Annotated in this window: 49 protein-coding genes (2 of these 49 only partly in view); 11 read left to right on the top strand and 38 right to left on the bottom strand. The window is 74.6% G+C overall.

Translation table 11 applies throughout. The features are described from left to right. Window positions 1-244 carry the start of a histidinol dehydrogenase gene (gene hisD, locus ACI792_RS06585; protein WP_456601895.1) on the bottom strand. It extends 1,061 nt beyond the left edge of the window, so 244 of the gene's 1,305 nt are visible here — the first part of the coding sequence; its start codon is at window positions 242-244; its stop codon lies beyond the left edge, outside the window. A 117-nt stretch (window positions 245-361) separates the two neighbouring features. Here hisD and ACI792_RS06580 point away from each other — a divergent pair, with 117 nt between their 5' ends. After that, a complete protein-coding gene (locus ACI792_RS06580; protein ID WP_456601894.1) occupies window positions 362-1,162 on the top strand; it encodes an LON peptidase substrate-binding domain-containing protein in 801 nt (266 codons plus the stop codon). A gap of 18 nt (window positions 1,163-1,180) precedes the next feature. Here the strand turns inward: ACI792_RS06580 and ACI792_RS06575 are convergent, their stop codons facing one another. From ACI792_RS06575 to ACI792_RS06515, 13 genes are all read right to left on the bottom strand, one after another. Beyond that, window positions 1,181-1,771 (bottom strand): hypothetical protein, encoded by a 591-nt coding sequence (locus ACI792_RS06575; protein ID WP_456601893.1) that lies wholly within the window; start codon window positions 1,769-1,771, stop codon window positions 1,181-1,183. A gap of 61 nt (window positions 1,772-1,832) precedes the next feature. Then, entirely contained in the window at window positions 1,833-5,393 is a 3,561-nt protein-coding gene (gene dnaE / locus ACI792_RS06570; protein WP_456601892.1) for a DNA polymerase III subunit alpha, read from the bottom strand. Between the two features lie 221 nt (window positions 5,394-5,614). Continuing rightward, window positions 5,615-6,058: a GNAT family N-acetyltransferase gene (locus tag ACI792_RS06565; protein ID WP_456601891.1), complete on the bottom strand. Its 444-nt coding sequence runs from the start codon at window positions 6,056-6,058 to the stop codon at window positions 5,615-5,617. A gap of 26 nt (window positions 6,059-6,084) precedes the next feature. Then, window positions 6,085-6,888 carry a CPBP family intramembrane glutamic endopeptidase gene (locus ACI792_RS06560; protein ID WP_456601890.1) on the bottom strand — a complete coding sequence of 268 codons (804 nt, stop codon included), beginning with the start codon at window positions 6,886-6,888 and terminating at the stop codon, window positions 6,085-6,087. A gap of 10 nt (window positions 6,889-6,898) precedes the next feature. Further along, complete coding sequence (locus ACI792_RS06555) at window positions 6,899-7,846, bottom strand: RluA family pseudouridine synthase (RefSeq protein ID WP_456601889.1); 948 nt, start codon at window positions 7,844-7,846, stop codon at window positions 6,899-6,901. 41 nt (window positions 7,847-7,887) lie between these two features. Next, window positions 7,888-8,421, bottom strand: coding sequence for a signal peptidase II (lspA, locus tag ACI792_RS06550; protein ID WP_456580863.1), 534 nt, complete (start codon window positions 8,419-8,421; stop codon window positions 7,888-7,890). 151 nt (window positions 8,422-8,572) lie between these two features. Beyond that, window positions 8,573-10,216: a glycoside hydrolase family 13 protein gene (locus ACI792_RS06545; RefSeq protein WP_456601888.1), complete on the bottom strand. Its 1,644-nt coding sequence runs from the start codon at window positions 10,214-10,216 to the stop codon at window positions 8,573-8,575. Between the two features lie 23 nt (window positions 10,217-10,239). After that, window positions 10,240-11,541: an ABC transporter ATP-binding protein gene (locus ACI792_RS06540; protein ID WP_456601887.1), complete on the bottom strand. Its 1,302-nt coding sequence runs from the start codon at window positions 11,539-11,541 to the stop codon at window positions 10,240-10,242. 55 nt (window positions 11,542-11,596) lie between these two features. Further along, window positions 11,597-12,409, bottom strand: coding sequence for a carbohydrate ABC transporter permease (locus ACI792_RS06535; RefSeq protein ID WP_456601886.1), 813 nt, complete (start codon window positions 12,407-12,409; stop codon window positions 11,597-11,599). Window positions 12,410-12,432: 23 nt separating this feature from the next. Beyond that, window positions 12,433-13,392, bottom strand: a complete 960-nt coding sequence (locus tag ACI792_RS06530; RefSeq protein WP_456601885.1) for a carbohydrate ABC transporter permease — start codon at window positions 13,390-13,392, stop codon at window positions 12,433-12,435. Next, complete coding sequence (locus ACI792_RS06525; protein ID WP_456601884.1) at window positions 13,389-14,696, bottom strand: extracellular solute-binding protein; 1,308 nt, start codon at window positions 14,694-14,696, stop codon at window positions 13,389-13,391. Before ACI792_RS06525 ends, ACI792_RS06530 begins: the two co-directional genes overlap by 4 nt. Before the next feature lie 148 nt (window positions 14,697-14,844). Further along, entirely contained in the window at window positions 14,845-16,074 is a 1,230-nt protein-coding gene (locus tag ACI792_RS06520) for a DUF4032 domain-containing protein (protein ID WP_456601883.1), read from the bottom strand. 119 nt (window positions 16,075-16,193) lie between these two features. Beyond that, window positions 16,194-17,705: a potassium/proton antiporter gene (locus ACI792_RS06515; RefSeq protein WP_456601882.1), complete on the bottom strand. Its 1,512-nt coding sequence runs from the start codon at window positions 17,703-17,705 to the stop codon at window positions 16,194-16,196. Between the two features lie 177 nt (window positions 17,706-17,882). Between ACI792_RS06515 and ileS the strand changes: the two genes are divergently transcribed. Next, the gene (gene ileS, locus ACI792_RS06510; RefSeq protein ID WP_456601881.1) at window positions 17,883-21,056 is read left to right on the top strand and encodes an isoleucine--tRNA ligase; all 3,174 of its coding nucleotides are present in this window, start codon (window positions 17,883-17,885) and stop codon (window positions 21,054-21,056) included. A 16-nt stretch (window positions 21,057-21,072) separates the two neighbouring features. Here the strand turns inward: ileS and ACI792_RS06505 are convergent, their stop codons facing one another. Further along, entirely contained in the window at window positions 21,073-21,774 is a 702-nt protein-coding gene (locus ACI792_RS06505) for a hypothetical protein (protein ID WP_456601880.1), read from the bottom strand. Window positions 21,775-21,847: 73 nt separating this feature from the next. Beyond that, the gene (locus ACI792_RS06500) at window positions 21,848-22,960 is read right to left on the bottom strand and encodes an ABC transporter ATP-binding protein (protein WP_456601879.1); all 1,113 of its coding nucleotides are present in this window, start codon (window positions 22,958-22,960) and stop codon (window positions 21,848-21,850) included. Between the two features lie 354 nt (window positions 22,961-23,314). On the opposite strand from ACI792_RS06500, the gene ACI792_RS06495 reads away from it, so the two are divergent. The 3 genes from ACI792_RS06495 to ACI792_RS06485 all read left to right on the top strand — a co-directional run bounded on the left by ACI792_RS06495 (window position 23,315) and on the right by ACI792_RS06485 (window position 26,714). Continuing rightward, the gene (locus ACI792_RS06495; RefSeq protein WP_456580874.1) at window positions 23,315-24,685 is read left to right on the top strand and encodes an ABC transporter substrate-binding protein; all 1,371 of its coding nucleotides are present in this window, start codon (window positions 23,315-23,317) and stop codon (window positions 24,683-24,685) included. A gap of 122 nt (window positions 24,686-24,807) precedes the next feature. Continuing rightward, window positions 24,808-25,797 carry a carbohydrate ABC transporter permease gene (locus ACI792_RS06490; RefSeq protein WP_456601878.1) on the top strand — a complete coding sequence of 330 codons (990 nt, stop codon included), beginning with the start codon at window positions 24,808-24,810 and terminating at the stop codon, window positions 25,795-25,797. Beyond that, window positions 25,794-26,714: a carbohydrate ABC transporter permease gene (locus ACI792_RS06485; RefSeq protein ID WP_456601877.1), complete on the top strand. Its 921-nt coding sequence runs from the start codon at window positions 25,794-25,796 to the stop codon at window positions 26,712-26,714. Before ACI792_RS06490 ends, ACI792_RS06485 begins: the two co-directional genes overlap by 4 nt. Window positions 26,715-26,824: 110 nt before the next feature. Here ACI792_RS06485 and wag31 read toward each other — a convergent pair whose 3' ends face one another. The 18 genes from wag31 to mraZ form a co-directional block, all read right to left on the bottom strand. Continuing rightward, entirely contained in the window at window positions 26,825-27,559 is a 735-nt protein-coding gene (gene wag31 / locus ACI792_RS06480; RefSeq protein ID WP_456601876.1) for a DivIVA-like cell division protein Wag31, read from the bottom strand. A gap of 99 nt (window positions 27,560-27,658) precedes the next feature. Next, window positions 27,659-27,946, bottom strand: a complete 288-nt coding sequence (locus ACI792_RS06475; RefSeq protein WP_456580878.1) for a YggT family protein — start codon at window positions 27,944-27,946, stop codon at window positions 27,659-27,661. Between the two features lie 51 nt (window positions 27,947-27,997). After that, on the bottom strand, window positions 27,998-28,708 hold the full coding sequence (locus ACI792_RS06470; RefSeq protein ID WP_456601875.1) for a cell division protein SepF: 711 nt from the start codon (window positions 28,706-28,708) through the stop codon (window positions 27,998-28,000). A 25-nt stretch (window positions 28,709-28,733) separates the two neighbouring features. Then, complete coding sequence (locus tag ACI792_RS06465) at window positions 28,734-29,534, bottom strand: YggS family pyridoxal phosphate-dependent enzyme (RefSeq protein ID WP_456601874.1); 801 nt, start codon at window positions 29,532-29,534, stop codon at window positions 28,734-28,736. Between the two features lie 91 nt (window positions 29,535-29,625). Further along, window positions 29,626-30,357: a peptidoglycan editing factor PgeF gene (gene pgeF / locus ACI792_RS06460; protein WP_456601873.1), complete on the bottom strand. Its 732-nt coding sequence runs from the start codon at window positions 30,355-30,357 to the stop codon at window positions 29,626-29,628. Window positions 30,358-30,450: 93 nt separating this feature from the next. Beyond that, entirely contained in the window at window positions 30,451-31,755 is a 1,305-nt protein-coding gene (ftsZ, locus tag ACI792_RS06455; RefSeq protein ID WP_456601872.1) for a cell division protein FtsZ, read from the bottom strand. A gap of 372 nt (window positions 31,756-32,127) precedes the next feature. Further along, entirely contained in the window at window positions 32,128-32,943 is an 816-nt protein-coding gene (locus tag ACI792_RS06450; RefSeq protein WP_456601871.1) for a cell division protein FtsQ/DivIB, read from the bottom strand. Then, window positions 32,940-34,400: a UDP-N-acetylmuramate--L-alanine ligase gene (murC, locus tag ACI792_RS06445; protein ID WP_456601870.1), complete on the bottom strand. Its 1,461-nt coding sequence runs from the start codon at window positions 34,398-34,400 to the stop codon at window positions 32,940-32,942. Before murC ends, ACI792_RS06450 begins: the two co-directional genes overlap by 4 nt. After that, window positions 34,397-35,494: an undecaprenyldiphospho-muramoylpentapeptide beta-N-acetylglucosaminyltransferase gene (gene murG, locus ACI792_RS06440; RefSeq protein ID WP_456601869.1), complete on the bottom strand. Its 1,098-nt coding sequence runs from the start codon at window positions 35,492-35,494 to the stop codon at window positions 34,397-34,399. Before murG ends, murC begins: the two co-directional genes overlap by 4 nt. Next, a complete protein-coding gene (ftsW, locus tag ACI792_RS06435) occupies window positions 35,491-37,023 on the bottom strand; it encodes a putative lipid II flippase FtsW (RefSeq protein WP_456601868.1) in 1,533 nt (510 codons plus the stop codon). Before ftsW ends, murG begins: the two co-directional genes overlap by 4 nt. Beyond that, window positions 37,020-38,462 (bottom strand): UDP-N-acetylmuramoyl-L-alanine--D-glutamate ligase, encoded by a 1,443-nt coding sequence (gene murD / locus ACI792_RS06430; protein WP_456601867.1) that lies wholly within the window; start codon window positions 38,460-38,462, stop codon window positions 37,020-37,022. Before murD ends, ftsW begins: the two co-directional genes overlap by 4 nt. Then, entirely contained in the window at window positions 38,459-39,538 is a 1,080-nt protein-coding gene (gene mraY / locus ACI792_RS06425; protein WP_456580888.1) for a phospho-N-acetylmuramoyl-pentapeptide-transferase, read from the bottom strand. Before mraY ends, murD begins: the two co-directional genes overlap by 4 nt. Beyond that, window positions 39,535-40,926, bottom strand: coding sequence for a UDP-N-acetylmuramoyl-tripeptide--D-alanyl-D-alanine ligase (locus ACI792_RS06420; protein WP_456601866.1), 1,392 nt, complete (start codon window positions 40,924-40,926; stop codon window positions 39,535-39,537). Before ACI792_RS06420 ends, mraY begins: the two co-directional genes overlap by 4 nt. Continuing rightward, the gene (locus tag ACI792_RS06415; RefSeq protein WP_456601865.1) at window positions 40,923-42,479 is read right to left on the bottom strand and encodes a UDP-N-acetylmuramoyl-L-alanyl-D-glutamate--2,6-diaminopimelate ligase; all 1,557 of its coding nucleotides are present in this window, start codon (window positions 42,477-42,479) and stop codon (window positions 40,923-40,925) included. The genes ACI792_RS06420 and ACI792_RS06415 overlap by 4 nt, the downstream gene beginning before the upstream one ends. Window positions 42,480-42,586: 107 nt before the next feature. Next, window positions 42,587-44,434 (bottom strand): peptidoglycan D,D-transpeptidase FtsI family protein, encoded by a 1,848-nt coding sequence (locus ACI792_RS06410; protein ID WP_456601864.1) that lies wholly within the window; start codon window positions 44,432-44,434, stop codon window positions 42,587-42,589. Between the two features lie 3 nt (window positions 44,435-44,437). Beyond that, window positions 44,438-45,043: a hypothetical protein gene (locus ACI792_RS06405; RefSeq protein ID WP_456601863.1), complete on the bottom strand. Its 606-nt coding sequence runs from the start codon at window positions 45,041-45,043 to the stop codon at window positions 44,438-44,440. Next, on the bottom strand, window positions 45,040-46,035 hold the full coding sequence (gene rsmH / locus ACI792_RS06400) for a 16S rRNA (cytosine(1402)-N(4))-methyltransferase RsmH (RefSeq protein ID WP_456601862.1): 996 nt from the start codon (window positions 46,033-46,035) through the stop codon (window positions 45,040-45,042). The genes ACI792_RS06405 and rsmH overlap by 4 nt, the downstream gene beginning before the upstream one ends. 468 nt (window positions 46,036-46,503) lie before the next feature. Beyond that, entirely contained in the window at window positions 46,504-46,938 is a 435-nt protein-coding gene (gene mraZ, locus ACI792_RS06395) for a division/cell wall cluster transcriptional repressor MraZ (RefSeq protein WP_456580894.1), read from the bottom strand. A 223-nt stretch (window positions 46,939-47,161) separates the two neighbouring features. On the opposite strand from mraZ, the gene ACI792_RS06390 reads away from it, so the two are divergent. The 3 genes from ACI792_RS06390 to ACI792_RS06380 are packed head-to-tail and all read left to right on the top strand — an operon-like array spanning window position 47,162 to window position 51,824. Then, a complete protein-coding gene (locus ACI792_RS06390) occupies window positions 47,162-48,145 on the top strand; it encodes an AAA family ATPase (protein ID WP_456601861.1) in 984 nt (327 codons plus the stop codon). 2 nt (window positions 48,146-48,147) lie between these two features. Further along, entirely contained in the window at window positions 48,148-49,494 is a 1,347-nt protein-coding gene (locus tag ACI792_RS06385; RefSeq protein ID WP_456601860.1) for a DUF58 domain-containing protein, read from the top strand. After that, the gene (locus tag ACI792_RS06380; protein WP_456601859.1) at window positions 49,452-51,824 is read left to right on the top strand and encodes a transglutaminase family protein; all 2,373 of its coding nucleotides are present in this window, start codon (window positions 49,452-49,454) and stop codon (window positions 51,822-51,824) included. The genes ACI792_RS06385 and ACI792_RS06380 overlap by 43 nt, the downstream gene beginning before the upstream one ends. Before the next feature lie 90 nt (window positions 51,825-51,914). Here ACI792_RS06380 and ACI792_RS06375 read toward each other — a convergent pair whose 3' ends face one another. The 3 genes from ACI792_RS06375 to ACI792_RS06365 all read right to left on the bottom strand — a co-directional run bounded on the left by ACI792_RS06375 (window position 51,915) and on the right by ACI792_RS06365 (window position 54,432). Continuing rightward, window positions 51,915-52,313: a DUF3040 domain-containing protein gene (locus ACI792_RS06375; protein WP_456580898.1), complete on the bottom strand. Its 399-nt coding sequence runs from the start codon at window positions 52,311-52,313 to the stop codon at window positions 51,915-51,917. Between the two features lie 164 nt (window positions 52,314-52,477). Beyond that, window positions 52,478-53,656 carry a DNA polymerase IV gene (gene dinB / locus ACI792_RS06370; protein WP_456601858.1) on the bottom strand — a complete coding sequence of 393 codons (1,179 nt, stop codon included), beginning with the start codon at window positions 53,654-53,656 and terminating at the stop codon, window positions 52,478-52,480. A gap of 113 nt (window positions 53,657-53,769) precedes the next feature. Continuing rightward, window positions 53,770-54,432, bottom strand: a complete 663-nt coding sequence (locus ACI792_RS06365) for a permease (RefSeq protein ID WP_456601857.1) — start codon at window positions 54,430-54,432, stop codon at window positions 53,770-53,772. Between the two features lie 281 nt (window positions 54,433-54,713). Here ACI792_RS06365 and ACI792_RS06360 point away from each other — a divergent pair, with 281 nt between their 5' ends. From ACI792_RS06360 to ACI792_RS06350, 3 genes are all read left to right on the top strand, one after another. Then, on the top strand, window positions 54,714-54,956 hold the full coding sequence (locus ACI792_RS06360; RefSeq protein WP_456601856.1) for a hypothetical protein: 243 nt from the start codon (window positions 54,714-54,716) through the stop codon (window positions 54,954-54,956). A gap of 68 nt (window positions 54,957-55,024) precedes the next feature. Continuing rightward, entirely contained in the window at window positions 55,025-56,233 is a 1,209-nt protein-coding gene (locus ACI792_RS06355; RefSeq protein ID WP_456601855.1) for a cupin domain-containing protein, read from the top strand. Window positions 56,234-56,246: 13 nt separating this feature from the next. Continuing rightward, complete coding sequence (locus ACI792_RS06350) at window positions 56,247-57,209, top strand: sucrase ferredoxin (protein ID WP_456601854.1); 963 nt, start codon at window positions 56,247-56,249, stop codon at window positions 57,207-57,209. A gap of 9 nt (window positions 57,210-57,218) precedes the next feature. On the opposite strand, the gene ACI792_RS06345 is transcribed toward ACI792_RS06350, so the two are convergent. Beyond that, window positions 57,219-57,671 carry the final stretch of an alkaline phosphatase family protein gene (locus tag ACI792_RS06345; protein WP_456601853.1) on the bottom strand. The gene runs 735 nt beyond the window's last position, so 453 of the gene's 1,188 nt are visible here — the last part of the coding sequence; its start codon lies off the right edge, out of view; it ends in the stop codon at window positions 57,219-57,221.

Raw genomic sequence — 57,671 nt, 5'->3', positions numbered from 1 at the left:
GGTCGCACTCGGCGAGCGCGCGGGTCAGCGCCTCCTGCGGGACGGCGAAGTCCTCGGCGTCCACGCCGTCGAGCCGGGCGGTGATCTCGCGCACCGCCTGCGCCCCCCGCAGTCGCACGTCCTCGCACAGCGGGCGGACGGTGGCGAGCACCGAGTCGATGTCGGTGGCGGCCCGCGGCAGCAGTCCGGCGAGCTCTCGCACGCCGGGCAGCGCGTTCCCACGCAGGTCGATGCGTGCCAGCACGGAGGCCTCCGGAGTCGGATCGGGTGGTGCGACGCGGGTCCCAGGGTATCCAGCGCCGTCCGGCGTCCCCGGAGCGCCCGCACGGGCGAGACGCGCGCGGCCCGTAGGCTTGCCGGGATGGGCGAGCTGATCCCGCTGTTCCCGCTGGGCCGCCCCCTGTTCCCGGGGGTCGTCCTCCCGCTGCAGATCTTCGAGCCCCGCTACCGCCGCCTCATGCGCGACCTCATGGACCGCCCCGAGCACGGCGACCGCCGCTTCTTCGGCGTGGTCGCGATCCGGCAGGGCTGGGAGGTCGAGCGGGTGGCCCCGGCGGCAGCGCTCTACGACATCGGGTGCACCGCGCGCCTGCAGCGGGTGCAGCCCCAGTCCGACGGCGGCTTCCGCATCGTGACCGTCGGCGGCGAGCGGTTCCGGCTCCTGGACGTCGTCGTCGGCGAGGATCCGCCCTACCTGCAGGCCGAGGTCGAGTGGCTCGCCGAGGAGGAGGCCGCCGAGGAGGCCGCCGGGGACGCCGAGTCGGTGACCGACGGCGACCGCTCGCTGGTGCCGCCCGCGGACGAGGTGGCCACCTCGGTCGCCCGGGGGTCGCTGGATCTCCTGGCGCGGGGGGTGAGTGACCTGTTCACGCGCTACGTGGCCGAGGTGTCGGCCCTGGGCGCCGGCGCGACCGGGGACGGCGTGGAGGCGGCGGTGCGGCTCGCCGCGGCCGGGGACGACCCGGCGGCGCTGTCCTGGCTGGTCGCCTCCTCGGCGCTGCTCACCACCGAGGACCGGCAGTCGCTGCTCGCCGAGTCCGCGACCCGCCGACGGCTGGCCGCGGAGTCCCGGCTGCTGCGCCGGGAGCTCACCCTCCTGCAGACGCTGGGCGCTGTACCCGCGCCGCTGCAGCAGTTCGCCACCCCGATGACGGTGAACTGAGGGAGGCCCCCGGCCTGTTCAGCCCGTGCGGGCCCCTGGCGGGGTCCAGGTGCGCCCGAGGCCGTCGTCGGCGGCCAGGAGCGCGCAACCCAGGTAGACCAGCAACGCGGCGAACGGCGCAGCGGCCAGGCCGGGCAGCGAGCTCAGCACCAGCCCCGTGGTGACCTGGGCACCGACCTCGGACAGCTGCGCCTCGGTCGGCGAGGGGGCGAGCAGCTCACCGGTCTGCCAGGCGAGGACGGCGGCGACCGAGCCCCCGACCGAGAGGGCGACCAGCATCCCCACCCCGCGAGCGCGGCGCACCCGCCACGCCGCCGCACCGGCCAGCAGGCCGAGCCCGAGGAGCAGGAGCACGAGGACGGCGTCGTCGGCGACGCGGACCTCCGCCGCGGGTGGCCCGACGACGACCGGCCCGGTGTCGGTGACCCGCAGTTCGGCGCGAGGCGCCAGCAGCCACCAGAGCGCCCCCACGGGCAGGCCGGCGAGCGCCAATCCCACCACCAGCGTCCGGGCGGCGTGCAGGTCCTGCCGCACCTCCGTCCAGCCCCGCCAGTAGGCGTGCACGGGCACCCCCGGGGCGGGCTGGAGGGGCAGCGGTGGGGTGGTCACCGTCCCAGTGAACAACGGCTCCGCCGGGGACCGCGCCCGACCCTCCCGCAGGGGGCCTCGTTCAGAGCAGCGCGACGCTCGTCGGCCCGAGGAGGGCCTTGATGTCCCCCATCAGGGCGGGGCTGGGACGCACCCGCAGCCCCTGGTCGAGCCGCAGCACGGTCTCCCGGCCGCCGTTGACCAGCTTGAGCTGCACCTCCGTGGTGCCCGGGTGGCTGCCGAGCACCTCGCGGAGCCGCTCGACCACCGGTGGGGTGCAGCGCGCCGCCGCCATCGAGACGAGCACGGGGCCGCGCGCGCCCTCGGTGAGCTCCGGGATGCTCACCTCCGACCCGAACAGCGACGGCTGCTCGTCGCGCCGGCTGATCCGGCCCTTGACCACGACGATCTGGTCGCGGACCACCTTCTCCGAGACCTCGGCCCAGGTCTTGGGGAAGAACAGGACCTCGATGCCCGATTCGAGGTCCTCCAGCGTCGCGATCGCCCACGGGGCGCCCTGCTTGTTGGTCCGCGGCGAGACCGAGGTGAGGATGCCGGCGATGGTCACGTTGGCGCCGTCCTCGACCCCGCCGGCGTTGATCTCGGCGATGGGTGTGTCGGCGTTGGCCGCCAGCACGTGCTCGACCCCGTGCAGCGGGTGGTCGGAGACGTAGAGGCCGAGCATGTCGCGCTCGAACATCAGCCGCTCGCTCTTGGACCAGTCGGCGGTCGGGATGGTGATGTCCAGCGCGTTGCCGAAGGGGTCGTCGGCCGCGTCCCCCTCGCCGAAGCTGCCGAAGAGGTCGAACTGGCCCTCGGCCTCCTTGCGCTTGAGCCCCATCGCGGAGTCGACGGCCTGCGCGTGGATCGCGACGATGCCCTGGCGCGAGTGGCCGAGCGAGTCGAAGGCACCGGCCTTGGCCAGGGACTCGATGACCTTCTTGTTGCAGGCCACGGTGTCGATCTTGCGCATGAAGTCGGCGAAGTCCTTGAACGCGCCCTTCTCCTCGCGCGCCTTGACGATCGACTCCACGACGTTGGTGCCGACGTTGCGGACCGACGCCAGCCCGAAGCGGATGTCGGTGCCGACGGCGGTGAAGTCCCACGACGACTCGTTGACGTCCGGCGGGAGGACCTTGATGCCCATCCGACGGCACTCGGCCAGGTAGATCGGCCGGCGGTCCTTGTCGTCCTGGACGCTGGTGAGCAGCCCGGCCATGTACTCGGCCGGGTAGTTGGCCTTGAGGTAGGCCGTCCAGTACGAGACCAGGCCGTAGGCGGCCGAGTGGGCCTTGTTGAACGCGTAGTCGGCGAACGGGACGAGGATGTCCCACAGCGTCTTGATCGCGGCGCCGGAGAAGCCGTTGGCCTTCATCCCCGCCTCGAAGCCGACGAACTCGGCGTCCAGGACCGACTTCTTCTTCTTGCCCATCGCGCGGCGCAGCAGGTCGGCCTTGCCGAGCGAGTACCCGGCGACCTTCTGCGCGATGGCCATGACCTGCTCCTGGTAGACGATCAGGCCGTAGGTCTGGCCGAGGATCTCCTCCAGGGGCTCGGCCAGCTCCGGGTGGATCGGGGTGATCTCCTGCTGGCCGTTCTTGCGCAGCGCGTAGTTGGTGTGCGAGTTCGCGCCCATCGGACCCGGGCGGTAGAGGGCGCCGACGGCCGAGATGTCCTCGAAGTTGTCCGGCCGCATGAGCCGCAGCAGCGAGCGCATCGGCCCGCCGTCGAACTGAAAGACCCCGAGGGTGTCACCGCGGCTGAGCAGCGCGTAGGTGTTCGGGTCGGTGAGGTCCTTGCTGATCTCGTCGAGGTCGACCGGCTCCTTGCCGTTGATCACGATGTTGCGCAGCGCGTCGTCGATGACCGTGAGGTTGCGCAGGCCCAGGAAGTCCATCTTGAGCAGGCCGAGCGTCTCGCAGGTCGGGTAGTCGAACTGCGTGATGACCGCGCCGTCGGCCTCGCGCCGCATGATCGGGATCGAGTCGATGAGCGGGTAGCGGCCGATGATGACGCCGGCCGCGTGCACGCCCCACTGGCGCTTCAGCCCCTCGAGCTTGCGGGCCTGGTCGACCACCTCGGCGGCGCCGGGGTCGGACTCGTAGCGGGCGCGGAACTCCGCGGCCTCCTTGTAGCGCGGGTGGGCCGGGTCGAAGACCCCCGAGAGCGGGATGCCCTTGCCCATCACGTCCGGCGGCATGAGCTTGGTCAGCTCGTCGCCCACGGAGTAGGGCCGGTCGAGCACCCGGGCGGCGTCCTTGATCGCGGCCTTGGCCTTGATCGTCCCGTAGGTGACGATCTGGCTGACCCGTTCCTCGCCGTACTTCTTCGAGACGTACTGGATGACCTCGCCGCGCCGGCGGTCGTCGAAGTCGATGTCGACGTCGGGCATGGAGACGCGCTCGGGGTTGAGGAACCGCTCGAAGATCAGCCCGTGCTGCAGCGGGTCGAGGTCGGTGATGCCCATGGCGTAGGCGGCCAGCGAGCCCGCGGCGGATCCACGGCCGGGCCCCACGCGGATGCCGTTGTCCTTCGCCCAGTTGATGAAGTCGGCGACCACGAGGAAGTACCCCGGGAAGCCCATCTGGGTGATGATCCCGACCTCGTAGTCGGCCTGCTTGCGCACGTGGTCGGGGATGCCGCTCGGGTAGCGCTTGTGCAGGCCGCGCTCGACCTCCTTGACGAACCAGGAGGTCTCGTCCTCCCCCGGGGGCAGGGGGAAGCGGGGCATGAGGTCGGCGCCCTCGGTGAAGCTCACCTCGCACTGCTCGGCGACCAGCAGGGTGTTGTCGCAGGCCTCGCGGAGGTCGCCGGTGAACAGCGCGCGCATCTCGGCGGCGGACTTCAGGTAGTAGCCGTCACCGTTGAACTTGAAGCGGTTCGGCTCGTTGAGCCGCGAACCGGTCTGGATGCACAGCAGGGCGTCGTGGGCCTCGGCGTCCTCCTTGTGCGTGTAGTGGAGGTCGTTGGTGGCCAGCAGCGGGATGCCGAGGTCCTTGGCGATCGCCAGCAGCGCCGGGCGGGTCTTCTTCTCGATGGACAGGCCGTGGTCCATCAGCTCGGCGTAGAAGTTCTCCCGCCCGAAGATGTCCTGGAAGTCGGCGGCCGCCTGGCGGGCCTTGTCCTCCTTGCCCGCGCGCAGCCACATGTTGACCTCGCCCGACGGGCAGCCGGTGGTGGCGATCAGGCCCTTGCCGTAGCGCTCCAGCAGGTCGCGGTCGAACCGCGGCTTGCGGTACTGCCCCTCCAGGCTGGCCAGCGAGGAGATGCGGAACAGGTTGTGCATGCCCTCGGTGGTGCGGGCCAGCAGCGTCATGTGGGTGTAGGCGGCCTTGCCCCGGTTGGACCCGCCGTCACCCTCCTCGTCGATGAGGTTGTCGCCGAAGTCGAAGGGCGCTCGGTCGAAGCGCGAGCCCGGCGTGTAGTAGCCCTCCATGCCGATGATCGGCTTCACACCGGCCGCGTTCGCCTGCTTGTAGAAGTCGTAGGCGCCGAAGACGTTGCCGTGGTCGGTCATGGCCAGCGCCGGCATCCCGTGCTCGGCCGCGGCCTTGGTGACCTCCGGCAGCTTCGCCGCACCGTCCAGCATCGAGTACTCGGTGTGCACGTGCAGGTGCACGAACGAATCGGACGGGCTACTCACAGGGGGTCTGGCTCCTCACGGGTCGTGCGTGCCCGGCCGGCGTCACGCGGCGGGCGACCGGCGGGGAAGACCGGCGGTGCGTGCGGGGGGCGGCAGGCACCGGCGGGCCGGTGCGTCGATCCTCGCACTGGTAGGTGTCTACTTCGAGGGTCTGACAGAACGTGTCTTCTCACAGAAAGGACCCCGTCCTCCTCATCCCTCGCAGGCTCGGGACGGGGCCGTCACGGCAGGCCACGACGCATGGTCACGTGCGCGATGCCGGCCTCCTCGTACACCTCGCCGACGGCCGCGTAGCCCGCGCGCTCGTAGAACCGGCGGGCCGGCAGCTGGGCGTGCAGGACCACCTCGGTGGCGCCCCCGGCGAGCGCCTGGCGGTGCAGCTCGGCCAGGACGGCGGCCCCGTGGCCGCGGCCGCGCACCGCGGCGTCGGCGGCCATCCGGCCGATCCGCGCGGTGGCGCCGTCGAGCAGCAGCCGCCCCGTCGCCACCACCCGCCCCGAGTCGTCACGGCTGAGCACGTGCAGGGCCGTGGCGTCGGCGTCGTCCTGCTCGATCTCCGGCGGGACGCCCTGCTCGTCCACGAAGACGCGGGTGCGCAGGGCCACGACCTCCGCCCGGTCCGCGGGGGTGGCGACCTGCGCGGCGGGGCTGGGCACGGCACCCATTGTGGCGTCCTCCCGGCCGGGGCCGGTCAGCGGCCCGGCGGCCCGCCCGCCTCGTGCACCGACGCCGGGAGCGCGCTGGCGGGGACGAGCAGGAAGCGCAGGTCGATGACCGCGTGCAGCAGCACCGGCAGCAGCAGCGAGCCGGTGTCCAGGTACAGCAGCGCCATCACCCCGCCGAGCACGCCGGTCAGGACGATCCCTGCCCGCCCCTGGTAGGCGTGCGCGAGTCCGAAGGCCACCGCGGCGACGACCACCAGCGACCAGGTGGGCGGACCGCCGGCCATGGCCGCGACCACCGCCAGGAAGAACCCCCGGTACAGCCACTCCTCGCACACCCCGGCGGTGACGCCGACGAGGATGAACAGCCGCCGCTCCCCCTCGGTCCGGGGCAGCAGCGCGAGCGTGGACTGACCGGGTGGCTCGGCGTGGCGCCCTTCGCCGGGGCGCCGGGCCGCCCGCGCCGCCTCCAGCAGGGCGCCGGCCCGCAACTGTCGGGTGGAGGCGACGACGAGCAGCAGCACGGCGAGGACCACCACCGCGGACACGGGACCGGGCCACTCCCGCGGCCAGACCAACCCCACGGCCGCGGCGTCGACCCCGGGCGAGGCCAGCCAGACGACGAAGGCGACGACGGCGAGGCCCCACTCGAGCACCAGCAGCCGCCGGTAGAACGACCGGCGCGCCCCGGCGTCGGTGCGCAACCGCCCCTCGAACCGACGGTGCAGCACGTGCCCGACGACGGGCTCGCCCACCACCAGGTAGGCCGCCACGACCACCGCGGCCAGCGCCGCCGGGCCGAAGGCGTCGAGGGCGACCGGCAGGCTCGTCACCGGCAGGAGGTCAGGCCTCGGCGCGCAGCAGGGCCAGCGCGCCGGCGAGGTCGGGCGGGTACTCGCTGGTGAACTCGACCCACTGCCCGTCGGCCGGGTGGGGGAAGCCCAGCCGCACCGCGTGCAGCCACTGGCGGGCCACGCCGAGCCGGGCGGCGAGCGTGGGGTCCGCCCCGTAGGTCGTGTCGCCCACGCAGGGGTGCCGGAGCGCGGAGAAGTGCACGCGGATCTGGTGGGTGCGGCCGGTCTCCAGCCGGATGTCGACCAGGCTGGCGGCGGCGAACGCCTCCACGACCTCGTAGTGCGTCACCGACGGCCGCCCCCCGCTGACGACGGCGAACTTCCAGTCGTGCCGCGGGTGCCGGTCGATCGGCGCGTCGATGGTGCCGCGCGACGGGTCGGGGTGGCCCTGCACGAGGGCGTGGTAGCCCTTCTCGACCGTGCGCTCCTTGAAGGCCGCCTTGAGCGCGGTGTAGGCCCGCTCGCTCTTCGCGACCACCATGACGCCGGTCGTGGCGGCGTCCAGGCGGTGCACCACGCCTTGGCGCTCGGCGGCGCCGGAGGTGGAGACGCGGTAGCCGGCGGCGGCCAGACCCCCGATGACCGTGGGCCCCTCCCAGCCGGGGCTCGGGTGGGCGGCGACCCCGACCGGCTTGTCGACGACCACGAGGTCGTCGTCGTCGTGCAGGACCGTCATCCCCTCGACCCGCTGCGGGGGCGCGGGCTCGCCGGGTGGCGGCGGCAGCTCGACCTCCAGCCAGCTGCCGCCGGTGAGCCGGTCCCCCTTGCCGCGGACCCGGCCGTCGACGACGACGCGGCCTTCGTCGGCGAGGTCGGCCGCCGCAGTGCGGGTCAGGCCGAAGAGCCGGGACAGGGCCTGGTCCACCCGCTGGCCCTCCAGGCCGTCGGGCACCGGGAGGGCCCGGTGCAGGCCGGGAGTGCTGGTCACGTCCCCCATTGTGACTGCCGACCGGGGAGAGGGACCGGAGCGGCTCTCCCTCAGGCGGCGCCGGGCCGGTCGCCGGCGCCGCTGCGGGTGCCGTCGAACTCGATGCCGCGCAGCGCCAGGAGGACGCCGAGGATTCCGCCGCAGACGATGGCCGAGTCGGCGACGTTGAACACCGGGAACACGCGCCCGTCGGGACCGAACACCGAGAGGAAGTCGACGACGCCGCCGCGCAGGAACCCCGGGTCGCGGAACACCCGGTCGACGAGGTTGCCCACGGCCCCGCCGAGGACCAGCCCCAGCGCCACCGCCCAGCCGGCCGACCGCAGGCGGCGGGCGACCCGCACGATGACCACGGCGGCGACGACCGCGATCAGGCTGAACACCACCGTGGCGCCCTCCGCGAAGGAGAACGCGGCCCCGGTGTTGCGCAGGTTGGTGAGGTAGAGGGCCCCGCCGAGGACGCGGATGTCCTCCCCCGGCTCGATGGTGGCCACGACGACGACCTTGGTGACCAGGTCGAGCACCAGGACGACGGCGGCCAGGGAGAGCAGCAACCGGGTGCGGGGGCGGCCGGCCGGCTCCACGGCGGAGGAGCCGCCGGTCGCGCCGTCGGCCGGATCGGCGTGCTCGGACAGGTCGGGCTCCTCGATGGATGGGCACCGTCCGGCTGACCCGGCGGTGCCGACGACGATAGCCGCGCGCGGGCCGGCCGCCGGCCCCGGCTGGCCGGAGCGGCTAGGACGCGCCGGGGTCCAGCCAGACCGCCGTGTCGGGCGCCAGCAGCTCCGCACCGGGCTCGCTGGAGAGGAGCCGACGGCCCGCGCCGCGCAGGTCCAGCGGCTCGCCCGAGAGGTTGACCACGCACCGGAAGGACGGCCCGCGGTCGAAGGCGAGGACGTCGTCGGCCGTCGTCCGCCAGGAGAAGCTCGCGCCACGCAGGCCGGGTGTGCGCCGGCGGAGCCCCAGGGCGGCGCGGTACAGCGACAGGGTCGAGGTGGGGTCGGCCCACTGGGCGGCCACCGTCAGGGACGCCCACCCCGGAGGTTGCGGCAGCCAGGGCTCGACCCCGTCCACGGTGAAGCCGAACGGAGGGCGGCTCCCCTCCCAGGGCAGCGGTACGCGGCAGCCGTCGCGGCCCCGGGCGGTGCGGCCGGAGCGCTCCCAGGTCGGGTCCTGCAGCACGTCCACCGGCAGGTCCTCCACCTCGGGCAGCCCCAGCTCCTCGCCCTGGTAGACGTAGGCGGACCCCGGCAACGCGAGAGTGAGCAGCGCGGCGGCACGGGCGCGGCGCAGCCCCAGCGCGAGGTCGGTGCCGGTCGCCCCGGCGTCGAAGCCCATCGTCGCGGCGGCGCTCTCGGCCCGCCCGAAGCGTGTGACGTGCCGGGTCTCGTCGTGGCTGGACAACACCCAGGTCGCCGGGGCACCGACGGGCTCCAGGGCGGCGAGGCTGGCGTCGATGACCGTGCGCAGGTGCCGGGCGTCCCACGGTGCGGCCAGGTAGTCGAAGTTGAAGCTGGTGTGCATCTCGTCCGGCCGCACGTAGCGGCTGAGCCGCTCGGGTCCGTTCACGACCGCCTCGGTGACGAACAGCCGCCCGCCCTCGTAGCTGTCCCCGATGCGCCGCCAGCGTCGGAAGATCTCGTGCACGCCGTCGACGTCCCAGTGCGGGTTGCCCACCCAGCTGCGGGACTCGAACAGTGCCCCGGGGCCGTGACCGGCATCGGGGAGGCCCTCGGCCTTCGCCATCGCGGGGGCGGCATCGACCCGGATGCCGTCGATCCCCCGGTCGAACCAGAACCTCAGGATCGCGTCGAAATCCTCCCGGACCCCTGGGTGGTCCCAGTCCAGATCGGGCTGCTCCGGGGCGAACAGGTGCAGGTACCACTGCCCCGGCGAGCCGTCCGGCTCGCGCACCCGCGTCCAGGCCGGGCCGCCGAAGGCGCTGATCCAGTCGTTGGGCGGCACCGATCCGCCGTCCCGGCCGTCGCGGAAGAAGTAGCGGCTCCGCTCGGGCGATGCCGGCCCGGCGGCCAGGGCCGCACGGAACCACGGGTGCTGGTCGGAGGTGTGGTTGGCGACCAGGTCGGTGATCACGCGCAGGCCGCATGCGTGCGCCTCGGTGAGCAGTGCGTCGGCGTCCGCCAGCGTGCCGAACCGAGGATCGATGTCGCAGTAGTCGGCCACGTCGTACCCCCCGTCGGCCATGGGCGAGGGGTACCAGGGGGTGATCCAGAGGGCGTCGACGCCGAGCTCCGCCAGGTAGGGCAGCCGACGGCGCAGGCCGCCGAGGTCGCCGACCCCGTCCCCGTCGGAGTCGGCGAAGCTCCGCAGGTACACCTCGTAGACGACGGCGTCCCGCCACCACTCGTCCCGCGCCATCGGTGCCGAGGGGCGGTCCGTCCTCAGGCCGAGGCCGCCGTGGCCCCGCCCACCTGGGCCCCGCGTGCGGGTGCACCATCGGCACGCGCGCCGCCCGCCTGCGAGTCCTCGAGCTGCTCGACCCGGTCCTGTGTCGCCATGCGGGTGAGCTCGGCGCCGGCCTCGGGATCGCGGGTGAGGTTCTCCCCCGACTCCGGGTCGAACACGTGCACCTTGCGGCTGTCCAGCCAGAACTCCGCCTCGCGGCCCTCCCGGATCCGGCTGGTCGCGTCGATCGACACGATCGCCTGGGTGCGCAGCTCCTCGCTGTCGAGCTCCCTGGACAGCTCGCGCAGCTGGACCTTGATCGAGTCGGGGGCGTCGTAGGGGATGTAGGCGTACTGCGAGTCACCCAGCCACTCGGTGACGTCCACCCGCGCCCGGAAGATCGAGCCCACCGGGCGCTTGGCCTCGTCGACCAGGGACGCGTCCTCGAAGTACTCCGGTCGGATCCCCACCAGCAGCAGGTCGTGCCCGGCGACGGCCGCCATGCGCTTCTCGTCGAGCTCGATGTCGCCGAAGGGGGTCCGCAGCCGGTTGCCCTCCGGGGTCGCCGGCAGGAAGTTCATGGGCGGGGAGCCGATGAACCCGGCGACGAAGAGGTTGACCGGCTGCTCGTACAGCTCGCGCGGCGACGCGACCTGCTGGATCTTCCCCTGGCGGAGCACGCAGACCCGGTCGCCGAGCGTCATGGCCTCGGTCTGGTCGTGGGTGACGTAGACGGTCGTGATGCCCAGCCGGCGCTGCAGCCGGGAGATCTCGGTGCGCATCTGCCCGCGGAGCTTGGCGTCGAGGTTGGACAGCGGCTCGTCGAAGAGGAAAGCCTCGGCGTCGCGGACGATGGCCCGACCCATGGCGACCCGCTGCCGCTGACCACCGGAGAGGTTGGCCGGCTTGCGCTCCAGGTGCTCCTTGAGCTCGAGCACGTCGGACGCCGCCTCCACCTTCCGGCGGACCTCGTCGTCCGGGGTCTTGGCCAGCCGCAGCGGGAAGGCGATGTTCTCGTACACCGTCATGTGCGGGTACAGGGCGTAGTTCTGGAACACCATCGAGAGGTTGCGGTCCCGGGGTGCGAGGTCGTTGACCCGCTTGCCGCCGATGATCATGTCGCCGCTGGTGATGTCCTCGAGGCCGACGATCATCCGCAGCAGCGTCGACTTCCCGCAGCCGGACGGGCCGACGAGGATCATGAACTCCCCGTCGGCGATGTCCAGGCTGACGTCGTTGACCGCCGGGAAGCCGTCGCCGTACTTCTTGACGATGTTCTTCATCTCGATGGAGGCCATCAGTGTTCGTCCCCTCGGTGGGTCGATGAGGTGCAGCTGGTGGGGGTCATGACGGTCAGCCCTTGACCGCACCGTTGGTCAGGCCGGCGACGATGCGCCGCTGGAAGAGGAGCACGAGGACGACGACGGGGACCGTCACGATCAGGGCCGCCGCCGCGATCGCGCCGGTCGGGTCCTCGAACTGGGATGCACCGCTGAACAGCCCGAGCGCCGCGGGTACGGGTCGGGCCGCCTCCGTGGAGGTCAGGACGATGCCGTAGACGAAGTCGTTCCAGGCGATGAAGAACGCGATGATCGCCGTGGTGAAGACGCCAGGAGCGGCCAGCGGGACGATCACCTTGCGGAACGCCTGCCAGGTGGTCGCCCCGTCGACCTGGGCGGCCTGCTCCATCTCCCACGGGATCTCCCGGAAGAACGCCGACATCGTCCAGATCGAGATCGGCAGGGTCAGCGACAGGTACGGGAGGATCAGGCCGGGCCAGGTGTCGTAGAGACCGATCTGCCGCCACACGTTGAACAGCGGCGTCACGATCGAGATGACCGGGAAGATCGCCACCGCCAGCGCCGTCGAGAGGATGACCTTCTTGCCCGGGAAGTCCAGGCGGGCGATGGCGTACGCGGCGAACATCGCCAGCAGGCAGGAGATCGCTGTGGCGATGAGGCAGATGCCGAACGAGTTGCGGAGCGCCGGGAGGAACAGCTCGCTGGCGTTCCCGGTCAGGATCGTCTCGTAGTTCTCCCAGGAGACGTCGGTCGGCAGGAACTGGCCGTTGGCGATGTCCGACGGGGCCTTCAGCGAGATGGAGATGATCCAGGCGATCGGGAACAGCGCGTAGACGACGATGATCGCGCCACCGATCCACCACATGACTTTTCTTCGAGTGGACACCGTCACTCCCCCCGCGTCGAGGCCAGGTCGACCTTGAATGCCTTGATGAAGCTGAAAGCGATCAGCACCACCACGAGGAACAGCAGCACCGAGACCGCGGACCCGAGACCGATCTCCAGCCGGGCGATCGTCTGCCGGTAGGCGAGGAACGACACCGATTCCGTGCCGTTGGCGCCGCCGGTCATGATGAAGATGCTGTCGAAGACCCGGAAGGCGTCCAGGCTGCGGAACAGCAGGGCGACCATGATCGCCGCCTTCATGTTCGGGATCGTCACCCGCCACAGGCGCTGCCACCACGTGGCGCCGTCGACCTTCGCCGCCTCCTGCAGCACCTCGGGGACCTGCGCCAGACCGGCCAGCAGCAGGAGCGAGATGAACGGGGTGGTCTTCCAGATCTCGGCCAGGCAGATCACCAGCAGCGACTGCCACCTGTCGCCGAACCAGTCGGTGTTCTCGGTGACCCCGGGGATCCAGGCGAACCAGGAGTTGACGAAGCCGGTGTTGATGTCGAAGGCGAACTGCCAGGCGAAGGCGGAGACCACGGTGATCACCGCGTACGGGATGAGGATCGCCGCCCGCACCACCGGCCGGATGTTGCTGAGCGCCTTGGCCATGACCATGGCGAGCCCGAAGCCGAGCACCAGCTCCACCGCCACCGTGACCACCGTGATGAAGACGGTGACCCAGATGGCCTGCCACCAGATCGGGTCGGTGAGGATCACCCAGTAGTTGGTCAGCCCGGTGAACTCCCGGTTGGCCGGGTCGGTCAGCCGGTAGGAGTACAGGGACTCGTAGATGGCCTGGGCGATCGGGTAGGCGGTGACCGCCAGCATCACCACGAACGCCGGGCCGGCCAGCAGCCAGCCGAGCTTCCGCTCGCTGCGCGACCGGTCGCTCAGCCCCCGTTTGGGCGCCGAGACCGGTTCTGTCTTCTTGACCGGGGGAAGCGTGGTCTGGGTCACAGCAGTTCCTCCCCTGCCAGGACGGCCTGGATGAGCTCGGCGGCCTCCTCGCCGGTGACCCCCGGCTCGACGGAGCTCGCCGGGTGGTAGACGCGCTGCAGCGCCCCGGAGACCTCGCTGTAGTAGACCGTCTGCGGCCGGGGTGCGGCCGCCTCCAGCGACTCCCGGATGAGCGGGGCCTGCGGGAACTCCTCGAGCACCTCGGGGTCGTCGTACACCGACGCCAGGGCCGCCGGGTTCCCGTTGGTGAGGAAGTAGTAGGTCTGGTTCTCCTCGGAGACGATGCACTCGGCGGCCTCGTAGGCCAGGTCCGTGTTCTGGCTGAAGGCACCGACGCCGATGTTGATCCCGCCGTAGGGAGGCCTGCTCTCCTCGCCCTCGACGGTCCGCGGGTAGCGCGCCCACCCGTAGTCCTCGGGCACGGACGGCTCGAGCGTGCCCGCCTCGACGGCGCCCAGGGCCCGCGGCCAGACGAAGGGCCAGTTGACCATGAAGGCCGCGTCGCCCTCCTCGAAGTCCGTCACGTTGGCGTCCTCGCCGGCGGTGGAGAACGCCGGGCCACCGACGGGGGCCACCGACTCCATCACCCGGGCCGCCTCCACGGCGGCCTCGGACCGGAGGCCGAGCTCGATGTCCTCCGGGGCCTCGGCGGTCTCCTCGATGATCGAGCCGCCCGCCCCCTCGATGAGCGCGTTGACCCAGACCGTGAGCGCCTCGGCGCGGATGCCCTGGGCGGCGATCTGGGTGCCTTCCTCCTCGGCCACTGCCGCGAGCTGCTCCCAGGTGACCGGCTCCTCCATGTCCAGCCCGGCGGCCTCGGCCACCGACTGCTTGTACCAGAGCAGCTGGGTGTTGGCCCAGAACGGGACCGCGACGAGCTCGTCGTCCCAGGTCGACCCCTCGACGGCGCTCTGCACCACGCCTTCGGTCACCCGTTCGGCGACGTCCTCGGGGACGGGGGCCAGGAAGCCGGCCTCGGCGAACTCGGGGATGTAGGGCGGGTCCAGGCTCATCAGGTCGATGGAGTCGTCCTCCGCCGCGAGCCGCCGGATGAGCTGCTCCCGCTGCTGCGAGGACTCACGGGGCAGCTGCGCCGTCTCGATGGTGTAGGCGCCGCCCGCCGCCTCCGTGCAGCGCGCGGCGATCTCCGCCTGCCCACCCGAGTCGGGGTTCGTGTACCAGGTGAGCGTCCTGTCGTCGCCCGAGTCGCCGCCACAGGCCGCCAACGCCGAGACCGCGACCAGCGATGCCGCGGCACCCGCTGCCCTTCTTCTCCGGCGCTTCTTACCGGGAGCATTCGGCATGAGTCCTCGTCTCCATTGGCATGTGCCCGACCGAGATCACGACGGTCATCGGAGCGTGATACAGCTCACAGGGGGTGTCAATTCGAACGGCTCCCGAGGCAGCGATCGCGATCGGACCGAGACCCCGTCGGGCGCCGCACGTGCCGGGCTATCCGCGGCCGGCGATGACCGAGGGCGTGGTGAGCTCCTGCGGCATGCCCGGCAGGACGTTCTCCAAGTAGGAGCGCGCGGCCTTCGTCGTCCCGACGTCGCGGCCGGCCTTCTCCGACAGGAACCACCGGTGCTCGAGGACCTCGTGGAAGACCTCGGCCGGCTCGAGCCGGCCGCGCAGGTGCTCGGGGATGGCGTCGACGACCGGCTGGTACACCTCGGCCAGCCAGCGGTGGCCGGCGATCGTCTCGGGCACCGGCTGACCCGACTTCTGCTCCAGATAGGCGCGGAAGGCCCGGACGTCGTTCAGCAGCCGCTGGGCCTGCCGCTCCTGGACCTCCAGCCCGGTGAGGCGGAACAGCTCCCGGCGGTTGTGCCCGGGCTCGGCCACCCGGGTGTGCACGCGCAGCCGGGTGCCCTCGTCGGTCGTGCGGAGCTCCACCTCACCGACGTCGAAGCCGAGCTCGTTGAGCCGCTGCAGGCGCTCGGCCACGCGGTAGCGCTGCTCGTCGGTGCGGAAGACCTCCTCGCGGGTGACCTCCTCCCAGAGCAGCTCGTACCGGGGGGGCAGGCTCTCGGCCACCTCGACCGGGTCGATCCCCTCGGGCAGCAGGCCGCCGAACTGCAGGTCGAGCAGCTCGGCGCCGACGCGCTCCCGGGCGAGGTCGACGTCGTAGCGGCGCTGCCCCGGTGAGAGCCGCGGGTGGCGCTCGACGGTCTCCGCGTCCACCAGGTAGGCGGCGAAGGCGCCGGCGTCGAGGCGGAAGAGGGTGTTGGAGAGCGAGCAGTCGCCCCAGAAGACGCCGGCCAGGTGGAGCCGCACCAGCAGCACGACCATGGTGTCGAGCAGCTGCTCGGCCGACTGGCCGCCGCGCCGGCCGGAGAACAGCCACCGGTAGGACATCGAGTACTCGAGGTACCGGGTGACCAGGATCGCCGGCTGCTCGTCGGGCCGGTCGATGCAGATGCCGAGCACGGAGACCGTCGGCAACCCCTCGCTCTCGAACTGGGCGAGCAGCGCGTACTCGTGCCGGGCCAGCCGCTCGTCGATCTCCTTGAGCGCGTAGACCCGGTCCTCGGCGGCGACGAAGCGGACGACGTGCCGGGAGATGCCGCGCGAGGGGACGTCGAGCAGCAGGTCCTCGTCCCACTCCTCCAGCGGCTGTTCCCACGGCAGCGACAGCAACCCGGCCGCATCGGTGGCCGGTGGTCGGAACAGGTACCGCATGGGGCGCTCCGGGAGGGAAGTCAGGGTGCTGCCGCCACGATCCCACGCCGGAGACCCGGTGACGTGCTGGAACGGCAACCCGCCAGGGGACGTGCGTCGCAGGGAAAGGTGGTCGTGCGTCAGTCGGTGACGTCGGGGCGGCCGTCCTCCCCACGCCACATGGCCAGCCGGCCGGCACGGCTGACCGCCCGCAGCCGCCGCTCGGCCTCGGCCCGCGAGGCGCGGGCCGACACCAGCAGCGCCTGGTCGCCGCGCATCAGCCGCGTCGTGCTGTCCGGCACGAAGGCCCGGCCGTCCCGCACGATGAGCACCACGGCGGCGTCCTCGGGCAGCCGCAGCTCGGGCAGGTAGACGCCGTGCAGGCGGGACCCCTCCGGCACCCGCATCTGCATCAGCTCGGCGTCGAGCTCCTCCAGGGGCGCCGCCTCCACCTGGATCTCCCGCGGTGCGATCGGCGCCCCGATGCGCAACCGCCGGGCCACCCAGGGCAGGGACCAGCCCTGCACGAGCGTGAAGACGACGACCAGCACGAACACGGTGTCGAAGATCCGCGCCGCGCCCGGCACCCCCGCCGTCACGGGGAACGTCGCGAGGACGATGGGCACGGCCCCCCGGAGCCCGGCCCACGACACGAAGGCCTGCTGGGACAACGGCCACCGGAACCACACCAGCGACAGCAGCACCGAGAGGGGCCGGGCCACCAGCAGCAGGGCGCCTCCGACGACGAGGGCCGGGACCAGGGCGTCGAGCAACCGGGGCGGCGAGACCAGCAGGCCCAGCAGGACGAAGAGCCCGATCTGGGCCAGGGACGCCATGCCCTCGGCGAAGCCGATGCTCGCCGTCCGGTGCGGCAGCGCGACGTTGCCCAGCACGACGCCGCACAGGTACACCGCGACGATCCCGGAGGTCCACGCCAGCGTCGCGGTCGCGTAGGCGAGCACGCAGAGCGAGAGCGTCGCGAGCGGGTAGAAGCCGGCCAGCGGGAGCGCCACCCGCCGCAGCAGCTCGGCCCCCAGGAGCCCGGTGACCACGCCGAGGACGGCGCCGCCGACGAGCTGGGCCCCCACCTGGAGGAGGATCAGCCACCAGGCGCCCGCGCCGGTGTCGGTGAGGACGGCGGCCAGCGTCGTCACCAGGAGGATCGCCGGGGCGTCGTTGAGGCCGCTCTCCGCCTCGAGGGCGGCGGCGAGCCGGCGGGGCAGCGGCAGCCGGCGCAGCGCCGCGAAGACGGCGGCGGCGTCCGTCGAGCCGATGACCGCGGCCAGCAGGAGCGCGAAGCCCCAGGACGCCTCCAGCAGCCACACCGTGATCCCCGCCGTGACCACCACGCTCACCGCGACGCCGACGGTGGCGAGGCTGAGCCCGGGGCCGATCGCGCGGCGGACGTCGGCCCACCGGGTGGTCAGCCCACCCTCGGCCAGGATGACGACCAGCGCGGCGACGCCGAGGGTCTGGGTGAGCTCGGCGTCGTCGAACTGGATGCCGAGCCCGCTCTCCCCGAGCACCACGCCGATGGCCAGGTACAGCAGCAGGCTGGGCAGCCCGATCCGGTCGGCCAGGCGCAGCGCCACGGCCGCGAGGAGCACGACCCCGGCGCCCAGGGCGAGGGCGACGGTGACCGTGGTGTTCACCGTGCCCGCCCCATGGGGGCAGTCTTCCGCACCGCCGTGCCGACCCCCGCGGGTGCAGGCGGACGGCGGGTCGGGGGCACCCGGGGACGCGCCCCCGGACCGGTCGGGCCGGGCGCCGCCGGAGGCGTCGGGTTCCCCACCGGAGGTGTGTTTGCCGGTTCGGGGAGAATGGCTGCCGTGAGTGCTCCCACCGGTCCCTTCGCCGCGCTGCCCCCGCAGGTCGACCTCCCCGCCCTCGAGCACCGCATCCTCGAACGCTGGGAGAGCGAGAAGGTCTTCGACCGGTCGCTGGAGGCCTCGCAGGGCCGCCCGCAGTGGAACTTCTACGAGGGGCCGCCGACCGCGAACGGCCGCCCCGGCACCCACCACATCGAGGCGCGCGCGTTCAAGGACGTCTTCCCCCGGTTCAAGACGATGCAGGGCTGGCACGTGCCCCGCCGCGCCGGCTGGGACTGCCACGGCCTGCCGGTCGAGATCGCCGTCGAGCAGGAGCTCGGCTTCGCCGGCAAGCCCGACATTGAGCGCTTCGGCATCGCGGAGTTCAACGCCCGTTGCCGCGCCTCGGTGGAGCGCCACGTCGACGCCTTCACCGAGCTGACCCACCGCATGGGCTACTGGGTCGACATGTCCACCGCCTACTGGACGATGGACCCGGCCTACATCGAGAGCGTCTGGTGGTCGCTCAAGCAGGTCTTCGAGAAGGGCCTGCTGGTCGAGGACCACCGGGTCGCCCCCTACTGCCCGCGCTGCGGCACCGGTCTCTCCGACCACGAGGTCGCCCAGGGGTACGAGACCATCACCGACCCCTCGGTGTACGTGCGACTGCCCATCACCGACGGCGCGTGGGCCGGCAAGGCCGACCTGCTCGTCTGGACGACGACGCCGTGGACGCTGCCCAGCAACACCGCCGTCGCCGTGCACCCCGACGTCGCCTACGTCGTCGCCCGCGCCGCCGGTAGCGACGACGTCCCGGTGGTGCTGGCCGAGCCGCTGCTGGCCGCCGTCCTCGGTGAGGACGCCGAGGTGCTCGGCCGGGCGCCGGGCCGGGAGTGGGAGCGCACCCACTACCAGCGGCCGTTCGAGCTGGTGGAGTTCCCCGAGGGCGACGCGCACTTCGTCGTCCTGGCCGACTACGTGACCACCGACGACGGCACCGGCCTGGTGCACCAGTCCCCCGCCTTCGGCGCCGACGACCTCGCCGTCTGCCGCGGCTACGGCCTGCCCGTGGTGAACCCGATCGACGCCACCGGGCACTTCCTCACCGAGGTGCCGCTCGTGGGGGGCCACTTCTTCAAGGCCGCCGACCCCGCCCTCGTCGAGGACCTGACGAGCCGCGGCGTGCTCTTCCGCGAGATCCGGTACGAGCACACCTACCCGCACTGCTGGCGCTGCCACACGCCGCTCATGTACTACGCGCAGCCGTCCTGGTACATCCGCACCAGCCAGATCAAGGACCAGCTGCTCGCCGAGAACGCGAGGACCAACTGGTACCCCGAGAGCATCAAGACCGGCCGCTACGGCGACTGGCTGCACAACAACGTCGACTGGGCGCTGTCCCGCGACCGGTACTGGGGCACGCCGCTGCCGATCTGGCGCAACGACGCCGACCCGTCGCGGATGGTCGCCGTCGGCTCGCTGGCCGAGCTCTCCGAGCTGACCGGCCGCGACCTGTCCGACCTCGACCCGCACCGGCCGTTCATCGACGAGGTCACGTTCACGCTGCCCGGTGAGGAGGGCACGTACCGCCGGGTCCGTCAGGTGATCGACGCCTGGTACGACTCCGGGTCGATGCCCTTCGCCCAATGGGGCGCCCCGCACCGCAACCAGGAGGAGTTCCAGGCCGCGTACCCGGCGCAGTTCATCTGCGAGGCGATCGACCAGACCCGCGGCTGGTTCTACACGCTGATGGCCGTCGGCACGCTGGTGTTCGAGCGGAGCTCCTACGAGAACGTGCTCTGCCTGGGCCACATCCTGGCCGAGGACGGCCGGAAGATGAGCAAGCACCTGGGCAACATCCTCGAGCCGATCCCGCTGATGGACCGGCACGGCGCCGACGCCGTCCGCTGGTTCATGCTCGCCGGCGGCTCGCCCTGGTCGGCCCGGCGGGTGGGGCACGAGACGCTGTCCGAGGTCGTCCGGAAGGTGCTGCTCACCTACTGGAACACCGCCAGCTTCTTCACCCTGTACGCCGAGACCAACGGCTGGGGTGGGCCGGGTGGAGACGGAGCCGCGCCCGCGCCGGCGCGCGAGGAGCGGCCGCTGCTGGACCGCTGGGCGCTGGCGGAGCTCGCCGCGGTCACCCGCGACGTCACCGCGGCGCTGGAGGACTTCGACACCCAGGGCGCCGGGCGGCTGCTGGCCCAGTTCGTCGACGACCTCTCCAACTGGTACGTGCGGCGGTCGCGGCGCCGGTTCTGGGACGGCGACCCCTCGGCGCTGGGCACCCTGCACGAGGTGCTCGACGGGCTGACCCGGCTCATGGCCCCCTTCACGCCGTTCGTCACCGACGAGGTGTGGGCACGGGCGGTCGTCCCGGGCCTGGCCGGCTCGGACGCGCCGGACTCGGTGCACCTGGCCTCGTGGCCCGCGGTGGACGAGGCGGCGCTGGACGACGCCCTCGTCGAGCAGATGGCGCTGGTCCGCCGGCTGGTGGAGCTGGGCCGCTCCGCCCGCACGTCGGCCAAGGTGCGCACCCGGCAGCCGCTGGCACGCGCCGTCGTGGCGGCCCCCGGGTGGGCCTCGCTCCCCCGCGACCTGGTGGCCGAGGTGGCCGACGAGCTCAACGTCACCGAGGTGCTCGAGCTCGCCGCGGTCGGCGGTGACCTGGTCGACGTCAGCGTGAAGATCGACTTCCGATCGGTGGGCCGCCGGCTGGGCAAGCAGGTGCAGGCGGTGGCCAAGGCCGTCGCGGCGGCCGACGCCCCGGCGCTGGTGGCCGCCTACCGGTCGGGCACCGCGAGCGTCGAGGTCGACGGCGTGGACGTCGCGCTGGCCGAGGGCGACCTCATCGTGACCGAGACCCCGCGCGAGGGGTGGACCGTGGCGAGCACCGGCGGGCTCACCGTGGCGCTGGACCTCGCCCTCACCCCGGAGCTGGAGCGGGCCGGCCTGGTGCGGGAGGCGGTCCGCCTGGTCCAGGAGGCCCGCAAGGGCAGCGGCCTGGAGGTCAGCGACCGGATCGAGCTGTCCTGGACCGCCGGCGGCGTCATGGCGCAGGCGCTCACCGAGCACGCCGAGCAGCTGGCCGGCGAGGTGCTGGCCGTCGCCGTCCACGCGGGCACCCCGGGGGCCGGGGACGGCGTCGAGGGCCCGGAGGGCTCGCGGTTCTGGGTGGCCAAGGCCTCCGCGTAGGGCGCCCGGGGGGGGCTCAGGCGCCCCGGGCCTTGCGGGCGCGGGCCCGGTCGGCGAGCTGGCGGTCGGGCCGGCACGCGCCGCACGGGGTGAACCCGTCGGTGCGCGCCTCGTCCAGCGGCAGGGGGATCGGCTCGTGGCCCTGCAGGTGCACGCAGCCGGGCACGTGGTAGCGCGGGTGCTCGTCGACCACCAGCACCTCGTCGGTGAGGTCCACGATGATCAGCAGGTCGGTGACCTCGACCTCCTCGACCGGGGGCTCCCCCAGCTCACGCAGCTCCCGCGGCCGGCCCACCGCGGCGTGACCGCCCGTCGGAGGCCCAGCCGGCGCGGCCGGGTGCTCGACCGGCGGTGCCGGGGCCGGCTCGGCGGTCGGCGGGGCCGGCTCGGCGGTCGGCGGGGTCGCCGGGGGGACGGCCGTCGCGCCGGTCGCCAGGTCCGGCCCGGTCGCCGCCGGCCCGGCGTCGGGCGTGGTCGCGGGGGTCGCCGGGGCGGCGGGCACGCCCGTGGCCGCCGCCGAGGCGGTGGCCCCCGCGGCCGCGCCGCCCGCCGGCTCCCCGGCGCGCGCCGCGATCTGCCGGCGGGCCACGACCAGGACGGCCGCGGCGACCACGCACGCCCCGACGCAGGCCCAGTACAGCGCCGTCGTGCCGGTGAGCAGCCCGCCCACGAAGAGACCGAGGCCCAGCAGCACGAGCAGCGCGGCGATCACGATCACAGGGGGGACTGTAGGGCGCGCCGCGCCGCACCCGCCCCTCGGACGCCCGCGCCGCTCCGGAGCGGCGCGGGGGTCAGACCGGGGTCTCGGTGACCCGCAGCCCCGTCTCCGCGGAGAAGAGGTGGGCCTCCCCCGGCCGGATGGCCGCGTGCACGACCTCGCCCTTCGCCGGTGGGCGACGGGGGTCGGCGCGCAGCACGATCTGCTTCTGGTCGTCGAGCCCCTCCACCGCGGTGGCCAGCCGGCCGTAGGCGAACGCGTCGGAGCCGAGCTCCTCCACGATGAGGACCTCGACGGGGATGCCCTGACCCGCGGCGACGAACTCGACGGACTCCGGCCGGAACCCCAGGGTGGCGGTGGTGCCGCCCTCGCGGGCGATGGTGGAGAGCGCCTCGCGCGGCAGCGGGACCGCCTGCCCGCCGACCTGCGCCCCACCGTCGGTCAGCGTCACCGGGACCAGGTTCATCGCCGGCGAGCCGATGAAGCCGGCGACGAACACGTTCGCCGGCCTGTCGTAGAGGTTGCGGGGCGTGTCGACCTGCTGCAGCACCCCCTCGCTGAGCACGGCGACCCGGTCGCCCATCGTCATGGCCTCGACCTGGTCGTGGGTGACGTACACCGTCGTCACCCCGAGCCGGCGCTGCAGGGCGGCGATCTCGGTGCGGGTCTGCACGCGCAGCTTGGCGTCGAGGTTGGACAGCGGCTCGTCCATCAGGAAGACCTGGGGCTGGCGCACGATGGCCCGGCCCATCGCGACCCGCTGCCGCTGGCCGCCGGAGAGCGCCTTGGGCTTGCGGTCGAGATAGGGCTCGAGGTCGAGGATGCGGGCGGCCTCCTGGACGCGGGTCGCCCGCTCCTCCTTGGAGACGCCGGCGATCTTGAGGGCGAACCCCATGTTCTCGGCGACCGTCATGTGCGGGTAGAGCGCGTAGTTCTGGAACACCATGGCGATGTCCCTGTCCTTCGGCGGCAGGTGGGTCACGTCCCGCTCACCCACGCAGATCCGGCCGTCGGTGACCTCTTCCAGGCCGGCGAGCATCCGCAGCGACGTCGACTTGCCGCAGCCGGACGGGCCGACCAGCACGAGGAACTCGCCGTCGGCGATCTGCAGGTCCAGCGCGTCGACCGACGGGCGGGTCGCCCCCGGGTAGACGAGCGTGGCGTGGTCGAACGTGATGGCGGCCATGGGTCCCTTCCTGCGCCGAACGGTGCCGTCACTGTGGCACGGCGGTGGCCGCCTGGACCACCACGGCGCCGACGACGTGCCCGACCGGGTCACCGGGCGGCGGACGGGACGTCCCCCGATCGTGGGTCGGCGGCGAGCCGCCGTGGGAGCGCTCCCATATGCTCCGCGGCGCGCAGTCACCCGGACGTGCACAACCGCTCGGATCCTGCACAACTGTTACGGCAACGTTGCCGCAGGGGGTCTTCCGCGCGGCTAACCTCGCCGCACGGATGTGACGGGCCGGGCCCTGGACCGGGTGCCGAGCTCGCAGTCACACGATGCGGCGACGGAGCCGCAGGACTTTGGAGGGACCACATGAGCAAGCGCGCGAGAGGCCGCGGGGCAGCGGCAGTGGCCGGCGGGCTGGGGCTGACGCTCCTGCTCACCGGGTGCGGCGCGGACCAGGTCGACGGCGGTGGCGGCGGCGCGGCGGCCGCCGACACGGAGATCGACTGCGCGCCCTACGAGGAGTTCGGCGACCTGGAGGGCGAGACGGTCTCCGTCTACACCTCGATCGTCGACCCCGAGGACCAGCCGCACATCGACTCGTACGTGCCCTTCGAGGAGTGCACCGGCGTCGACGTCCAGTACGAGGGCTCCCGCGAGTTCGAGGCGCAGCTCGTCGTCCGCACCCAGAGCGGCAACGCCCCCGACATCGCCTTCATCCCGCAGCCGGGTCTGCTGGCCAACCTCGTCCGCTCCGGCGACGTCGTGGCCGCCCCGGAGCAGACCGAGGCGAACGTCGACGAGTACTGGGACGAGAGCTGGAAGGAGTACGGCAGCGTCGACGGCGAGTTCTACGCCGCGCCGCTGGGCGCCAACGCCAAGTCCTTCGTCTGGTACTCGCCCGCGGCGTTCGAGGAGGCCGGCTACGAGGTCCCGCAGACCTGGGACGAGATGATCGCCCTCTCCGAGGAGATCGCCGCCACCGGCGCCAAGCCGTGGTGCGCGGGCATCGGCTCCGGTGACGCCACCGGCTGGCCGGCCACCGACTGGCTCGAGGACGTCGTCCTCCGCACCGCCGGCCCCGAGGTCTACGACCAGTGGGTCAACCACGAGATCCCGTTCAACGACCCCCAGATCGTCGAGGCGCTGAACACCGTCGGCGAGATCCTCAAGAACCCCGAGTTCGTCAACGGCGGCCTCGGCGAGGTGCAGTCGATCGCGTCCACCGAGTTCGGTGACGCCGGTCTGCCCATCCTCGACGGCAGCTGCTGGATGCACCGCCAGGCGTCCTTCTACCAGGCCAACTGGCCGGAGGGCACCGAGGTCGGCCCGGACGGCGACGTCTTCGCCTTCCCGCTGCCGCCCATCGAGGGCGAGTCCGCGCCCGTCCTCGGGGGCGGCGAGTTCACCGCGGCGTTCAACGACGACCCGGCCACCCAGGCGTTCCAGACCTACCTCTCCTCCCCGGAGTGGGCCAACATCAAGGCCCAGGTCTCCGGCCCGGGCTGGGTCAGCGCCAACACCGGCCTGGACGTCGAGAACCTGGAGTCCCCGGTGGACCAGCTCTCCGCCGAGCTGTTCCAGGACCCGGAGTCGGTGTTCCGGTTCGACGGCTCGGACCTCATGCCGGCCGAGATCGGCGCCGGTCGCCTGTGGACCGAGCTGACCAACTGGATCGCCAACGACAAGCCCACCGAGGCCGTCCTCACCGACGTCGAGCAGGCCTGGCCGGCGTCCTGACCTCGCGGTCGTGACACCGGGCGCCCGGCAGCCGCACGGCTGACCGGACGCCCTCACCCCGGATGCCGGGGGACGGCTGCGGCCGTCCCCCGGCATCCACCGTCGGAAGGAGGTGACCACCGGTGGAGTGGTTCCTGGAGGCGAACACCGCAGGGCACAAGATCGCGTTGATGGTGGTCGCCATCCTGCTGTTCGCCGTCGTGATGGGCGCGATCCTGTTCGCCGTGGACCGGCCCAAGCGGGTACCCACCTGGGTGGTCGTCGCCGGTTTCCTCGGCCCCACGTTCCTCCTGCTGCTGGTCGGCCTGGTGTACCCCGCGCTGGAGACCGTGCGGGGCTCGTTCTACAACCGGGACGGCTCGGAGTTCGTCGGCCTGGAGAACTACGCGACGGTCTTCACCGAGGACAACTTCCAGACCGTCCTGGTCAACACCGTGCTCTGGGTGCTCGTGGTCCCCGTCGTCACCACCACCCTCGGGCTGGTCTACGCCTACCTGGTCGACCGCACCCGCTTCGAGTCCCTGGCCAAGGCGCTGATCTTCCTGCCCATGGCGATCTCCATGGTGGCGGCCGGCGTCATCTGGAAGTTCGTCTACGAGTTCCGCCCCGACCAGCCGGGGGTGAACCAGATCGGCCTGCTGAACCAGCTTCTGGTCTCGTTGGGCTTCGAGCCCCAGCAGTTCCTGCTGACCGCGCCCGCGAACACCTTCTTCCTCATCGTCGTGATGATCTGGATCCAGGCCGGGTTCGCCATGACGGTGCTCTCCGCGGCGATCAAGGCGATCCCCGACGACATCGTCGAGGCGGCGCGGCTCGACGGCGTCGGTGGCCTGCAGATGTTCCGCTACGTCACCGTGCCCAGCATCCGCCCGGCCCTCGTGGTCGTGCTCACCACGATCGCGATCGTCACGCTCAAGGTCTTCGACGTCGTGCGGACGATGACCGGCGGCAACTTCGGCACCAGCGTCGTGGCCAACGAGTTCTACACGCAGGCCTTCCGCCAGTTCAACTTCGGCCTCGGCGCCGCCCTGGCGGTGCTGCTCTTCCTGCTGGTCATCCCGATCATCGCCTACAACGTCCGCCAGCTGCGCCTGGCCGAGGAGGTCCGATGACCACCACGACCCCCGTCATGGCCCCGGTACCCGGGGAGGTGGACACCCGCGGGCGGACGCACACCCGTGCGGCCCGGGCCAAGAAGCGGCTCACCTCCCCGGCCGCGTCGATGATCGCGATCGTCATCGCCGTCCTTTGGACCGTGCCGATCCTGGGCCTGCTGGTCACCTCCTTCCGGCCGGAGCTCGACATCCGCCGCTCCGGCTGGTGGACGGCGTTCACGAACCCGGAGTTCACCCTCGACAACTACAACCAGGTCCTCTACGGCGGCACCGACTTCGCGTCGCTGTTCGTCAACTCGCTGGTCATCACCCTGCCGGCGGTGGTCATCCCGATCACCCTGGCCCTGCTGGCGGCCTACGCGTTCGCCTGGGTGCAGTTCAAGGGCCGCAACATCCTGTTCGTCGCCGTCTTCTCGCTGCAGGTCGTCCCGATCCAGGTGACGCTGATCCCGCTGCTGAGCCTGTACGTCGACGGCGGGCTGGCCGGGTCGTTCTGGACCATCTGGCTGTCGCACGCGATCTTCGCCCTGCCCCTGGCGATCTTCCTGCTGCACAACTTCATGAAGGAGATCCCGCCCTCGCTCGTCGAGGCCGCCCGCATGGACGGCGCGGGGCACGTGAAGATCTTCTTCCAGGTGCTGCTGCCGCTGCTCACCCCGGCCATCGCGGCGTTCGCCGTCTTCCAGTTCCTGTGGGTGTGGAACGACCTGCTCGTCGCCCTCACCTTCGCCGGTGGGGCACAGGACGTCGCCCCGCTCACCGTGCGGCTGGCCGACATGGTGGGCACCCGCGGGTCGGACTGGTACCTGCTCGCGGCGGGCGCGTTCGTCTCCATCATCCTGCCGCTGATCGTGTTCCTGGCGCTGCAGCGCTACTTCGTGCGCGGCCTGCTCGCCGGGAGCGTCAAGGGGTGAAGGACCTCCTGCTCCCCGGCACTCGCACGCTCGCACCGGGCCCCTGAACGAGGCCGTTCCAGCACGAAGGCCCCGGACCGAGAGGTCCGGGGCCTTCGTGGTGCGCCGGCTCAGGCGCTGGCGTGCTGGTTCTGCCGGCCGGCGGCGGCGGGCTCGGCCGAGCCGCGGCTGTCCAGGTCGCGCAGGTGCGACTCGAGGTAGGACCGCAGCCGGGTGCGGTACTCGCGCTCGAACGTGCGCAGCTCCTCGATCTTCCGCTCCAGGCTGGTGCGCTTCTCCTCCAGGCCGCCCATGACCTCGACGTGCCGGCGCTCGGCGTCCTGGTCGAGCGCGGCGGCCTTGGCGCGGGCCTCGCGCTCCATCGTCTCGGCGCGCGTGCGCGCGTCACCGATCATGGAGTCCGCGCGGTGCTTGGCCTCGGCGACCATCTGCTCGCTCTTGGCCCGGGCCTCGGACATCAAGCGCTCGCTGTTGGTCTTGGCGCCGGAGAGCATCTGCTCGGACTGCGTCTTCGCCTCGTTGACGTACCGGTCGGCCGTCTCGGTGGCCAGCGCCAGCATCCGGGAGGCACGGGCGCTGTCGTCCTCCCGGGGCTGGACCGGCGGCGCGGGCGCGGCCTGCGGCGCCGGTGCCGGGGCGGGGGTCGGCGGCTCGGGCCGCTCCTCGGCACGCGCGCCGGCGCGGCCGACGCTGGAGCGCAGCTCGTTGTTCTCCTCGATCAGGCGGGCCAGCTCGGCCTCCACCACGTCGAGGAAGGCGTCGACCTCGTCCTCGTCGTAGCCCCGCTTGCCGATGGGCGGCTTCTTGAAGACGACGTTGTGCACGTCGGCAGGCGTGAGTGGCATCTTCAGGTCACCTCAGGTCGGACGGCGGGAACAGGGGCGTCGTGGGGCGGCGACGGAACGCCACCGTCCCACGGCTCTGGACCCCAGGGGCTTCAGCGGTCATGCGAGTGCGAGCGTGATGTTCCGGAGGACCACCACGGCGATCAGCAGCACCATAAACCCGAGGTCCAGTCGGATGGACCCCAGGTTCAACGGCGGGATGACCTTCCGCACGGCCTTCAGCGGTGGATCGGTGGTCGAGTAGACGATCTCCAGACCGGCCGCGACCGCGCCCGACGGACGCCAGCTGCGCGCCAGCACCATCACCCAGTCGACGACGAACCGCGCGAAGAGCAGCACGAGGAAGACGAGCAGCACCGACGAGACGATCTGCCAGAAAAGAGACACGGGCCCCGCTCGATCAGGGCACCACCGGGTGCCGACTCCACTGCGCGCCGCTCAGGACTTCTGGGAGAACCCGCCCTCGCGGATCTTCGCCTTGTCCTCAGCGGTGACGGCGACGTCCTGCGGACTGAGCAGGAACACCTTCGCCGTGACGCGCTCGATACTACCGCGCAGTCCGAAGCTCAGTCCCGCAGCGAAGTCGACGAGGCGCTTGGCGTCGGCGTCGTCCATCTCGGTCAGGTTCATGATGACCGGCATGCCGTCGCGGAACCGCTCACCGATGGTGCGCGCCTCGTTGTAGGTGCGCGGGTGGAGCGTGACGACCTGGTAGCTCTTGGCCACGGGTGCGGGTGCCGCCTCTGGCTCGGGTTCGGGGGCCACGACCGGCTCGCGCACGGCCAGGCCGGCCGCGGCGACGGGGCCGCTGGTGGTGCTCAGGACACGGGAGCCGGTCGACCCGGCAGCCGCGCCGGTCGGCGCGAGGCCGAGCGGGCGGGCCTGGACCCGGCGCACCGACAGGGGCTCGGGGTCACGGGCGGCGGGCACCTCGGCGACCTCGTCGTCGGCGTACTCGTCGTCGGCGTAGTCGTCGGCGTAGCCGCGGTCGGCGAAGTTCTCGCCGTAGCGGTCCTGGTCGTAGCGGCCGTAGCGACGGTCGTGCTCGAGCTCGTCCGACGGGCGGGCGTCGTACCGGCCGTAGCCACGGAGATCGTCGTCCTCGACGAGCCCCAGGTAGATCCCCATCCTCCGCATGGCTCCGGCCATCGGACCTCCCCCTCTGCTGGTGTCCTCAGCGTCGCGTCTGCACGGTCGTCGTCACGTCGCCCCCGTCCGCCCGGTGCTCGCGCGGCTCGTGTGACTGCTGTGACTCGCGTGGCTGGTGTTCCTCGAACTCACCGCAGGGTAGGGGGCGCGCGCCGAACAACGCGGTTCCGACACGCACGATCGTCGCGCCCGCCGCGACCGCCTCCTCGAGGTCCCCGCTCATGCCCGCGGAGATCTCGACCGCCCCGGGGTGGTCGGCGCGCAGCCGCTCGGCCACCCGCGCCAGCCGGTCGAAGGCGGGCCCCGCCTGCTCGCCCCGCGGCGCGACGGCCATGACGCCGCGCAGCCGCAGCCCGGCCGCCGCGGCCACCACGTCGGCGAGCGCGGGGACCTCCTCCGGCGTCGCCCCGCCGCGCGCGGCGGCCTCCCCCTCGGGCCCGCCGAGGTCGACCTGGACGAGCACGTCGACCGGGCGGCCCGCCTCTTGGCCGGCGCGGTCCAGCGTGGCGGCGAGGGGCGCGCGGTCCAGGGAGTGCACGACGGCGCCGGTGCGGGCCACGGCGGCGGCCTTATTCCGCTGCAGCTGGCCGACGAAGTGCCAGCGCACGCCGGCGTCGGCGAGCTCCCCCGCCTTGCCCAGGAGCTCCTGGACCCGGTTCTCACCGAAGTCGCGCTGCCCCAGCGCGGCGAGCGCGCGGACATCGGCGGCGGGCCAGGTCTTGCTGACCGCGAGCAGCTGCACCGTCGCGGGGTCGCGCCCGGCGGCCCGCGCGGCCCGGTCGATGCGGGCGCGGACGGCACGCAGGTTCTCGGCGAGCGGGCTCACGACCTGGATCGTCCCCCCTGGTGACGGGCCGGAACAACCACCCTCCAGGCCCCCGCGCCGGGCCTGCGAGGTGCCGGGGGAAGGGTGGCCCTCACTCGAGCCAGACGAGGCCCGCCTGACGGCCGGTGACGCCGTCACGGCGGTGGGAGAAGAGGGTGCGGTCCTCGACGGTGCAGCGCGGGTCCTGGACGACCTCCGGGATGCCGGCGCGACGGAGGACGTCCTCGACACCGGCCCGCAGGTCCAGGCCCGGCGTGCCGGCCCGGGTGGTCACCGCTGCGGCCGGCGCCTCCCGCGCCACCTCGCGCTGCATCTCCCCGGGGACCTCGTAGCAGGCTCCGCAGACGGCGGGGCCCAGCAACGCGGTCACGTTCCGCGCGCGGGCGCCCAGGCTCGCCATGGCCGACAGCGCCGCCGGCAGCACGCCCTGGCGAACTCCTTCGCGGCCGGCGTGGACGGCGGCGACGACACCGGTCTCGTGGTCGGCCAGCAGGACGGGCACGCAGTCGGCGGCCAGCACGGCCAGCACCAGGCCCGGGGTCGCGGTGACCAGCGCATCGGTCCCGGGGACGGGCCCGGCCTGCGGCCCGTCGACGACCGCGACGCCGGTGCCGTGCACCTGGTCCATCCAGACCAGGCGGTCCTCCCCCACGCCGAGCTCCCGCGCCACGCGGGCCCGGTTCGCGGCGACGTCGGCGGGGTCGTCACCGACGTGGGAGCCCAGGTTGAAGGAGTCGTAGGGGGAACGGGAACGGCCGCCCCGCCGGTCGGTGACGACCCTGCGAGGTCGCACCGCCGACGGAGCGGCCGGATTCGTATGCATCGGGCGTCAGACTACGGCCTGGCGAGCCCGCGGAACGGCCCTGCTGCAGCACCCCGCCCTGAGCCCGCGACGGGCGGGGGGCAGCAGGGTCCTTCAGCCCTTGAGGAACTCGGGGATGTCCAGCTCTTCCTCGAAGTCCTCGTTCGACAGGGGCCGGCGGCCGTTGGTCGACGAGCCCTGGATGGGCGGCAGCGGGGGCACCGTGAGACCGCCCCCGGTACCCGGTCGCCCACCCGAGGCCGACGGGGCCTGCTGCGCGAGCCGCTCCCCCGTCACCGGCTGAGCCGCCGGCGCCGGGGCGGGAGCCGGTGCGGCCGCCGGCGGCGGCGTGGTGGCGACCGGGGGTGCGGCCACCGGACGCCGGTGCGCGGCGAACGGCGAGGCGGCCCCGGTGGAGACCGGCGGCTGCGGCGACCCGGTGGTCGCAGCGCCGTCCTTGCGCGTGTTGGGCCGTCCGCCGTCGAAGCCGGCGGCGATGACGGTCACCCGCACCTCGTCACCCAGGGCGTCGTCGATGACGGCACCGAAGATGATGTTGGCGTCGGGGTGCGCCGCGTCCGAGACCAGCGAGGCGGCCTCGTTGATCTCGAACAGCCCCAGGTCCGACCCACCGGAGATCGACAGCAGCACGCCGTGGGCGCCCTCCATCGAGGCCTCCAGCAGCGGGCTGGCGATCGCCTGCTCGGCGGCGAGCAGCGCGCGGTTGTCGCCGCGCGCGCTGCCGATGCCCATCAGCGCCGACCCCGCCCCGGACATGACCGACTTGACGTCGGCGAAGTCCAGGTTGATCAGGCCGGGCGTGGTGATCAGGTCGGTGATGCCCTGGACACCGCTCAGCAGCACCTGGTCGGCGGTGCGGAAGGCATCCATGACGCTGACGTTCCGGTCGCCCAGCTGCAGCAGCCGGTCGTTCGGGATGACGATGAGCGTGTCGCACTCGTTGCGCAGCTCCTCGATGCCCGACTCGGCCTGCACCGCGCGCCGCTTGCCCTCGAAGGAGAAAGGACGGGTGACGACGCCGATGGTCAGCGCGCCCAGCTTGCGGGCGATCGAGGCCACGACGGGCGCGCCGCCGGTACCGGTGCCACCACCCTCGCCCGCGGTCACGAAGACCATGTCGGCGCCCTTGAGCACCTCCTCGATCTCCTCGCGGTGGTCCTCGGCGGCCTGCCGGCCGACGTCGGGCTGCGCGCCGGCACCGAGCCCGCGCGTGAGCTCGCGGCCGACGTCGAGCTTGACGTCGGCGTCGCTCATCAGCAGCGCCTGGGCATCGGTGTTGATCGCGATGAACTCGACCCCCTTGAGGCCGACTTCGATCATGCGGTTGACCGCGTTCACCCCGCCGCCGCCGATGCCGACGACCTTGATGACCGCTAGATAGTTGTGCGGAGGTGTCATGCGGCGCTCCCCAACTGGACCCTCATCCTCAAGTTCAGCCTTACAGTTATGTCAACTCGGTCGACGTGGATGAAGTTAGGTGCGCGCCGAGAGGCGCTACAAGCACCCTCACGGGGTCGGCGTGTCGGTGGGCCCGGATCGCACCAGACCCGGACGACCCTTTGGTCACATCCGCACCACTGACCGTGACGACTCGCCCCGGAAACGTCTCATCCCGTGATGCAGGGACGGCCGCAGCGGGTGCGAAGAAAGATCTGCGGCCGGAGCGCGTGTCGGGCGTGTCGCGGCGACCGGCGTGTCCGGGCGACCACTTCCCCGAGCCGGTCCGCACGCGTGCGGCCACGGTCCGCCACCGGGGCGGGTGCGCCGGGGTCAGCGCAGGACGACGGCGTCGGGGGCGCTGACGTCGATGAGCCCGGCCGGCTCCAGCTCCCCGCCGGCGATCCGGTCGAGCAGGGCGACGAGGACCTCGCCCTTGGTGGCCGACTCCTCTGCGCCGCCCCACACCACCTCGGTGCCGTCGGCCATGGTGAGCGTGATCGACTGCGGTCCGGGCGCGGCGACCTCGACGACGTCCTCGCGCAGCGGCCCGGGCAGGGCGCGGATGGCGGCGAGCCCGGCCAGGGTGGCCGGGTCGTCCGGCGCCGGGTCGTCGACGGTCAGCGGCACCACTCCGCGCGGCGCGCTCCCGGTGACGGTGTCGAACAGGATCCCCTCGGCGTCGACCAGCGACCGCCGGCCGGGCGGGCCGACGACCGCGACGGGCACGCGCTCGGCGACGGTGATCACGATCCGGTCGGGCCACCCCCGGGCCGCCTGCACGTCGCGGACCTGCGGCAGCCGGGCCACCCGCTGCTCCACCGCCCCGAGGTCGACGCGCAGCAGGGGCACCCCCTCGGGCACCTGCGCGACCTCCAGCACCCCGTCGGGCGTCAGGGTCGCCGTCCCGTCGACCTGCACGGTGCGGACGGCGAGCCACGGGCCGAGCCAGAGCAACCAGGAGATCCCCGCGACGACGGTCAGCGCGGCCGCGGCCTGGAGGACGCGCCGGTGGCGGCTGCGGCGCCGGGGCGGGCGGCGGTCGGGCAGGGGGGCGACCCGGGCACCCCGGCGGTCGGCGGCGCGGCGCTCGGCCGGACCGCGGGTGCGGCGGGTGCGGTCGCTCGTGGTGCTGCCGGTGCGGTTCACCGTCCGGCGTCCGCCGCGTCGTCCCTCCCGGCCGGACCCTCCGCGGCGCGCAGCGCGTCGAGCACCTCGGGACCCACCATGGAGACGTCGCCGGCCCCCATCGTCATCACCAGGTCGCCCGGACGGGCGCGCGCGGCCAGCGCCGGCCCGGCGGCCGACCAGGACGGCTCGAAGTGCACGTGCTCGGCGGGCAGCGGGACGGCGTCGGCCACCATCGCGCCGGTGACCCCGGGCACGGGGTCCTCCCGCGCGCCGTAGACGTCCATGACCACGACCTCGTCGGCGAGGCCCAGCGCCGCGCCGAACCCCTCGGCGAACTCCTGGGTCCGGCTGTAGAGGTGCGGCTGGAAGGCGACGACGAGCCGACCGTCGCCCGCCACAGCACGGGCCGCGCGCAGCTGCGCGGCGACCTCGGTGGGGTGGTGGGCGTAGTCGTCGTAGACCCGCACCCCGCCGGCGGTCCCCTTGAGCTCGAACCGCCGGTGCACCCCGCCGAACCGCGCCAGCCCGTCCACCAGACCGCGCGCGGGCAGCCCGAGCTCCAGCCCGGCGAGCAGCGCCGCCGCGCTGTTGCGCGCCATGTGCTCACCCGGCACCCGGATCTGCACCCGGCCGAGCACGGCGCCGTCCAGCACCGCCGTGTAGGCCGTGTGCTCGCGGCCCACCTCGAGGTCGAGCAGCCGCAGGTCGGCGTCCGCGGCGGTGCCGTAGGTGCGCACCCGTGCGGGGCCGGGGACCGACGCGAGCCGCGCGGCGCCCGGGTCGTCGGCGCAGAGGACCACGAAGCCGGCGGGGTCCACGGTCTGCAGGAACCGGTCGAACGCCGCCTCCACGGCAGCGAGGTCGCCGTAGTTGTCGAGGTGGTCGGCCTCGACGTTGGTGACGATGCCGGCGAAGGGCGAGAGCAGGAGGAAGGAGCGGTCGCTCTCGTCGGCCTCGGCGACGAAGACGTCGCCCTCCCCCGCGTGGGCGTTGCTGCCGGACTCGTTGAGGTTGCCGCCGATGGCGAAGGAGGCGTCGACGCCGCACGCCTGGACGGCGACGGTGAGCATCGAGGTGGTCGAGGTCTTCCCGTGCGTGCCCGCCACCGCGATGCTGCGCCGCCCGGCCATCACCGCGGCCAGGGCGACGGCGCGCGGCAGCACGCGCAGCCCGCGCTCCCGGGCGGCGACGAGCTCGGGGTTGTCGGCCCGGATCGCCGTGGAGACCACCACGGTGTCGGCCTCCCCCACGTGCGCGCCGTCGTGGCCGACCTCGACCCGCGCACCCAGGGCGCGCAGCGCCAGCAGCGTGGGCCCGTCCCGCCGGTCGGAGCCCGACACCGGCACGCCGCGGGCGAGCAGGATGCGCGCGATCCCGCTCATGCCCGCCCCACCGATGCCGATGAAGTGCACGGCTCCCAGCTCCGGCAGGGAGGGCACCGGACCGGTCCAGTCGGCGACCGCCTGCGCGCTCACGACCCCGCCACCTCGCAGACGATGTCGGCCAGCCGTTCGTCGGCGTCCGGGACGCCGGCCGCGGCGGCGTGCCGGGCCAGGCCGGCCAGCGCCGCGGGGTCGGTGAGCAGCGGCAGGAGGGTGTCGCTGATCCAGGCGGCGTCGAGGTCGGCGTCCTCCACCAGGAGCCCCCCGCCGGCCTCGATCACCGGCAGGGCGTTCCGCCGCTGCTCGCCGTTGCCGATCGGCAGCGGGACGAACGCGGCCGGCAGGCCCACGGCCGAGAGCTCGGCCACGGTCACCGCCCCCGACCGGCACAGCGCCAGGTCGGCGGCGGCGTAGGCGAGGTCCATCCGCTCCAGGTAGTCGACGACGACGTACGGCGCCTGCCCGGCCGCGCGGGCCGGGACGGCGACGTCGGTGTTCTTCGGCCCCCGGGCGTGCAGCACCTGCACCCCCGCCTCGGTCAGCGCGCCGGCGGCGGCGACGGCAGCGCGGTTCAGCGACGCCGCCCCCTGGGACCCGCCGAAGACCAGCAGGGTCGGCCGTTCGGGGTCCAGACCGAACTCCGCCCGGGCCTCGGCCCGGCGGGCGGCCCGGTCCAGGGTGGAGATGGCCCGGCGCAGCGGCATGCCGACGTGCTCGCCGCGGTGCAGGGGCGTGCCGGGCGAGGTGACCGCCACGCGGGCGGCGAGGCGGGCGCCGACGCGGTTGGCCAGCCCCGGCAGCGCGTTCTGCTCGTGCACGACGGTCGGGATCCCCGCCCGCCGCGCGGCGAGGTAGGCCGGCAGCGCGACGTAGCCACCGAAGCCCACCACCACGTCGGCGGCGACGTCGTCGAGCACCGCGCGGGTCTCCGACACCGACCGGCGCACCCGGCCGGGCACCCGGAGCAGGTCGGGCGTGGGCGTGCGGGGCAGCGGCACGGGCGGGATGAGCCGCAGGTCGTAGCCGCGCGCGGGGACGAGCCGGGTCTCCATGCCGCGGGCGGTGCCCAGGCAGGTCAGCCGCAGCGCGGGGTCGCGGCGGCGGAGCGCGTCAGCCAGGGCGAGCATCGGCTCGATGTGCCCACCGGTTCCGCCACCGGCCAGCACGACCGACCGGACCGCGCTCATCGCCCACCCTCCGGACGACCGCGCGGGACGACCGGCCGCTGCCGGGGAGCGGCGGTGCGGGCCGGCTCGCGGAGGGGCGTGGCGGCACGGGAGACCGGCCGGGGCCGCGCCGGGGCCGCGCCACGCGTCGCCGGGGCGGGCGCCGGGGACCGGCGGGGCTGGGCGCCGCGGGCGTGCAGCAGGGTGCGGGCACCCCCGACCACGGGGCGCTCGGGGACGTCGTCGGCCGGGGACCGCCTCGGCCGCACCTGGTCGACGGCCACGGTCGGGGCGGGGGCGAGCAGCCGGGCGAGGCGGCCGCGCTCGGCGGTCCGCAACGCCTCGATGGCGGCGGGCTCGGAGCGGGCGAACCGGGCCAGCAGCCCGACGATGAAGAGGGTGAGGACCAGCGAGGTACCCCCCGCCGAGATCAGCGGGAGGGTCACGCCGGTCACCGGGAGCAGGCCCACCACGTACCCCATGTTCATGGTCGCCTGGCCGATGAGCCACACGGTGATCGCGACGCAGGCGAGCTGGACGAACCGGTCGGCCGAGCGCCGGGCGATGCGGAAGCCGGCGTAGGCGAGGACGCCGTAGAGGGTGACGACCACCAGGCAGCCGAGGAAGCCCAGCTCCTCGCCGATGATCGCGAAGATGTAGTCGGACTCCGCCTCCGGCAGGATGTTCCACTTCATCTTGCTGTTGCCCAGGCCGACCCCCCAGAGGCCGCCCGTCGCCAGGGCGTACATGCCGCGGATCGCCTGGAACCCGGTGTGGTCGGGGTCGGCGAACGGGTCGAGGAACGCGGTGATCCGCGCCATCCGGTACGGGGCCGCCCAGACCATGGCGACCATCGCCGCGATCGCGACGGCCGCGAACGCGCCGAACCAGCGCATCGGCATCCCGCCGGCCCACAGCAGGCCGACGAGCACCAGGCCCAGGCTCACCACCCCGCCGAAGTCGGGCTCGAGGATGAGCAGGAAGGACAGCAGGGCGAAGACCGGGAGCACCGGGACCAGCAGCGACCTCGTCGTCAGGTAGCGCTCGCGCAGGGCGATGACGTGCGCGCCCCAGAGCGCGAAGACCAGCTTCCCCGCCTCGGAGGGCTGGAAGTCGGTGACGCCCAGCGGGATCCACTGCCGGGCCCCGTTGCGCTCCAGGCCGATGCCCGGGACGAGCACCAGCACCAGCAGGCCGATCACCACGAGCAGCGCGATGGGCGACCAGCGCCGCACCAGGCCCACCGGCAGCCGCATCGCGAGCACCATCGCGCCCAGGCCGATGCAGGCAAGGACCAGCTGCTTGACGCCGGGGGCCCACGCCGGTTCGTCGGCCAGCGCCGCCTCGATCGAGGAGGCGGAGAAGACCATGACCAGCCCGATGAGCAGCAGCAGTCCGGCGGCGCCCAGCACCAGGTGGCAGCTGGTCAGCGGGCCGTCGAGCCACGCGGGACCGGCCCACCGGCGCGGCGGCGGGGTGCGGGAAGCCGTCGGGCGGGTGCGGCCGCGGGTGGGGCGCGCCTCGCGCAGCGGCCGCTCGGTGGTGGTCACCGCCGGGCCCCCAGCGCCCGCACCGCGTCGGCGAACGCGCGGCCGCGGTGGCCGTAGTCCCGGAAGACGTCCATCGAGGCGGCGGCCGGGGCCAGCAGCACCGTGTCCCCCGGCTGCGCGAGCCCGGCGGCGGCGGCGACGACCCGGGTCATCGTCTCCTCTCCCGTCACACCGGTCCCGTCCATCCCGCCATGGTGGCCGCTCGGGACCTCCACGACCGGCACCGACGGGGCGTGTCGCGCCAGCGAACGGGCCACGACGGCGCGGTCGCGGCCGAGCAGGACGACGCCGGCGAGCCGGGGGGCGACCGCGGCGACGAGGGGATCGACGTCGGCGCCCTTGAGCAGCCCGCCGGCGATCCAGACCACCCGCGGGTACGCCGCGAGCGAGGCCCCGGCCGCGTGCGGGTTGGTCGCCTTGCTGTCGTCGACGTAGTCCACGCCGTGGACCGTGGCGACGAGGGCGTTGCGGTGGGCCCCACCGGTGAACGCGGCCAGTCCCCGGGCGATCGCCTCCGCCGGCACCCCGGCGGCGCGGGCGAGGGCCGCGGCGGCCAGCGCGTTGACGGTGTTGTGCGGGCCCGGGACCGGCATCGCCGAGCGCTCCAGGAGCCGCTCCCCCGCCGGGTCGTCGGCGAACGCGCGGTCGACCAGGGCGCCGCCGCGCACGCCGAGCTGGCCGGGGGCGGGCTCGCCGAGGGTGACCGTCACCGGCCGCGGGTGCGCCGCGACGAGCGCGGCGGCGACCGGGTCTCCCGCGTCCCCGACGGCGACCGGGGCGCGCTCGAGGATGCGGGCCTTCGCGTCGCGGTAGGCGGTGAAGGAGCCGTGCCAGTCGGTGTGGTCGTCGGCGACGTTCAGCACCGCCGCGGCCGCCGGCGCGAGCGAGGAGGACCAGTGCAGCTGGAAGCTGGAGAGCTCGACGGCGACGACGTCGTAGGACGGCGTGCCGTCCTCCTCCCGGGCGGTGACCACCTCGACGAGGGGCCGGCCGACGTTGCCGGCGGCGACCGCGCGGCGGCCGGCCGCCCGCAGGATGGCCTCGAGCATCGTGACCGTCGTCGTCTTGCCGTTGGTCCCCGTGACCGCCAGCCAGGGTGCGGGGAGGCCGTCCGGGCCGGGGATGCGCAGCCGCCACGCCAGCTCGGGCTCGCCGACCACCTCCACCCCGCGGGCCGCGGCGTCGACCAGCAGCGGCTCGTCGGGGCGCCAGCCCGGGGAGGTGACGACGAGGTCGACGCCCTCGGGCAGCGTCTCGGTGGCCCCGAGCCACTCCGCCCCCGCGCCGGTGAGCTCGTCGACCGCCCCCGGCCGGGCGGCGTCGGCGAGCAGGACCCGGGCGCCGGAGGCCAGCAGCACCCGGGCGGCGGCCGCCCCGGAGATCCCGAGCCCGGCGACGAGGACGGTGCGGCCGGCGACGGGCGAGGACGGGGCGCTCACAGGCCCACGAAGCTGAGCCAGTCGGCGTAGAACAGGCCGAGACCGAACGCCACCGCCATCCCGGTGACCAGCCAGAACCGCACGATGACGGTGTTCTCCGTCCAGCCGGCGAGCTCGAAGTGGTGGTGCAGCGGCGCCATGCGGAACACCCGGCGGCGGGTCGCGCGGAAGAACGCCACCTGGATGATCACCGACAGCGTCACCGCCACGAACAGGCCGCCCAGGACCACCAGCAGCAGCTCGGTGCGGGTCACGATCGCCAGACCCGAGAGCAGGCCGCCGAGCGCGAGCGAGCCGGTGTCGCCCATGAAGATCCGCGCCGGGCTGGTGTTCCACCACAGGAAGCCCAGGCACGCGCCCATGCCCGCCGCGGCCACGAGGGTGACGTCGAGCGGGTCGCGGACGGTGTAGCAGCCCTCGATCAGCTCGTTGGCGCAGTCGTGGGTGAACTGCCAGAACGAGATGACGATGTAGGAGGCGAGCACCATCGCCGACGCACCGGCGGCCAGCCCGTCCAGGCCGTCGGTGAGGTTCACCGCGTTGGAGAACCCGGCGATGAACAGGTAGGCGAGGATCACGAACGCGATCGGGCCGAGGGTCATCGGCGCGATGTCGCGGACGTAGGAGACGACGGTGGAGGCGGGCTCCACGCCGTCGGCGTTCGGGAAGTTGATCGCCAGGACGGCGAAGGTGACGCCGACGACGAGCTGGCCGACCAGCTTCGCGGTCTTGTTCAGGCCCAGGCTGCGGCGGTGCCGGATCTTGAGGTAGTCGTCGAGGAAGCCGACCGTGCCCATGCCGACCATGAGGAACAGCAGCAGCAGGCCGGTGGCGCTGAACCCCCACCCGGACTCGCCGACGAACACCAGGTGCGCGGCCAGGTAGCCGAGCACGGTGGCGCCGACGATGACGGTGCCGCCCATCGTGGGCGTGCCCTTCTTCGAGAGGTGGCTCTCGGGGCCGTCGTCGCGGATCTCCTGGCCCAGGCCCTGCCGGCGGAACGCGCGGATGGCCAGCGGGGTGAGGAGGATCGAGACGATCAGGCCGACCGCCGCGGCGATCAGGACGCTCCTCACTGCGCGGCACCGCCCAGCAGGTCGGCCGCGAGGAGCTCCAGGCCGTGGGCCCGGCTGGCCTTCACGAGGACGACGTCACCCGGTCGCAGCACCTCCGACAGCAGCGCAAGGGCAGCGGCCCGGTCCGGCACGTGCACCGACTCCTCTCCTGCGCCCCGCCCCGCGACGGTCGCACCTCCCGCTATGCCTACCGCATCCGCGCCGACGGCCACGACCAGGTCGACCCCGGCGGCGACCGCGTCGCGGCCCAGCCGCTCGTGCTCCGCGGCGGCGTCGGGGCCGAGCTCGGCCATGCCGCCGAGCACGGCGATGCGCCGGGTCCCGGCCAGCCCGGCGAGCGCGGCGAGCGCGGCCCGCATCGACTCGGGGTTGGCGTTGTAGGCGTCGTTGACGACGGTCACCCCGTCGGCGCGCCGGTCGATCTCCATGCGCCAGCGGCTGCGGGGCTCGGCCTCCGAGAGCGCCGCGGCGACGGCGCCCGCGCCCAGGCCCACCGCCAGCGCGGCGCCGGCGGCCGACAGCGCGTTGGCCACCTGGTGCTCGCCGACGACCCGCAGCGCCACCGGGTGGCGCTCACCGCCGGCGACGAGGGTGAAGCGCGCGCGGGCAGCCTCGTCCATCGCGACGTCGACGGCCCGGACGGCGGCCTGCTCCGAGCGCCCCGTGGTGAGCACCCGGGCGCCCGTGCGGCCGGCCATGCCCAGCACCCGGGCGTCGTCGGCGTTGAGCACGGCGGTGCCGTCGGCGGGCAGCGCCTCCACGAGCTCGCCCTTGGCCCGGGCGATGCCGTCGGCGCTGCCGAACTCGCCCAGGTGGGCCGAGCCGACGTTGAGGACGACGCCGACCTCGGGGCGGGCCACCCGGCACAGGCGGGCGATGTGCCCCGGCCCGCGGGCGCCCATCTCCAGGACGAGGAACCGGGTGCCGGCGTCGGCGGAGAGCACGGTCAGCGGCAGGCCGATGTCGTTGTTGTAGGACCCCGGCGGGCTGACCGTGGGCCCGTGCGCGGCGAGCACCTGCCCCAGGAGGTCCTTGGTCGAGGTCTTGCCCGAGGAGCCGGTGATCGCCAGGGTGCGCACGCCCGCGGCGGTCAGCCGCGCGTGGACCCCGGCGGCCAGCCGGCCCAGCGCGGCCACCGGGTCGTCGACGACGACGCACGGCAGCGCCGGGTCGGGTCGGGTGGCCAGAGCGGCCACCGCGCCGGCGCCCGCTGCCGCCCCGAGGAAGTCGTGGCCGTCGACCCGCTCCCCCGCCACGGCGACGAAGAGGTCCCCGGCGGCGACCGCCCGCGAGTCGAGGGTGACCTTCCCGGTGACCGCGCCCTCGGGCGCGCCGGCGAGCCGACCCCCGGCCAGCGCGGCGACCTCGGTCAGCGACAGGCGGATCATGCCCGTGTCCCCGACGCGGCGAGCACCTCGCGCAGCTGCGCCCGGTCGTCGAAGGGGTGCACCGTGCCGGCCACCTCCTGGCCCGTCTCGTGGCCCTTGCCGGCCACCAGGAGGGTGTCCCCGGCGCGGGCGAGCTCCACGGCGGCGGTCAGCGCGGCGCGGCGGTCCCCGACCTCCAGCACCTCCGCACGCCGGTCTCCCGGCACGTCCCGGGCGCCGGCGAGCACCGCGGCCCGGATGGCGGCGGGGTCCTCGGAGCGGGGGTTGTCGTCGGTGACGACGAGCACGTCGCTGCCCTCGGCGGCCACCCGGCCCATCTCGGGGCGCTTGCCGGGGTCCCGGTCGCCGCCGCACCCGAGGACGGTGATCAGCCGTCCGGGGGTGGCCTCGCGCAGGGCGGCGAGCGCCGTCCGCACGGCGTCGGGGGTGTGCGCGTAGTCGACGACGGCGACGAACGGCTGCCCCGTGTCCACGGGCTCCATGCGCCCCGGGACGACGGTCTCGGCCAGGCCGGCGACGGCGTCCTCGACGGCGACGCCGACGGCGTCCAGCAGCGCCACGGCCAGGACGGCGTTGGCCACGTTGAACCGCCCGGGCAGCCGGACGCGCGCCGGCCAGGTGCGCCCGCCCGGCCCGTGCAGCGTGAAGGTCGAGCCGCCACCGGGCGCCGTCGCGACGTCCGAGACGGTCCAGACGGCCGCCGCGCCCTCGCTGCCGGCGACGGTGACCGGGCGGGGGCGGCCGGGCCGCCCGGCGAGCCGGCGGCCGTGCGCGTCGTCGACGTCGACGACCTCGACTGCGGCGCGGCCGTCGAAGAGCAGCGCCTTGGCCTGGAAGTAGTCCTCCATGTCGCGGTGGAAGTCCAGGTGGTCCCGGCCCAGGTTGGTGAAGCCGGCCGCGGCGAAGCGCACGCCGCCCACCCGGCCCATCACCAGGGCGTGGCTGGAGACCTCCATGACGACGGCACCGACCCCGGCGTCGGCCATGCCCGCGAGCAGCGCGTGCAGCGCGGGCGCCTCCGGGGTGGTGCGGACGCTGGGCAGGGCGGTGACGGTGCCGTCCGCGGCGCGGGTGCGGGTCTGGACCGTGCCGATCAGGCCGGTGCTGCGGCCGGCGGCGGCCAGCCCGGCCTCGACCAGGTAGCTCGTCGTCGTCTTGCCGTTGGTGCCGGTGATGCCCAGGACGGTGAGCCGGCGGCTCGGCTCCCCGTAGACGCGGTCGGCGACCGCCCCGAGCACCTGCCGGGGCTCCTCGACGACGCAGACCGGCAGCCCCGTGGCCAGCGCGTCGGCCCGGCCGGTGGGGTCGGTCAGCAGGGCGACCGCCCCGCGGGCCGCCGCGTCGGCGGCGAAGCGGACGCCGTGGGTCCGGGCGCCGGGGAGGGCGGCGTACAGGAAGCCCGGCCCCACCTCACCGGAGGCGAGGGTGACCCCGGAGACGGCGACGTCGGTGCCGGGGCCCTCGGCCGGGCCGATGAGGTCGGCAAGCTCGGCGAGGGGCAGCGGGCGGTTCCCCGTCGGCCGCGGGGCCGTCCCGGGGTCGGTCGGGGTCACGGGGCTCCAATCTACCGGCGGTGGATGTCCGCACGACGTCACCGCGCCCAGGCGCCGCGGCGGGGCCCCGCCGCACACGCGAGCGGCGGGGCAGGAGGGGTTCTCGCTCAGGGGGCGCCGGTGAGGACGAACTCGGGGCGCGCGGTACCGGAGGGCACGACGCCGTCGGCCATGAGCGCCGCCCGCATGACGTCGGCGAACACCGGCGCGGCGACCTGCCCGCCCTCGGCGGAGCTGGTGGGCCGCTCCAGGTCGACGGCGACGACGTACTGCGGGTCGTCCGCCGGGGCGAACCCGACGAAGGTGGTCACGTAGCCGCCGCCGGCGTAGCAGTTGCACTCCGGGTTGGCGCGCTGCGCGGTGCCGGTCTTGCCGGCGACGCGGAAGCCCTCGATCTGGGCCAGCGGGGCGGTGCCGCCCTTGCCGACCACGGCCTCGAGCATGTAGGCCATCTGCTCGGCGGTGGACTCGCTGACCACCCGGGTGCGGGCGGGCTCGGGGGTCTCCTCGGGGCGGCCGTCCGCGCCGGTCACCGACGACACGATGCGGGGCTCCACCCGCACTCCCCCGTTGGCGATCGCCTGGTAGACCGACGCCATCTGCAGGGTGGTGACCGAGACGCCCTGCCCGATGGCGACGTTGGCCGCGCGCACCTCGCTCCACTCCGCCGAGTCCTGGAGGATGCCGCGGCTCTCGCCCGGCAGCTCGATGCCGGTCTTCTCCCCGATGCCGAAGGCCCGCAGGTACTCCTCGAGCTTCTCGTCGCCGACCTCCCGGGCCAGCATGATCGTCCCCACGTTGCTGGACTTGGCGAGGATGCCGGTGACCGTCCAGTCGACCGGGTCGTGGTCGTGCGCGTCGGTGACGACCCGGTCGCCGGCCTGGATGTGCCCGTCGACCGTCATCACCCGGTCCGGGGTGGCGTACCCCTCCTCGACCGCGGCGGCCAGGGTCACCGCCTTCATGACCGAGCCCGGCTCGAAGACGTCGGACACCACGGGGTTGCCCAGCCGCTCGGGGTCGGTCGTGGAGTAGCTGCCGGGGTCGTAGCCCGGGCACGACCCCATGGCGGCGACGCGCCCGGTGGCCACCTCGAGGACCACCGCCGAGGCCCGGGTGGTGGCGCCGTCGGCGCACGCCTCCGCCAGCCGCTCCTCGGTGACGAACTGCAGGTCCTCGTCGAGGGTGAGGGTGACGTCGCGGCCGGCGACGGCCTCGGTGACCTCGTCGATGCCCGAGGGGATCGGGTGGCCGCCGCTGCCGACCTCGACGGTCCGCTGGCCCGCCGTGCCCGACAGCTCCTCCTCGAAGGTCTGCTCGATGCCGGCCAGCCCGGTGCCCTCCCTGCCCACGAAGCCGACGACCTGGCCGCCCACCGCGCCGACCGGGTAGAGCCGCACCGGGTCGTCCCGGAGGTAGACCCCCGCGAGCTCGAGCCCGTCGACCGCGTCGGCCGTCTCCGGCACCACCTGGGTGGCCAGCACCTCGTAGCGGCTGTCCTGGGAGAGCTTCCGGGTGAGCTCGGGCACGGGGACGTCGAGGAGGGTGGTGAGGGCGAGGGCCGTGCGGGCCGGGTCGCGGACCATCGTCGGGTCGGCGACCACCCGCGACGCGTCGACCGTGTAGGCCAGCGGGTTGCCGTCGCGGTCGAGGATCTGCCCGCGGATCGCCGCCAGCGGGATGGTGCGCAGCCGGTCCTGCTCCGCCGCGCTGGCGTACGCGGCGCCGTCGATGCCCTGCAGCACCACGAGCCGCCCGACGACGAGCACGAGAAGGCTGACGAGGACGATCAACCCCCACCGGTTGCGGCGGCCGCGCTGCTCGACCGACAGCCCGGCCCCGCTGCTGCGGCGGGTCCCGGGGGCACGGCGGGAGACGAACGGCCCGCTGTCCCCCCGTCCGGTCGCCGTCGGGCGCGGGGTGCGGGCGCCGGGACCGCGGACGCTGCTCGGCACGGGTCAGTTCCCGCCCGCGGGGGCGGGCTCGGCGGCGGGGCCCGGCTCGGGCGCGGCTGCGGGCGCGGGCTCCGGTGCGGGTGCGGGTGCGGGCTCCGGCGCGGGTGCGGGCTCGGGGGTGCCGCGCATCGTCGTCGACCCGTCGCCGCCGAGCACCAGGTAGCCGGCGACGCCGGCCGGGACGAGCCCCGCGGCCTCGGCGGCCCGCGCGACGTCGGCCGGGGTGTCACCGGCGACGACGAGCTGCTCGAGGCGCTGCACCTCCTGGGCCCGCGCGGCGTTGTCGGCGCGCAGCTGGGACGCCTTGAGGGAGTCCACCGCGATGGCGGTGTTCAGCACCAGGAGCCCGAGCGTGGTCAGCGCCAGGAGCGCCACGACCAGGACGACGAACGGCGCCTTGCGGGAGCGCTCGGCGCCACGGGTCTGCCGGCGCGGCCGCGCGGCGGCACCGGTGGGGACCAGGCGCAGCTCGGGCCGCGGCGTCGCCCGGCCGGTGCCGCGCGCGCCGGACGGGGAGGTGCGGGGCGCCGGGCCGGTGGCCCGGGTGGTCGCGTGGCGGGAGGGCGTGGCGCGCGGGGGGGCCGGGCGCACGGCCGCGGCGCGCGTCACGCCGCCCGCCGGATGCGCTCGGCGGCCCGGACACGGGCCGACGCCGCGCGGGGGTTGCCGGCCGTCTCCGCGGAGCCGGGGGCCTCGCCGCCGCGGGTGAGCAGCCGCAGCACCGGACCGTGCTCGGGCAGGGGCACCGGCAGGTCCGGCGGGGTGCGGTCCGCCGCTCCCGCGGCCAGGGTCTGCTTCACGATCCGGTCCTCCAAGGAGTGGAAGGTGATGACGGCGACGCGCCCGCCGACGGCGAGGGCCTCGATCGCCGCGGGGAGGGCGCGCTCCAGCGCCCCGAGCTCGTCGTTGACCTCGATGCGCAGCGCCTGGAAGGTCCGCTTCGCGGGGTGGCCACCGGTCCTCCGGGTGGCGGCGGGGATGGACTCGCGGACGAGCTCGGCCAGCCGCGCGGTGCCGGAGAACGGCTCGCGGGCCCGCTCCCGGTCGATGGCGGCGGCGATGCGGGAGGCGAACCGCTCCTCGCCGTAGACGCGCAGCACCCGCGCCAGCTCGCGGGGCGGGTAGGTGTTGACGACGTCGGCGGCGGTCCGGGGCGCGCCCGGGTCCATCCGCATGTCCAGCGGGGCGTCGACCGAGTAGCTGAACCCCCGGTCGGGGCGGTCGAGCTGCAGCGAGGAGACGCCCAGGTCGAACAGCACGCCCTGGACCTCGTCGATGCCCAGCCGGTCGAGCACCTCGGGGAGCTCGTCGAACACCGCGGGTACCACCGTCACCCGCCCGGCGTGACCGGCGGCCTCGATCCGGCGGGTCGCCTCGGCGCGCGCGTCCGGGTCGCGGTCCAGCCCCACGACGCGCAGGCCGGGGTGCGCCTCCAGCATGGCCAGGGTGTGGCCGGCGAGGCCCAGCGTGGCGTCGACCATGACCGCGCCCTCTGCGGCGCAGGCCGGCCCGAGCAGCTCGACGACCCGGTCCAGCAGCACCGGGACGTGCACCGGGGGCTGCGACGGCCCGGGGGCCGCGGCAGGTCCGGTGCTGCTCATCGTCTGCTGCCTCTCGACTGGTCCTGGCGGCTCTCGCGATGGTGCCGTGCCGTTCCGGGCCGCGGGGGGACGCGGCAGCGGGGGCGTGCGGGCTCGGGCGGGTGGGGCGCAGGGGGTGGGTGGGTCGCGGTGCCCGGGGTGGGGCGCGGTGGGGCCGGTGGAGCGGGGTGGGGCCGGTGGAGCGGGGTGGGGCCGGTGGAGCGGGGTGGGGCGGCGGGACGTGGGATCCCGGGGGTGTCCGGCCCCGCGGCTCCGCCTGGCGTCGGGGAAGAGCGTCAGGTGGGTTCCCGCGGGGCCGGTGGGTCACCCCCGCCGGCGGGAGGCCCCTCCGCTGATCCGTGCGGTCCTCCGTCGTCGGGACCGAGCCGCGGGGAAGGCGGCTGGGGCCCGGGCCGGTCGAGCCGCGGGGAAGGCGGCTCGTTCGGCGTGGCGCGGAGGCCGGTGGGAGCGGGTGGGGCGTTCCCGGGATCACGACAGCGTCGGCATCCCCTCGCTCTCCATGTCGGCGAAGGCGGCTTCCTGCTCGGCCACGTAGGCGTCCCAGGTCGCGGAGTCCCAGATCTCGAAACGGGTGTCGACGCCCACCACGACCACGTCGCGGTCCAGGTGGGCGTACTCCCGCAGGCTCGCGGGGATGGTGATGCGGCCGGTCTTGTCCGGCTCCAGCTCGACCATCGAGCCGAAGCTCATGCGCGCCCGCATGCGCGCGGCGGCCGTGTCGGAGGGCGCCATGGCGGCCATCGCGGCGCTCTGCTCGGCGACCCGGGCCATGGTCAGCCCGTAGATGCAGCGGTCCTGGCCCTTCTTGATCACCATGCCGTCGGCCACCTGGTCGCGGAAGCGGACGGGGAGCGCGAGCCGGCCCTTCTCGTCGAGCCGCAACTGGTAGCTGCCGACGAACACCGGATCACCTCCCGCATCGGTCCTCCCATGGCTCTGCAGGTCCCCTGGCGAAACCCTGCCTCCCCACCGGCCGACACAGTAACCCACCAGCCCCCACTGGACACCACCTGAGGCCGTGTCGTGACCCGCCGCCCCCACCGGCGGCCCGACCTCCCGTCTCTGGTGCGCGGGCAGCGTGATCAGCGACCGGGACGGGGCGTCGCCCGGCACGTACGGTGGAGCGGTGACGGAGGCGACACGGTCCGCCGACGGGACGGCCGACGCGTCGGTCGACGTCGCAGCGGAGTGCGCACGCATCGCGGCCGCGATCGGCCGGGTCGTGCAGGGCAAGGACCACGTCGTCCGGCTGGCGCTGGTGGTGCTGCTGGCCGAGGGGCACCTGCTGATCGAGGACGTGCCCGGGGTCGGCAAGACGACGCTGGCCAAGGCGCTGGCCGGCTCGATCGACGCGAGCGTGCGGCGCATCCAGTTCACGCCCGACCTGCTCCCCAGCGACGTGACGGGCGTGGCGGTCTACGACCAGGAGACCCGGGCCTTCGAGTTCAAGCCCGGCGCGATCTTCGCCAACGTCGTCGTCGCCGACGAGATCAACCGGGCCTCCCCCAAGACCCAGTCGGCGTTGCTGGAGTGCATGGAGGAGCGGCAGGTCACCGTCGACGGCGTCAGCTACGAGCTGGCGCGGCCCTTCCTGGTCATGGCCACGCAGAACCCGCTGGAGATGGAGGGCACCTACCCGCTGCCCGAGGCCCAGCGCGACCGCTTCACCGCCCGGGTCTCGATGGGGTACCCCGACCCGGCCGCGGAGCTCGCGATGCTGGACGACCGCTCCACCGCCGACCCGCTGACCGCCCTGCGCCCGGTGGCCGACGCCGCCCTCGTCCGGTCCCTCGTCACCGCCGTGGGCCGGGTCCACGTCGCCGAGGCCGTCCGCCGCTACGTCGTGGCGCTGGTCGAGGCCACCCGCCGCTCACCGGAGCTGCGGCTGGGCGCCTCGCCCCGCGCCGGCCTGCAGCTGCTGCGTGCCGCCCGCGCCTCCGCTGCCCTCGATGGCCGCGAGCACGTGCTGCCCGACGACGTGCAGGCGCTCGCCGTGCCCGTGCTCGCCCACCGGCTGCTGCTCGGGGGCGAGGCGGTGGTCGCCCGGCGCAGCGCCGAGCAGGTGGTGGCCTCCCTGGTGGCCTCCGTACCGGTCCCCCGCGGGCGCTGAGCGTGCCCGGCGGTCCCTTCCGGGCGCTGGGCGCCCTCACGTCCCGCGGCCGATCGCTCCTCGCCGGCGGCGTCGGCCTGGGCCTGGTGGGTGCCCTCCTCGGCGAGCGGGCGCTCGTCCAGCTGGCCGCCTTCGTCCTGGCCCTCCCCCTGCTCGCCGCCGTCACCGTGGCGCGGGGGCGGTTCCGGGTGACCACCCGGCGCAGCGTCACGCCGCAGCGGGTGCCGCGCGGCGCGCGGGCCCACGTCGAGCTGCGGCTGGAGAACGTCGACGCCCGCCGCGGCGGGCTGTGGCTGCTGTCCGAGCAGCTGCCCCCGACGCTGGGCCGCCCGCACCGGTTCACCGTGTCGGGCCTGGCCCCCGGCGCCGCGACCACCGTGCGGTACGGGCTCGTCGGCCGGCACCGCGGCCGCTACCAGCTCGGGCCGCTGCGGCTGCGGGTCCTCGATCCCTTCGGCCTGGTCGAGCGCACCGCGGTGGGTTCGGACACCGCCCCGCTGGTCGTGGTGCCCCGGGTGCGCCCCCTGGGACGCGGTGGCCCCGGCGGCGGCAGCGGCGGGGGCGACGGCGCCCACCGCGCGTTCGCCGTCCACGGGGAGGACGACGTCAGCGTGCGCGAGTACCGGCGCGGCGACGACATGCGCAAGGTGCACTGGCGGGCCAGCGCGCGCACCGGCGAGCTGATGGTCCGGCTGGAGGAGCACCCCTGGCGCGCGCAGGGCACGCTGCTGCTGGACACCCGGGCCCGCGCGCACCTGGTGGCGCCCAGCTGGGACGCCACCCGCCGGATCGCCGGGCCCCCGGGTGACGACTCGCCGCCCGCCGACAGCTTCGAGTGGCTGGTCGAGGCCGCGGCCAGCATCGGGGTGGCCCTCGCCCAGCGGGGGGCGCGGCTGCGGGTGCTGACCGGCGCCGGGGAGCTGGCGCCCGAGCCCGGCGGCGCCGTCCTCGGCGCCGAGGACCTCCTGGACCGGCTGGCCGTGCTGGGGCCCTCGCGCGCGAGCAGCCTGGCCGACCCCGTCTCGGCGGCGTGCCGCGCCGCCGGCGACGGGCCCCTGGTCTGCCTGCTCGGTGCGGTCGGGCCCGACGACGTCGCCGACCTCTCCCGGCTGCGCCAGGGGCCGGTGCCCGGGCTCGCCGTGCTGCTCGACGTCGCGACGTGGGGCGACCCCGGCCGCGGCCGGCGGGGCACGACCGGTACCGCGCCGGCCACCCTCTCGGCGCAGCGCGAGCAGGCCGCCACCGTCCTCGCCGCGGCGGGCTGGCGGGTCGCCACCGCGTCGGCCGGTCAGGACGTCGGCGAGGTGTGGGCCGCGCTCACCGGGACGCCGGCGGGGGCGCCGGCATGAACGGCGCCGACGTCCGGACCCCGGTCGCCGCCGCGGCGGCCACCCTCCTCGGCGCCCTGGCGCTCTCCCCCGTGTTCACCAGCCGAGCGTGGGTGCCCCCGGTGGTGACCGTCGTCGTCGCCGTCCTCGCCGGTGGCCTGGCCCTGCGCGCCGCGGTGGCCCGGCTCACCGGCGACCGGCCGCTCGGGCTGCTGGGCGCGCTGGCGGTGCCGGTCGGTCAGCTGGCCCTCGTCGCCTGCGTGCTGGCGGCGGTCTTCGTGCCCGACACCGCGCTGGCCGGCCTGGTCCCCACGCCGGCGACGCTGACCCGGCTCGGGGAGGTCTTCACCGCCGGCACGGCGGAGATCCGCGAGCAGGCCACCCCCGCCCTCCCGCTGACCGGTCTGCTCGCGCTCACCACCCTCTTCGTGGGGCTCGTCGCCGTCGTCGTCGACCTGCTGGCGGTCACCGGCCGGCAGGCGGCGGTCGCGGGTGCGGCCCTGCTCCCCCTCGTGTGCGTGCCCGTGGCCACGGTGACCGGCGGCATCGGGCTGGTCGCGCTGGTCGGGCCGGCGGCCGGGTTCGCCGTCCTGCTGTGGGCCGACCAGCGCCGGATGCTGCAGGGCTCCGCGGGCGGCGCGGGGACGGCCGTGCGCATCGGCGTGGTCGCGGTGGCGGCCGGGGCCGTCGTCGGCACCGCGGTGCCCACCCTGCCCGAGGGCTCGTTCGCCACCGGGCTCGGCGGTGGGACGGGGTCGGCCACGGGCACCTCGCTCGACCCGGCGGCGGAGCTGCGCGGGCAGCTGACCCTGCCCGAGCCCGTCCCGCTGCTCCGCCTGGGCAGCTCGGTCGAGGACCCCGGCTACCTGCGCGCCGTCGCGCTCGACGAGTACGAGCCGGCGACGGGGTGGTCGCTGAGCAATCTCGACGGCGAGACCTCGGTGGCCGACGACGGCTTCCTGGCGCCGCTGCCCGACGGCCAGCCGACGCGGCAGGTGTCCGCCGAGGTGCAGGTCCTGGAGCACGACGACCGGTTCCTCCCGGTGCCGACCTCCCCGCTGTCGATCCGCGTGGCCGGCGAGGAGGCCGCCTGGCGCTTCGACGACGCGACCGGGACGGTGTTCGGCCGCGGCGTCACCAGCGCCGGGCTGGCCTACCGGGTGACCGCGGTGGAGCCGCGCCCCTCCGAGGAGCTCCTCTCCGGCGCCCTTCCCCTGCCGGCGGACGATCCGGTGCAGGAGCGCTTCGGCGTGCTGCCCGAGCCCGACCCCGCCATCGCCGAGCTCACCGCCGGGCTGACCGCCGGCGCGTCGACGCCCTACGAGCAGGTGCTGCGCATCCAGCGGTACCTCACCGACCGAGCCAACGGCTTCGTCTACAGCCTCTCCACCGCTCCGGGCACGAGCGGCGACGACCTGGTGGACTTCCTGCGGCTCAAGCGCGGCTACTGCGAGCAGTACGCCGGCGCCATGGCCGTGCTGGTCCGGCAGACCGGTCTCCCCGCCCGGGTCGCGCTGGGGTACACGCCGGGCGAGGTCCAGCCCGACGGGACCCGGCTGGTCACCAGCGACGACGCGCACGCCTGGGTGGAGGTGTACTTCCAGGGGGTGGGCTGGGTGCCCTTCGACCCCACGCCGCTGGCCGCCGACCGCCAGGTCGAGCTCCCCTGGTCGCCGCGGACCGCGGCCGAGGAGCGGGTCGACGCCGCACCCGCCGTCCCCGCGGCGCCGACGACCCCGCCGCCGGCGCTCCCCCGGACGGACCGGCTGCCGGAGGCGGTGCCCCAGGCCACCCCGTCGGCGGGGACCGCGACCGACCGGGGCCCGCTGCTGGTCAGCGCCGGGCTGCTGGCGCTCGGCGCGGCCGCGGTGGCCGCGCCGGCCGTGGTGCGCACACTGCAGCGCCGCCGCCGGCTGGCGGGGGACGCCGCCACCGGCTCCTGGGCGGAGCTGTGCGCCACCGCCACGGACCTCGGCGTGCACCTGCAGCCGTCGTGGACACCGCGCCGGGTGGCCGAGGCCCTCGTGCGGGCGGTCAGCCGTGGGCCGGGTGGCCCGGCGGCGGAGTCGTCGGTGGCGGCGGTGCGCCGGCTGGCGCAGGCGGAGGAGGCGGCCAGCTACGGGCGTCCGGGCAGCGCACCGCCGCCCGCGGAGCTGCGGACGGCGCTGCGGACGGCCCGCCGGGGGCTCCTCGCGTCCCGCCCCCGGACGGTGCGGCTGCGCGCGCTCCTGTGGCCGGCCTCGCTCGTCGCCGGCACGCGGGCGCGGGTCGCGCGGTGGACCCGGGACGGGTTCGACCGTGCCGGGCGGAGAGCGGCCGGCGGGTCGGTGCGCGAGGGCTCCTGGTCCTAGCGGCGCCGGGACCCAGGGCCTCTGCCGTGGCCGCCCGGGACGCGCCCGGCCGCCGTCCGGGCGGGACGGCGGCCGGGCGGGTGCGTGGGGCTACTGGTCGTAGCGGCGGCGGAAACGTTCCTCGAGCCGGTTCTTCATCGGCTGCTTGCCCTTCCGGCCGCCGCGGCCGGCCGCGGTCGAGCCGCGCGACCCGGCGGGACCGGTGGCCTCGACGGCACCGGTGGCCGCGCGGTAGTGCAGCACCCCGAGGGCGGCGCCACCGAAGGCCACCAGGAACCCGAGGACCCCCAGCGGAACGGATTCGGCGACGGCGCCGGCCACCAGGACGGCGAGGCCGACCAGGACCAGCAACCCGCCGAGTTGCAGTCTGCGGCGAGCCTTCTGACGGCGATCGCCGGTGCGGACCGAGGATGCGAACTTCGGATCGTCATCGACGAGGGCGCGCTCGATCTGCTCCAGCAGACGCTGCTCGTGCTCGGAGAGCGGCACGTCGACCTCCAAATGGGCGGAGCCAGTTCCGTCGGAGGCTCCCGCCGACGGTGTCTTCGAGGATACGAGCCGATTGCACGCGGCGAAAGGCGACGCCACGGCGAGCCGCCGAGCGCGTCGGCCGATCACTCCTCCGGGTGGGTCCCCCGGCGCGTCCGGGCAGGTCAGCGGCCCGGCCGCCCGACCCTGCCCGAGGAACCCAGGAGCGTGGCCGGGCGCACCGCGCCGGCACCGAAACGCCGGGCGGCGCGGTCGGCGGCCAGCTCCGCCTCCCGGCGACCGTGCTCGCGGGCCCCCAGTTCGAGCTGCCGGGGGGCCGAACCGGCCTCGACGAGGCGTTCGGCCCGGACGCCGACCAGCCGGATGCGGGTCCGGTCCAGCCCCAGGGCGTCGTAGAGCACGCGGGCCGTGTCGTAGAGCTCCTGCCCCACGTCGGTGGGCGCTCCGAGGGTGCGGCTGCGGGTGATCGTGGTGAAGTCGGCGAAGCGGACCTTGATGCTCACCGTGCGGGCCAGGCAGCCGATCGAGCGCAGCCGGCCGGCCGTCCGCTCCGCCAGGCGCAGCAGCTCCCGGTGGACCACGCGCGGGTCGTCGACGTCGGTGGCGAAGGTCTCCTCCGCGCCGGTGGAGCGCTCGGGCTCGTCGGGGACGACCCGCCGGGGGTCGCGGCCCCAGGAGAGCTCGTGCAGGTGGGTGCCCGCCGCCACCCCCAGCGCCCGCTGGAGCGTCTTCGCCGGCACGTGGGCCAGGTCGCCCACGGTGCGCAGCCCCAGCCGCAGGAGGGTCTCCTCCGTCTTCGGCCCCACCCCCCACAGCGCACCGACCGGCAGCGGGTGGAGGAAGCCCATGACCTCCGGCGGCCGGACGACGAGCAGCCCGTCGGGTTTGGCGTGCGTGGAGGCCAGCTTCGCCACGAACTTGGTGCCGGCCACGCCGACCGAGCAGGTGATGCCCTGCTCGTCGAAGACCCGGGCCCGGAGGTACTCGCCGATCTCCGCGGCGTCGCCCAGCCGGCGGCCGGCGCCGGAGACGTCGAGGAACGCCTCGTCCATGCTCAGCGGCTCGACCAGCGGGGTGACCGACCGGAACAGCGCCATGACCGCCCGGGACACCTCGGCGTAGAGCGCCATGTCCCCCGGCAGGACCGTCGCCGTCGGGCACAGCCGCAGTGCTCGCGCGGTGGGCATGGCCGCGTGCACGCCGTACCTGCGGGCCTCGTAGGTGGCCGAGGTGACCACGCCGCGGTTACCGGCGCCACCGACGATGACGGGGGTGCCGGCGAGCTCCGGCCGGCGGCGCACCTCGACGCTGGCGAAGAAGGCGTCCATGTCGACGTGCAGCACGGTGCAGCCCGCCGCACGACCGCCACCCCGCCCCACGCCGTCCCCTTCCGCACGTCGACCCCGGATCGAACATGCGTTCGATCCGGGGTCGACGATAGCGGTGCGGGTGGGCGTCAGCCGGCCGCGACCCGCTGGCGCTCGGCGTCCTTGCGGCTCGGCCACATCTTGGCGCCCAGCACGCCGCCCAGCGCGGAGGCCGCGATCCCGAGCCCCAGGCCCAGCACCGCCCAGCTGGCGGCCGACGTGGCCACGTCCGTCGCCTGGCCGGCCGCGACGTCGGGCAGGTTCGCCTGCTGGATGTTGGTCACGTCGGTCACGACGCCGGCCAGCGAGCCCAGCAGGGCGCCGCCACCGAAGAGGGTCAGGAAGACGATGGCGACCACCGTCAGCGCCCAGACCAGGATGCCGTGCAGCAGCCCGTCGCTGAGGCCGCGCCAGATCGCGCTGGCGCCGGCGGTGAGCCCGCCGAGGAACAGGGCGATCAGCCCGTTGACCCCGCTGATCCAGTCGGCGTTGTTACCGGTCGCCCCGGGGCCGATGTCCCACCAGCCCAGGGCCAGCGTGGCCAGTTGCAGCAGCAGGAACGTCGGGACGGCGACGATCAGACCGGCCCACACCGGGCCCCACCGGACCCGGTCGCGTCGGGGCGGCGCGGAGACGGCGGGACCCGTCACCGGCGCCGTCGCGGTCGCCCCCTCGGCCGGCCGGTCGACCGTCTCCTGGCGGATGACGTTGTCCTCGAACGTGGTGTCGGTTCGCGTACGACTCTCGGTCACGAGCTCACTCCTCCGGTCGTCGTGCAGTTCACGGTGCAGGCGCGGTGTGCTCCACGCCGACCTCCTGGGGATGCCCGCCGGCGGCCCGGGCGCCCACCTCCACCCCGAAGCCGTGACCGGATCGTCACATTCGGGTCGAGGGCCGGCGTCCGGGCGCCCGACCCCCGTGGTCCCGGGCAGAACCGCTGGTCGGAGCGCAGGTGTCAGGGCAGCACGCGGGAGGTACTGCACCGACCGGGGCCGCCGCACGGCGGTCCGGACGCACGAGAGCGGAGGAGCCCATGGCGCTCGACGACGAGATGACCAGCACGGACGGCGGGGCCGACGGTGGCGCCGACGGCGGTGCGCACGGCCCGGCCGACAGCGGCGCGGGCACGGCCGACCACGGCGCCTCCGGCGCCCCGGGCGGCCACGACGGCGGGGCCGACGGCGGTGCGGACAGCGGTGCCGACGGTGGCGCGGACGGCGGTGCCGACGGTGGCGCGGACGGCGGTGCCGACGGCGGCGCGGACGGTTCGGCCTGACCGAGAACCCGACCGCGCAGGGCCGGGCGGAGCCGCAGCTCCGCCCGGCCCTGTGGCGGTGCACGGACATGGCACCCGAGCGGTTCGCGCGGGAGCACTGGGCGCGGCACCCGCTCCTGACCCGGGCCGAGGACACCGGCAACTCCTTCACCGACCTGCTCGACCTGCCCGCCGTCGACGAGCTGCTCTCCCGGCGAGGTCTGCGCACGCCCTTCCTCCGGATCGCCAAGGACGGCGCCGTCGTCGACCCCAAGCGGTTCACCACCTCGGGCGGGGCGGGCGCCGAGATCGCCGACCAGGTCTCCTCCGACGCGGTGCTGCGCCTGTTCGCCGACGGGAGCACCGTCGTCCTGCAGGGGCTGCACCGGCTCTGGCCGCCGCTGATCACCTTCGCCGACCAGCTGGCCGCCGACCTCGGCCACCCCACGCAGGTCAACGCCTACATCACCCCGCCGTCCTCGCAGGGTTTCAGCCCGCACTACGACGTCCACGACGTCTTCGTGCTGCAGGTGGCCGGCGAGAAGCACTGGACCATCCACGAGCCCGTGCTGCCCGACCCCCTGCGCACCCAGCCGTGGAGCGACCGCGCGGCCGAGGTGGCCGCCGCCGCGGAACGCGCCCCGGTGATCGACGCGGTGCTGCGCCCCGGAGACGCCCTCTACCTGCCGCGCGGGTTCCTGCACTCGGCCAAGGCCCTGGGCGCGATCAGCGCGCACCTGACCGTCGGCATCCACTCCGTGACCCGCTGGGCGGCCGCCGAGTCCGTGCTGGACCTGGTGCGCGAGCTGGCGGCCGAGGACCGCGCACTGCGCACCTCCCTCCCCCTGGGCGTGGACCTGTCCGACCCCGACACGATCGCCGAGGACGTCACCGCCGTGGTCGACGGGCTCCGGGAGTGGCTCGGCCGGGTGGACCCCGGCGAGGTCGCCGACCGCCTGCGCAGCCGGACGTGGGCCCAGGTGCGGCCCGAGCCGGTCGCGCCGCTGGCGCAGTCCGCGGCCGCCGCGTCCCTGGGCCCCGCGACGGTGCTGCGGCTTCGCCGGCACCTGCGCTGCGTGCTGCGCGACGCCGACGAGGGCCGGGTGGCCCTCGTGGCCGGGCGGCGCACGCACTCCTTCCCGGGCGAGGTGCGCCCGGCGCTGACCGAGCTGCTGGCCGCCGGCGAGCTGAAGGTCGGCGACCTGCCGGGCCTCGACCCGGAGGACCGCCTCACGCTGGCCCGCCGGCTGGTGACCGAGTCGATCGCCACCGTGCCCGACGCCGGGGTGCCCGGGTGACCCGGTGGGGGGCGTGACCACAGCCGGCCCGGCGGGTGACGACGACTTCTGCCGCACGGACGTCCCCGCCCGCCCGCTGGGCCGTCTGGACGCGGGCCGCTGCTCGGTGCAGGCGCTCGCGCGCGGCGACTCCGGGGTCGCGACGGCCGCCCCGGTGTCCCGCTGGCTGCTGATCGAGCAGCCGGGCCCGTGGGGGCGCCAGGCGCTGCTGCAGTCGCGGTTCGACGCGCGGGTGGCCCGGCTGCTCAGCGAGCGCGCGCAGCGCGAGGGCGTCCGGGTCCTGCTGGTCCGCCGACCCGGGGACCGGCTGGCCGACTCCGGGCGGCGCTGGGCCTACGCCGACGGCCGGATCGGCCAGGAGGGGCTGTGGTGGTCGGTGCGCTCGGCGGACTCCGACCTGCTCACCGCACCGTGGGACGGATCGGTCGGCGAGCCGGCGCCCGGGCCGACGTACCTGGTGTGCACGCACGGCGGCCACGACGCCTGCTGCGCGCTGCGCGGCCGGCCGCTGGCCCGGGCGCTGCCCTCCCCCGGCCCGATCGACGTGTGGGAGTGCAGCCACCTCGGGGGCGACCGCTTCGCGGCGAACATGCTGGTGCTCCCCCACGGCTTCTACTACGGCCAGGTGCCCGGCGACGGCGGCCTCGTCGTCGCCGCTCACGGCCGGCACGAGGTCGCGCTGCCGTGGCTGCGCGGCCGGGCAGGGCTGGCCGCGCCGGCGCAGGCCGCCCAGCACTACGCGCGGGAGGAGCTCGGCGCGCTCGGCGTCGACGACCTGCACCCGGTCCGCGTCGTCCCCCGGGATGCGGCCGACGCGGGCGCGGAGCGGTGGGAGGTCACGCTGGGCCGCGCGGCGGGCACCGTCGTCGTCACCGTGGAGAGCCGGCCGTCAGCGGAGGCGGTCCACCTGACCTGCCAGGCCACCTCGGCCGGCCGGGTGCGCAGCTGGCACCACCTGGCGCTGTCGCCGGGCTGATCGGGCCCGTCAGGACAGGGCGCGCCCCCGGGCGACGAGCAGCGGGATCGCCAGCTCCGTCGCGGTGAGCGACCCGTGGTAGGCGGCCAGCCGGCTCGGCCCCGGCTCCAGGCGGGGGGTGACCAGCGCCCAGCTGCCGCGGGCCAGGGCCACGACATCGCCGATGCGGGCGGAGAGCGGCTCCTCCACCGGCCCGAAGACGCCGCTGGCGATCGCCTCCTCCCGCCCGACGACCCACGCCCGGTCGCCGAGGACGCCCCGCCACCGGGCCAGCACGTCGGCCTCCGCCCCGGGCTCGGTGTGCACGTAGCGGGCGCGCGGCTCCCCGGCGAGCAACCGCACCCCGTCGGCGAGGTCCGGCTCGTCGTCCAGGTCCAGGCGGGTGGCGGCGGGCACGTCGAGCATCCCGTGGTCGGCCGTGACCAGCAGCGCCGCGTCGTCGGGCAGGCCGTCCAGCACCTG

This window comes from Blastococcus sp. SYSU DS0669 (assembly GCF_054050895.1).
Note: the sequence above shows the minus strand (reverse complement) of the source record. Positions and strands in the feature narration are given on the sequence as shown.

Coding starts and splice junctions, on each gene's coding strand:
- ACI792_RS06360 (WP_456601856.1), top strand. CDS start 54,714: ATGGCGCTCGACGACGAGATGACCAGCACGGACGGCGGGGCCGACGGT.
- ACI792_RS06470 (WP_456601875.1), bottom strand. CDS start 28,708: ATGGCCGGAGCCATGCGGAGGATGGGGATCTACCTGGGGCTCGTCGAG.
- ACI792_RS06540 (WP_456601887.1), bottom strand. CDS start 11,541: ATGGCCTCCATCGAGATGAAGAACATCGTCAAGAAGTACGGCGACGGC.
- wag31 (WP_456601876.1), bottom strand. CDS start 27,559: ATGCCACTCACGCCTGCCGACGTGCACAACGTCGTCTTCAAGAAGCCG.
- ACI792_RS06485 (WP_456601877.1), top strand. CDS start 25,794: ATGACCACCACGACCCCCGTCATGGCCCCGGTACCCGGGGAGGTGGAC.
- ftsZ (WP_456601872.1), bottom strand. CDS start 31,755: ATGACACCTCCGCACAACTATCTAGCGGTCATCAAGGTCGTCGGCATC.
- ACI792_RS06495 (WP_456580874.1), top strand. CDS start 23,315: ATGAGCAAGCGCGCGAGAGGCCGCGGGGCAGCGGCAGTGGCCGGCGGG.
- ACI792_RS06555 (WP_456601889.1), bottom strand. CDS start 7,846: ATGGGGGACGTGACCAGCACTCCCGGCCTGCACCGGGCCCTCCCGGTG.
- ACI792_RS06520 (WP_456601883.1), bottom strand. CDS start 16,074: ATGCGGTACCTGTTCCGACCACCGGCCACCGATGCGGCCGGGTTGCTG.
- pgeF (WP_456601873.1), bottom strand. CDS start 30,357: ATGCATACGAATCCGGCCGCTCCGTCGGCGGTGCGACCTCGCAGGGTC.
- ACI792_RS06525 (WP_456601884.1), bottom strand. CDS start 14,696: ATGCCGAATGCTCCCGGTAAGAAGCGCCGGAGAAGAAGGGCAGCGGGT.
- ACI792_RS06355 (WP_456601855.1), top strand. CDS start 55,025: ATGGCACCCGAGCGGTTCGCGCGGGAGCACTGGGCGCGGCACCCGCTC.
- ACI792_RS06580 (WP_456601894.1), top strand. CDS start 362: ATGGGCGAGCTGATCCCGCTGTTCCCGCTGGGCCGCCCCCTGTTCCCG.
- ACI792_RS06500 (WP_456601879.1), bottom strand. CDS start 22,960: ATGGCCGCCATCACGTTCGACCACGCCACGCTCGTCTACCCGGGGGCG.
- murG (WP_456601869.1), bottom strand. CDS start 35,494: ATGAGCGCGGTCCGGTCGGTCGTGCTGGCCGGTGGCGGAACCGGTGGG.
- rsmH (WP_456601862.1), bottom strand. CDS start 46,035: ATGAGCAGCACCGGACCTGCCGCGGCCCCCGGGCCGTCGCAGCCCCCG.
- ACI792_RS06420 (WP_456601866.1), bottom strand. CDS start 40,926: ATGATCCGCCTGTCGCTGACCGAGGTCGCCGCGCTGGCCGGGGGTCGG.
- ACI792_RS06545 (WP_456601888.1), bottom strand. CDS start 10,216: ATGGCGCGGGACGAGTGGTGGCGGGACGCCGTCGTCTACGAGGTGTAC.
- ACI792_RS06565 (WP_456601891.1), bottom strand. CDS start 6,058: ATGGGTGCCGTGCCCAGCCCCGCCGCGCAGGTCGCCACCCCCGCGGAC.
- ACI792_RS06535 (WP_456601886.1), bottom strand. CDS start 12,409: ATGTGGTGGATCGGTGGCGCGATCATCGTCGTCTACGCGCTGTTCCCG.